The sequence below is a fragment of the Shewanella sp. 0m-8 genome (genome assembly GCF_052977265.1).
Genome location: NZ_JBRIMB010000001.1, coordinates 57,672 through 115,342 on the forward strand (window position 1 = coordinate 57,672; position 57,671 = coordinate 115,342).

Genomic DNA, 57,671 nt, shown 5'->3' on the forward strand with positions numbered 1-57,671 from the left:
GCGCAAGAAGGGTACTAATCAATATGAGAAATTAGCCGCGAGTAAGCTTGAGCTCATCACGACAGAATATGGTGCTAAATTCAAACTAAACCTGAGAGAATATTTAGATACAGGCTTATTTTTAGATCATCGATTAACGCGTAAGTTAGTGGGTGAAAAATCAAAAGGTCGCAGTGTATGTAACCTGTTCTCATACACCGGCTCAGCATCGGTACACGCAGCTTTAGGCGGTGCGGCTTCTGTCACAACTGTTGACATGTCTAACACTTATATTGATTGGGCAAAAGAAAACTTCGCATTAAATGGCTTAAATAGCGATAAATATCAGTTTGTTCAGGCGAACTGCCTACAGTGGATGAAGCGCACACACGACAGGTTTGATCTGATTTTTATCGATCCACCGACCTTCTCAAACTCAAAGCGTATGGAAGACTCATTTGACGTGCTACGTGATCACGTGGATATGTTAGCGAATGTGTTTAAGTTGCTAAATCCGGGTGGAGAAATCATTTTCTCAAACAACAAGCGTAAATTTAAGATGGAAGTTGAGCAACTTGAAGCCTTTGGTATGTCAGTTAAGAATATTGATAGCCAAACTCTGCCAATGGATTTCAAGAGAAACCCGCATATCCATAATACTTGGCTAATTACTCATGCCAAGTAATGTTTCAGTAGTCTTGTTTCACACAGATGCTTGCCATCTGTGTGAGCTGGCAGCTGAGCTGCTTGAGCAAACCGATGTTGCTTATAGCATGATTGATATTTGTGATGATCAAAATCTAGCAGAGCAGTACGGCATTCGTATTCCTGTTGTCAAAATAGTCGACACCCAAAATGAACTAAATTGGCCGTTTGATCTCGCAGCATTAAAAAAATTTTTAGGAGCGTAAGTTGAGTCTAGTACGTATTAATAACGGCTCTTTAGCCTACGGTTACACCCCATTATTGCAAAAAGCTGATTTTACCATTGAACCCGGTGAACGTGTTTGTATCGTAGGCCGTAATGGCGCAGGCAAGTCTAGTTTGATGAAAGTATTAAGTGGCGATGTGCTGCTTGATGAAGGTGAGTTTAACATTGCCACTGACGTTAAGGTGAGCCGTTTACAGCAAGATCCGCCTAAAGCTGAGCAGGGCTCTGTATATTCATATATTGCTGCTGGCTTGCAAGAGGTTGGAGAAAAGTTAGAACGATATCATCAACTTTCTCATGATGTCGGCACTGCGTCTCCAGATGAAATGGATCGAATGCTAAAGCAGATGGAACGTTTGCAAGATGATATCGATCATCTTAATGGCTGGCAGCTTGATAACCGCATTAATCAAAACTGTGAGCTATTAGGATTAGACCCCGACGCGGCACTATCTGAATTATCAGGTGGTTGGCAACGTAAAGTGGCACTAGCGCGTTCTTTAGTCAGCGATCCAGATCTATTGCTTCTTGATGAGCCGACCAACCATTTAGATATCGATACAATTGAGTGGTTAGAGCAGTTTCTACTGAGCTACCGTGGCGCGATAGTATTTGTCAGTCACGACCGTGGCTTTATTCAACGTATGGCGACTCGTATTGTTGATTTAGATCGCGGCGTAGTCACCTCTTGGCCCGGCAATTATCAAGCTTACTTAGATGGTAAAGCGGAATGGCTACGTGTTGAAGCTGAGCAAAATGCCCACTTCGATAAAAAGCTAGCTGAAGAAGAAGTGTGGATCCGTCAAGGCGTTAAAGCGCGTCGTACTCGTAACGAAGGCCGTGTTCGAGCACTTAAAGATCTGCGTGTAGAACGTATGGCTCGTCTTAATCGCCAAGGCGGTGCTAAAATGGCCGTTGCTGATACAGACCGCTCAGGAAAGCTCGTTTTTGATATTGAAAATCTTGAATACAATTTACCAGAGAAGAATCTGGTTAAGAATTTCAGTACAACAGTGATGCGTGGTGACCGTATAGCGCTAATTGGCCCTAACGGTTGTGGTAAATCGACGTTAGTTAAGTTGCTTATTGGTCAGTTAGAAGCACAATCGGGTAGTGTTAAAGTCGGTACTAAGCTCGAAATCGCTTATTTTGACCAATACCGTGAAGCATTAGATCCTGAAAAAACGGTTGAAGACAACGTTGGCGAAGGTAAGAAAACGGTAACGATTAATGGCCAAGACCGTCATATTTTAAGTTACTTACAAGACTTTTTGTTCTCGCCTATGCGCGCTAGAACACCGGTTAAAGCCTTGTCTGGTGGCGAGAAAAATCGTTTGTTGTTAGCACGTCTATTACTAAGACCTGCAAACCTTATTATTCTCGATGAACCAACCAACGATCTTGATATCGAGACCCTGGAATTGCTAGAGTCTCTGCTTGCGGATTATAAAGGTACCTTGTTGTTGGTCAGCCACGACCGTGCCTTTATCGATAATACCGTAACCAGTAGTTGGTGGTTTACCGGCAATGGCGGCTGGAGTGAGTACGTTGGTGGTTACGAAGATGCAGTTTCTCAAGGTGCAAGATTTTACTCTGAGGAACCTCAAGGCATAAATGCTGTCAAAGCTCCTGTTGTTGAAGTAAAGCCAGTAGTACAGCCTGTTGCTAAGAAAGTAGAAAAGAAACTTTCTTATCAATTACAACGCGAATTAGAGTCTCTACCTGCTTTGATGGAGCAGTTAGAGCAAGAACTTGAAAATTTACAAGCCATTGTCAGTTCACCTGAGTTTTACGCTCAGGAGCAAAAAATAGTGAATGAAAACTTGAAAGCATTGTCCGATAAGGAAAGTCAGCTTGAAAGTTGCTTTGAGCGATGGGAAGAGCTCGAATCATTGAAGTAATACTAATTAATTAGACTGATGGTGTGTTGATGACAAAATGGGCTTATATACAATGTGGTTCGAATTACTAGCTTGCTAGTTATGAATTTACGATGTAACAAAGCCCATTTTAACGATTAAAAGCGGCCAGATGATTAATATGATTGGTATAAGCTAAAAATAAGAAATAGGAAGCGAGTTAATGAAGTTTAAGTTGGATAAAACCCTATCGTTAGTAGCTGTTGGTGTATTAAGCGTACTTCAAGGTGTTCAAGCTGCACCTGTTTATGAAATTATTAATATCGATCTAGACACTTATAACCTAAACGGCACTATTGATAACACGCGTAACGGTTATGGGATGGCTGTGAATTATAACGCTGAAGGTCAAGCTGAAGCCGTCGGTGTAGCCAAAGGTAAGAAGAAACTAACGGTTTCTGAAGATGATGATGGTGTTATTGATATCGAAGACGGTGTTGCCGATTCTGAAACCATTACCTATTCAGTTAACCTTCCAATTATCGCAAATAATTTTACTTTCACTTCAAATGGTGACGCTTGGCTCCCAACATTTGAAAGTGTTAACGGCACCACGCCGCCAGCTCGTCCTGAAGATGATGCGACAGTCAACTCGATTGATACTTTCTTCTACGATATCAATGATAGTGGCCTTCAAGTGGGCGCTATGACGTCAAAGCAGCAAACACTGCCTTATGATGGAAGTAATGAAGAACAAGAGTTTTGGTATTACCGTGATTATGAGCAGCGTGGCTTTGTAAAACAAGGAGCCGATGCCGAAATTGCGTTAATTCCAGCTTATTCCGAGTATGTCTATAAAGCGGGTGAGGCCGAAGAACAAACGATTATCGTTGGTGGTTTCTCAAGTGCTGCAGCCGTTAACGATAGCGGTTTAGTCGCCGGTTACGCCAGTACAGACATTAGTGATAATAGCGCAAATATCATCAATTCTTGTGTTGATAATAATAGCGATACCGCGCCGCAGAATATTTGTATTCAATCAGCACAATTTCCAAATCAATATGGTTATAGTGATATTCAATATCAGATCCGTGGCTATGTTTGGCAATATGAAGCTGGTAACAATACACCGACAGCGACCATGCTACCATTAGGTCTTGAAGTGACTAATGACAGTGTTTATAGCGCACAGGGTCTTGGTGTAAATAATGAGGGCGTTGTTGCAGGTCGCTCTTATGTATACCGTCAAAATGATAAAGACAGATTATATTATGACGCAGCCTACTGGACTAAAGATGCTAATGGTGAGTACAAGTACAACTGGGTCAATGTTGATAAAGTCGGAGATGTCTATTCATCAATCGCTTATGACATTAGTGATAATGAAGATGGAAATGGTAGCATATTAGTCGGCAGCTATAACAAGTACATTGATGGTTATCGTCGCGATAAGTTTTTTTATTATAACATTGAAACCAAAGAAGTTGTGACACCAAACGACTTTTATAACAATATCTCTGATTTAAGTAGCCGTGGCCGTGATATAAACAATAAGGGCCAGGTTGTTGGTTATATTGACACCACTCATGACAAGGAAAAGCCGCGTCCAAAGGCTGGTTTCCTGTATCAACTGCCAAATAGAGAGTTTCCTGATGGCGAGTTTAACAACGTCAATAATCTACTGACCTGTGAGTCGAAAGGTTATGAGAAGAACGCTGAAGGAAACTGGCAACGTCACCAGGTTGAAGTACCAAATCCTGAAGGTGGCGAACCGTTAAAGTATGACAGTGAAATTATTGTTGTAGAAGGCAACAGCATCAATGACGACGGTACGATTGTTGGTACGGCGTTTATCCGTAAACCATCATATCAGGTTGATATTAATGGCAATATTGTGACTGGTGATAATGGCCTACCGCTTTTTGTATTAGACGGTAATGGTCAACCCGTAACTGCGTTCTTACCACGTATGGTGGTATTACAGCCTGCAGTCCCAGGCGCAGAAGCGTGTACTGTTATTGATGATGATGGTAGCAATGACAACTATGAGCGTAAAGGCGCAGCTAGCTTTGCGTGGATCTTGATGTTGCCTCTATTGTGGTTTAGACGTCGATTCAATTGATATTGTTTAAGTAATCAATAATCGAGGCTACGGCCTCGATTTTTTTTGCAATAAATTTGTAAGATATCTCAGTAGCTTAAATAATAACCGTATTCAAGGCCGTTTTTTAGGATTGATCTCAACTTAAAAAAGCTTTATCAATGTAGGTGAAGCGTTAGCTTCTTTTGTTATCGAAGAGAGGGTGCTTGCATGAAAAGACAGAAAAGAGATCGATTAGATAGAGCTTTTTCAAAAGGCTTTCAAGCAGGAGTAGGAGGCCGGTCGAAAGAGATATGTCCCTATTCGACGCTTGATTCTAAATCACAATGGCTTGGCGGGTGGCGTGAGGGCATTGACGGTCGGCTGAGCGGCTTATTTAATAAGTAAGACTGAGTAACCTATTCTAATAAACTTTTCACTTTAACAATTGAATGATTTAAACAATATTATGCCCTCTGTTAAAGAGGGCATTTTTCTTTTAGCAATCTAACTTGGTTTTTGAGCGAATTAGAAGCTTGTTGTATCAGTAAATATACCGACTTTAAGATCTTTAGCGCTATAAATTTCTCTACCATCAACTTCCATCGTGGCATCTGCAATACCCATAACCAACTTACGATAGACCTTACGCTTAATGGTAAGCTTATAGGTGACTTTTTTAGCGTCAGGTAGAACTTGGCCTGTAAATTTCACTTCGCCAACGCCTAAGGCTCTTCCTTTGCCTTCCGCACCTTCCCAGCCTAAGAAAAAGCCTACTAGCTGCCACATCGCATCTAAACCTAAACAGCCTGGCATAACAGGGTCGCCTGCAAAGTGGCAGTCAAAAAACCAAAGGTCTGGGTTAATATCGAGCTCTGCAATAATCTCACCTTTACTGAATTCACCACCGTCAGAGTTAATTTTTAACACTCGGTCGATCATCAGCATATTGTCTTTTGGCAGTCTCGGAGAATTAGGCCCGAATAGTTTGCCAAGTCCACAGGCAATAAGATCTTCTTTGGTAAAACTATTTGCGTTACTCATTATTTTTGATACTCCAGCAATTTGAGCTGCCAAGGTTAGCGAACACGTGTACGCTAAACAACTCCGATCAGCTAGAAAATCTTAGTTTTTCGATCAATCTTGCAAAAAGACCTTTTTCTTCTTCTTGGTAGCCCGCCAAGCTTTCTAAGCGAGATTGCACTAATCCATAGATTGAATCGTCTGGAAACTGATTATCTTCATCAGCATTACCAGCCTGCGTCTGCATTAAGATCTCCACAGCCTCATCAATATGCTTTACTTGGTATAAGGTGAACTTACCCGCAGTAATGGCTTCAACAACATCGTGATGTAGATTCAGTTGTTGCATATTAGAGCTAGGGATAATCACGCCTTGTTGGCCAGTGAGCCCTCGACGTTTACATAGTTTAAAAAAGCCCTCAATTTTTTCGTTAACACCGCCGATGGCCTGTACATTACCAAATTGATCGATGGCACCGGTAGCGGCTAAACTTTGTTTAATTGGCTTTTCTGAAATAGCTGAAATTAAACTGCAATATTCAGCAAGAGAGGCACTGTCACCATCAATCTCCTGATAAGATTGTTCAAATACGATATTAGCATTGAGGTGGAGTGGGGCATCTTTACCAAAGATCCGGTACAGACATGCCGACAGGATCATCATACCTTTGGCATGAATATTACCGCCCAATTCAGACTTACGCTCAATATCGGCCACTTCACCATCACCGTAATGAACAGAAGCTGTGATTCTGGCTGGCTCACCGTAACTGAATTCTGCGTTTTCAATTACGGTCAACCCGTTAATTTGGCCTACGATTTCATCTTGAGTGGGTAGGTTAATAAATAGGTCATCAAAGTTTTGTGCAGAAAGTTGTTCAGATGCATTATGACGTTGGTTAATCATGGTAATACTGTGCAGTAATACCTGCTCTGAGATCTCATAATCTTGAGCATAGGCTTTGGCTTGAGCCAACAAGTGTTCAATATTGACAGCCATTAGACTAAGGCGCTGCTGATGGTCGGCAAGTTTTGCACTGTATTGCAGTAATAACAGTAAAGCAGAGCGAGTCAAACTGACATTAAGATTATTAAATATACTCGCTAACCAATGGCAGTACTCTAATGCTGAATGCTCAGTGAGATCTACCTCATTGATTAACTCCCCAAGAAGTGGGAAGTGCCTTGAAAAGCTAGGTTCACCTAACCAACAGCTACCATATTGATGGCTGGACCCAATCAGGATGATTTTGCAGTTTAATGCTAGAGCAGGTAACTGCGAGTGGACTTGATAAGTCTGTTTATCGAGGATCTCAAGCAATAGGTCCCACAAATTCTCCCTCTTCCAAAGGGAGTCCGCACAGATAAACAGATAATGACAGCTGGCAAGTAAGCCAGCTTCATAAGTTTGTGATTCACTATGGTAGCGACCGACTAAATCGACTTTACGTATTGAACCGGACAGATACTGATACTCGTGAGTCTTAGTCGCAAGGCGATTGTCGCTATGTTCATCATGCTCAACCCAAGCTGTAACTTTATCATCAAGTACTAAGCTAAGGGGAGGGAACTGGCCTTGTTCTTTTACTAAGGCATCGATAATCCGCTTTCGATTGCAACCAAAATAATCAGCTAAAAACATGTGCTGATTATCGGTTACAGTAAGTAGTCGAAATGCATCGAGACTGCGTTCTTGACCTAGAAGATCGGCCTTTGGGCTGGAGGTGAACGCCTGTTCAGCTGGAAGGTTGAAACTGGGAACAAGAGCAGAAGCAGGAATGACGTTTGAGTTCATAAAAGTATATGTCTATTTTTAGTAGGGTGATACTAGCACATTTTTCGACAGGCTTTGACAGTTAACGATTTGCCAGTGTGTTTAAGACAAGGGTTAACTTTCTCTAGGCTCATTTAAGCTGCCCAGATAACGGTTCTTATCTGTCGTCCAATAGTTAAGCGGTAGAGCGGGTTGAGTCGCTATTTTGTTGGAAATGGGTTTACAAGATTACCGGAAACGAATAATATCTACTTCGTTCGGAGAGATGGCAGAGTGGTCGAATGCACCGGTCTTGAAAACCGGCATGGGTTTATAGCCCATCTAGGGTTCAAATCCCTATCTCTCCGCCACATTTAGAAAAGGCAGCCTTATGGCTGCCTTTTTGCTTTTTAAATTAAGTCATTGTTATTTGGTGATATTTTCTGTGACTATCTCTATAGGATTAGAGAGATTTTACTTTCTATATGCAGTTAGATGCGATAAATTAACCTTTATAACATTATTGACTTGAATCTTTTTACATGGATTTAAATCAAGCATCTAAAGGTAAGACGGCTTTGATTTCTGTATATTTAGTTGATGACCATGAATTAGTGAGAACGGGTATTAGACGGATCCTCGAAGATGAACGAGGCATTAAAGTCGTGGGTGAGGCTGGTGATGGCGAAACCGCAGTCCAGTGGTGTCGAAAAAACGAAGCCGACGTGATTTTGATGGATATGAATATGCCGGGTATTGGTGGGTTAGAAGCAACTCGCAAAATTCTTCGCTTTCAATCCCATGCTAAGATAATCGTACTTACTATTCATACAGAAGACCCTTTTCCTACAAAAGTGATGCAAGCAGGTGCTTCTGGCTATTTAACAAAAGGGGCGACTTCACCAGAGGTTCTACAAGCCATTAGACAGGTTGCTCATGGGCAAAGGTATTTGTCACCAGAAATCGCACAGCAGATGGCACTGAGTCAGTTTAACCAATCTGAAGAGAACCCTTTTAAGTCTTTATCAGAAAGAGAGCTGCAAATAATGCTGATGATCACCAATGGTGAAAAGGTGAGTGAGATCTCAGAGCAGTTAAACCTTAGCCCCAAAACGGTCAATAGCTACCGATACCGCTTGTTTGCCAAGTTAGGTATTGGGGGAGATGTAGAGCTGACTCGTTTAGCTATTCGATATAAAATGTTGGATACAGGACAATTTTAAATAACTGGCTTACAAATTTATGCCTGAAGCGTTTAATGCAAATGAGTTTTTAAAAACAGTGACATCATCACCCGGTGTTTATCGGATGTATGACGCCAAAGCTGTTGTGATTTATGTGGGGAAGGCCAAAGACTTAAAAAAGCGGCTTTCCTCCTATTTTCGCAAAAACCTCGCCAATGTGAAAACCCAAGCTTTAGTGTCACATATCGCTAATATTGACGTGACGCTGACACACAGTGAAACTGATGCGTTAATTTTAGAAAATGACTATATCAAGCAGTACATGCCTAAATACAATGTATTGCTACGAGATGATAAATCCTATCCATACATTTTACTCAGTAATCATAAGCATCCACGCTTAGCGTATCACCGTGGTCCCAAACGAGATAAAGGTTTGTACTTTGGGCCTTATCCCAATGGTGGCGCGGTGCGAGAAAGCTTGCACTTAATGCAGAAACTCTTTCCCATAAGGCAATGCGATGACCTCTATTACAAGTCACGTTCACGTCCATGTTTGCAATATCAAATAGGTCGTTGTAGTGCGCCTTGTGTAGGTAAGGTGTCTGCTGAGGATTATCAAGAGCAGGTGCGGTTGGCAACCTTATTTTTAAAAGGTAAAGATCACCAAGTTATGTCTGTTCTGGTGGGTAAAATGGAGCAAGCGGCCAGTGATATGCGCTATGAGCAGGCGGCACTCTTTAGAGATCAAATTACCGCATTAAGACGGGTGTCAGAGCAGCAAGAGGTGTCGAATGCCACTGGTGATATGGATGTTATCGGCGCTTACTATGCATCCGGCGTAGCGTGTTTTCATCTGTTATTTATTCGGGAAGGAAAAATATTTGGCAGCCGCAGTTATTATCCGAAAGTACCTGTTGATACGGAAGTCTCAGAAGTTTTACGCTCGTTTATGCTGCAGTTCTACCTAAACTCGGATAGCCAACGCATAACACCGAAAGAAATTTTGATCAGCAATGCTTTCGAAGAACAAGCAGAATTGGCCGAGGCGATAGAGGCCGCGCAACATAAGAAAGTGGAAATAAAGACTCAGGTTCGTGGTGAAAGAGCCAGTTTCTTACGCCTAGCACTCACTAATGCGACTAATGCAGTCAATACTCGCTTATCCCATAAAAACACGGTAGAGCAACGTTTCTTATTGTTAGAAGAAGCAATTGAGTCGACCAATAAAATCCAGCGAATGGAATGTTTCGATATTAGCCATACTATGGGAGAGAGCACGGTAGCATCTTGTGTGGTGTTTAATCGAGAGGGACCAAGCAAGGCTGATTATCGGCGCTATAATATCTCTGGTATCACCCCTGGTGATGATTATGCTGCGATGAAGCAAGCTATTAGTCGTCGTTTTGACAAAATCAGTAGCAGCGGGAAAATTCCCGATATTCTGTTTATCGACGGTGGTATAGGGCAGTTGCGGATTGCTCAAAAAATCGTAGATGAAAAGTTTGTGGCACTGGACAATGCCCCAACGTTAATTGGTGTCGCTAAAGGCGAAGGACGAAAGCCAGGTTTAGAAACATTAATCTATGGCGAGAATGAGGAGTCATTCACTTTACCAGCAGATTCTGGCGCGTTACACCTAATCCAACACATTCGTGATGAGTCCCATCGCTTTGCGATCACAGGGCATCGTAATAAAAGACAAAAAACGCGTAACACTTCAACGTTAGAGTCCATCGCTGGCGTTGGTCCTAAGAGACGTAAAGCTTTGTTGCAATATTTAGGTGGTTTGCAAGAAGTGAAAGGCGCAAGTGTGTCTGAATTGGTAAAAGTTCCCGGTATTAGCTTAGAAATGGCACAAACGATACATGATTCATTGCGAGGGTAACAAAATTAAGGCAAGATTGGCGCTGCTTTTGAATATTAGGTTCTACAATGCCGTTTAACATTCCTATTGCGTTAACACTTTTCAGGTTAGCTCTGCTTCCTGTTTTTGTTGTACTTTTTTATATACCAGAACCCTGGTCTCCTTTTGCCGCTGCATTTGTCTTTTGGCTCGCAGCAGTGACTGACGCACTAGATGGTTACGCTGCGCGAAAGTTGAAGCAATCGACTCGTTTTGGCGCTTTTCTTGATCCCGTTGCCGATAAAATCATGGTAACAACGGCGTTAGTCTTACTTATTTCCGAATACAGCAATATTTGGTTAACATTACCGGCTTTATTTATGATTGGCCGCGAAATAGTCATTTCAGCATTGCGTGAATGGATGGCTGAGATAGGTAAACGAGGTGCAGTTGCCGTTTCTTGGATTGGCAAGTATAAAACCGCTGCTCAAATGGCGGCCATTACCGGTTTAATTTGGCAGCCAAACGAGTTGATAACTTATGCAGCTTTCGGCTTGTTCTATATTGCAGCTGTACTGACATTTTGGTCAATGGTAAGTTATATTTTGGCCGCTTGGGCCGATTTAACTGCGGAATAGCTCGTTAAAGGGACAATGAGATCAATAAGTGGGCAAACAGTCATTTATCGATAAATATAGCGTTGACTCTTGGTATTTTATCGGTAGAATGCCATTCCGTAGTCAAGGGGAAGCGAACTAAGCAAGAACTTGAATACAGTTTAAATTGAAAAGCGACATTAGCTCAGTTGGTAGAGCGATACCTTGCCAAGGTATAGGTCATCGGTTCGAACCCGATATGTCGCTCCAATTTAAAGTTATGGCGCGATGGCAGAATGGCTATGCTGCGGATTGCAAATCCGTCGATCTCGGTTCGACTCCGGGTCGCGCCTCCATAACTTTTTATAGTTATAAAGAACAAGAGTTTGGTGAGTTTGACACTTAATCATTAAGAAGTCAGGCAGTATTGATACCGACAATACGTATCGTCAAAGTCAAAGAGTTTGCCCGTGTGGTGGAATCGGTAGACACAAGGGATTTAAAATCCCTCGCTGAATAAGCGTGCCAGTTCAAGTCTGGCCACGGGTACCAAATAATTCTCTACGGAGAGTTGCAGATAAGCCTCGACAATGTCGGGGCTTTTTTGTATTTCAAATTAAGCCCAGAATAAGCGTGCCACTCATTTGATAAAACAGGCCTGGCCACGGGTACCAAATAATTCTCTACGGAGAGTTGAAGATAAGCCTCGACAATGTCGGGGCTTTTTTGTACCTAAAATTTAGCTCGTTAAATAATGGTATACCTTAAAATCCAGACGCCCTCACTGAATAAACGTGTCACTCTTTTTGATAAAAGCGAGTCTGGCACGGGGACTGTCTTCATCAAGTCATCAACAGAGAAAGCTAACACATTAGAAGCTGGGTTTGTTTTTGTACCGTTTTCATGCGAGTGTTATGTTGCTAAAATCACATAGAATGACCTACTTTGAAATGACTTAATCTCATGTAGGTTAATCTGAAATGAGTTAATTACACGCTATATGGTGGTGTTTACTCGTTAAATTCTCGTCCATCTTAATGCCGTGGAGTGTGTTATGAAAGTAATGGCTAAAGGTTTTACCCTAATTGAACTTGTCGTTGTGATCATTGTTTTAGGGATATTAGCAGTTGTAGCAGCGCCAAGGTTTATCAATTTGACTCAGGATGCTCACGATGCATCAATCAAGAGTGCATTTGCTAGTTTTACCACGGGGGTGAAGCTCTATCATAGCTGTTGGCTCACTTCAGGTAAAAGCGGTTATCAAATGAATTTAGCTTGTTATGGTGATGGAACTCTAGATTCTTCTGTTACTGGTTATCCTTTAGGCACAGATACTTCTACCAGTAAAAACGGTACACTTTTAAACGGTGATAATTGCAAAGAAATTTGGCAGGGCTTGCTTGATAATGATGAATATACATTAGAAAGCCACATCAACAATACCTTTGATAAAGGCGATGATATTATTTACTGGTACTCTGGTGGGCCTATGACTGATGCTAATACTTACTGCTACTACAACTATATTGCAGATGATCGCTCTAAAGGTGCTGAGAACTGGGAATTGAAATACTATCCAGCAACAGGAAAGACCGAAGTTGGTCGAAGTGCTTTGAGTATTTAATCAGCTTACATATTCTTTAAAAGTTAATAAAATCAAGCTCCTTTATATATGGGGCTTTTTATTTTTTGTCAGATAGAAAATTTGCTTACTTATATACTGCCTAACGTCATATACAAAACATAATTGTTTGCCATACTTGAAATAGAGATATTGAAAGGGGGCTTGATGCGCTTTTGTAGTTATTTATGCTGTTTTACCTTGTATTGCGTCACCTTTGTTAGCGTTGCTGATGAGCGACTCATGCGGGCTCAAAACATGCTGTATCAGCAAGTGTCTTTAATGGCATTAGTCGGCAGTGAAAGCAAGTTTGACCAATATAAACAACTACTTTCTCAACCTGACCTTTCTCAATCCGAGTTGCAACCGATTGAGCATGAGGTTGCGCAATTTTGGTTGACGCGGCATATTCCCATTCGCAATTCCTCAGCAAATCAATTCGAAGATCCATTCATGAGGGCTATGGCATTAGAGCCAGAGCTCAATGGTTACCTTGAGATTCAAAACAGAATTCGTCATTTACAGTGGTTAGCGCAGCAGGGCTGGTGGCAACCGATAATCATCGACGAGCTGATCCGCCCAGGAAAAAAGCACCCGAGTATTCCAACTATCGCTAAACGTTTGTGGTTACTCGGGGACGCAGAGGGCTCTGCAACAACATCTACTATGCTTGATGAAGAGCTAGCATTGGTTATAAAACGATTTCAACGAAGGCATGGTTTACAACCAGACGGCATTATTGGCCCGGAAACAATGAAATGGATAAATGTTCAACCCAATGAAAGGGCGAGGATGTTAGCTAGCAATTTTGTGTTGAAGGCTGAATTTATGGCTCAGCGAGATGAGCGCTTTTTAGTTATTAATATACCTGCATTTGAAATGGCTTTGTTTAATAAAGGTAAAGTTGAACTGGAGTCCAGAGTCATCGTCGGTAAACCTTATAGAGCAACGCCCTTACTAAGCGGCGCAATATCAAATGTTGTGATCAATCCAAGTTGGCGAGTACCGAAAAATATTCTTTATAAGGACTTATTACCGCAAGTGAGGTTAGATGGTAATTACATCACAAACAGAAATTTTGATGTATTTGACCGTAATAATAATTTAGTTGTAAGGACTGCTCAGCAATGGAGTGACTTAGCTAGAGGTCCATTCCCGTATCGATTTGTACAGCGTCCGGGCAATAATAATACATTAGGTCGTTATAAATTCTACTTTCCCAATGATTTTAGTATCTTTCTTCATGACACATCAGATCCCAAGCTATTTGAGCGTAGCAATCGTGCTCTATCGTCAGGGTGTATACGTGTGGAAAATGTGGAGGGGCTTGCTAATTGGATGGCTGCTCATTTAATAAAGGATAAGCAGACTTGGGTTGATAGGCATGCAGAGAGAACGCGAACGCAGTGGTTTGCGCTAAATTCGACATTAAATGTTCATTTAGTGTATTGGACCGCTTGGATCGACGATGACAATCAAGCCCAGTTTAGAAATGACATCTACCATTTACAAACTTCAAATACCCTTGCGGGCAGTGCCACTGCTGAAATCAAAGACTTATAAAACAGTTTTAACTAATTTACCCTGATTACTTGCTTTCTTCAATTCTTCGGGTTAATTTGCCTGCCAGTTGTTGGAAAAGTAATCGATGGTGAAAGTGTGTCAGTAGTATGTTCCTCTCGTAGACAGTTATTATTGGGTTTAGGTGGTGTTGCAATGTTTTCAATGTTGCCATCTAAAGCTCACGCAAGTCGTTCAACTAAAGGCGTTAGAAATTTAGGTTTTTATAACCGCCATACAGGTGAACGCGGGCAGGGAAGCTACTGGATAGATGGTGATTATCAAAACGAAATATTGACAGACTTCAGTCAAGTTCTTCGTGATCATCGTCAAAATGAAGCTGCGCCAATGGATAAGCGCTTATTTGATTTTGCTTATCAATTGAGAGAGTCACTTAGTTTTGAAGATGAATTACACGTAATATCAGGCTATCGTTCGCCAAAAACGAATGCCATGTTAGCGAAAAGAAGCAATGGTGTAGCGAAAAAGAGCTACCATATGAAAGGTATGGCACTCGATCTTGCTTTGCCCGGCGTAAAGTTGGCTGATATACGCGAGGCTGCTATTGAGCTTAAGCTTGGCGGCGTGGGTTACTACCCAAGTTCAGGCTTTGTCCATATTGATACGGGCCCCGTAAGACACTGGTAAGGTCGCTTTAGCGTGGTGAAAGAATACGGGCATTATCATCTTTGTTAAACGGGATATTCTATGGTAGAATCCGCCCCGCGTTTAGCAGGTCATGGTTGGTCGAAAATCATAACCTTAAATTTTATGTTATTTTTTATTAAGTGAGTTAAATATGTCTTACACTATCGCTGCACAAGTTCGTACTGAAATCGGGAAAGGTTCGAGCCGCCGCCTACGTCACGCGAACAAAGTACCTGCTGTTATCTATGGTCCAGGTAAAGAGCCTATCTCTATTGTTTTTGATCACAAAGATATCATCAACATTCAAGAGAACCAAGATTTCTACACTTCTGAGCTAACTATCGCTCTAGAAGGTAAAGATGTTAAAGTTCGCGTTCAAGACATGCAACGCCACGCGTTCAAGCCAATGATTGAACACGTTGACTTCAAATTCGCTTAAGTTTTAAGTTGATTTGATAAAAGCGCCTGATTAGGCGCTTTTTTTATACCTGCAGCTAGGCTTAGCTTTTTTGTTCCTCAAGGACTTCAGGGCAGGCTGCGATGATAGTCGTTTTACTCTCATCGTTATATTGCTCGAGTTTTACATCAAAGCCCCAAAGGCGGTGGAGGTGTTTAACGACTTCTTGGCAAGTGCCTGCTAGCGGGATCCTAGCGCTTGGGATATATCTCAACGTTAAAGATCTATCCCCAGTCACTTCAACTTTTTGAACTTGAATATTAGGTTCCAGATTGGACAAGTTATATTGTTGAGATAGTTTGTGCCTGATCTCTTTATAGCCCTCTTCATCGTGAATAGCTGAAACACTGATATGATTTTTCCTATCATCGTCTAATATAGAAAATAACTTGAATTGCCTAATAATATTTGGCGATAAGTATTGACTGATAAAGCTCTCATCCTTGAAGTTTTCCATTGCAAAATGCAGCGTGGTTAACCAATCACTTCCAGCAATTTCCGGGAACCACTGTCTATCTTCATCTGTTGGGTTTTCACAGATCCGTCTAATGTCGACAAACATATTAAAGCCTAGTGCATAGGGGTTGATCCCGCTGTAATGAGGGCTGTTGTAGCTAGGCTGTGCGACAACGTTAGTGTGGCTTTGTAAAAACTCCAACATGAAACGGTCTGTTACCAGTCCATCGTCATATAGGTGATTGAGAATGGTATAGTGCCAAAAAGTGGCCCAGCCTTCATTCATGACTTGCGTCTGTTTTTGAGGGTAGAAGTACTGGCCCATTTTTCTGACGATACGCACTATTTCCCGTTGCCAAGGCTCAAGCAGAGGCGCATTTTTCTCTATAAAATAGAGTATATTTTCCTGCGGCTCAGCAGGGAAGCAAGCTTGCTTCTCTTCTGCTTCTTCTTGCGGAAGTTCGGGTATGGTTCGCCATAGTTCATTGACTTGGCTTTGTAGGTAAGCTTCTCTGTCTTTTTGGCGAATCTTTTCTTCCCTGAATGAGATTTCACTAGGGCGCTTATACCTGTCGACACCGTAACTCATGAGTGCATGGCAAGAGTCGATGATACTTTCGACCTTTTCAATGCCATAGAGCTCTTCGCATTCGCTAATGTAATTTCTAGCAAACACTAAGTAATCAATGATCGAACTTGCATCGGTCCAGGTTTTAAAAAGGTAATTACCTTTAAAAAAACTATTATGGCCAAAACTCGCATGTGCCATCACCAGCGCTTGCATAGTGATGGTATTCTCTTCCATTAGATAGGCGATACATGGATCTGAATTGATAACAATTTCGTAGGCGAGCCCCATTTGGCCACGTTTATAACCTTGCTCGGTCTCTATAAAGCGTTTACCAAATGACCAGTGTGTGTAACCAATAGGCATACCAATACCGGCATAGGCATCCATCATCTGCTCAGCAGTAATAACTTCAATCTGATTTGGGTATGCATCTAAACGATAAATACCCGCTACTCGTTCAATTTCGGTAAGGTAAGTCTGTAACAGATCAAAGTTCCAATCTGGTCCATCATCCATTGGTGTTCTTTTATTTGGACTATCCATAAACGCCCCCTAAACAGCCTGTTTCTTAAATAACTCTCTAAAAACGGGATAAATGTCTTCTGCCTGTTTTATGTGTTGTACTGCAATATTGGCATGAGACTTTTTAAGATCTTCATATTCGCGCCACAGTGTTTGATGGGCGCGGTTAGTGATCTCTATATAGCTAAAGTATCTAACAACAGGTAGTAACTTCTTCTCTAAGAGTTCATGGCATGAAGGGGAATCATCGGCCCAATTATCCCCGTCAGATGCCTGAGCTGCGTAAATATTCCATTCATTTTCTGGATAACGCTTCTGTTGAATTTCATGCATAAGTTTAAGTGCACTCGATACAATCGTTCCGCCGGTTTCTTGAGAGTAGAAGAACTCGTGCTCATCAACTTCTTTTGCTTGGGTATGGTGACGTATGTATACCACTTCTAAGTTTTTGTAGGTACGGGTGAGAAAAAGGTAAAGTAGAATATAAAAGCGTTTTGCCATGTCTTTGGTTGCTTGATCCATTGACCCAGACACGTCCATTAAGCAAAACATTACCGCTTGGCTTGAAGGCACTTCACGTTTGGCATAGTTGTTGTAACGTAAATCAAAAGTATCAATAAAAGGTACTTTCTTTATACGTTCTTTTAAGTCTTTAATTTCACACTTTAGAGCTAAAATTCGTTCAGCTTCAGAGCCTGGCGTATTTTCCAATTCATTAAGCTCTTGTTCTAGAAGTTTCAATTTAGATCTTTTCGTTGACGTCATTGCGGTTCTTCGTGCAAGTGATGAACGAAGAGATCGTACAATATTGATATTTGCGGGCACGCCATCATTAGTAAAGCCTGCTCTGTAAACTTGGTACTCTACTAATTTATTTAAGCGGTTATTTTGAAGATTAGGTAACTCAAGATCTTCAAACAACAATTCTAAATACTCATCTTTTGAAATTTGAAATACAAAGTCATCTTCACCTTCACCAGAGTCAGATGCTTCTCCAGGACCTGCACCTTGCCCCGGTCCTGAAGGTGGTCGCTCAATTTGATCACCCTTGGCAAACTTGTCATTTCCTGGATGGACTCGTTCTCGAACGCCGCCATTACCCTGATGAAAAGTGGGTTCACTAATGTCTCGGGTCGGAATACTAATTTTCTCGCCCTTATCAACATCGGTAACGCTACGATGAGTCACGGCGTCGCTTACCGCCTTTTTAATCTGTTTCTTATATCGATTAATAAAGCGCTGTCGATTAACAGTGCTTTTCCCTTTAGCATTGAGTCTTCTATCAATGAAACTTGTCATGCGCACCTCCTAGCCTATTAGAAGGGGAGTAAACTCCCCTTAGGGCTTATTAAGAAGACTTTCTAACTCTTAAATACCATTCTGAGAGTAGTCTTACTTGTTTTTGGGTGTAGCCTTTTTCCATCATTCGATTCACAAAGTCATCGTGCTTACGTTGATCATCAGTAGAGGTTTTGCCATTGAAAGAAATGACGGGTAACAGATCTTCAGTATTTGAGAACATCTTTTTCTCGATGACCGTTCTGAGCTTTTCATAACTTGTCCATAATGGGTTAGTGCCTTCATTATTGGCCCTAGCACGCAGGACAAAGTTAACGATCTCATTTCTGAAATCTTTAGGGTTGCTAATTCCTGCTGGTTTTTCTATTTTTTCAAGCTCTGAGTTTAGCGCTGCTCTATCGAATAATTGACCGGTTTCAGGGTCGCGGTACTCTTGGTCTTGGATCCAAAAATCTGCATAAGTCACGTATCTGTCGAAGATATTTTGACCATATTCTGAGTAGGACTCTAAATAAGCCGTTTGGATCTCTTTGCCGATAAATTCCACATATTTAGGGATGAGATAACCTTTTAGAAACTCTAAATAACGCTCAGCAGTTTCTGATGGAAATTGCTCCTGCTCTATTTGTCGCTCTAATACATAAAACAGATGCACTGGGTTTGCGGCAATTTCGGTATGATCGAAGTTAAACACCCTAGAGAGGATTTTAAAGGCAAAGCGCGTTGATAGACCTTGCATCCCTTCGTCTACACCTGCGTAATCGCGGTACTCTTGATAGGATTTAGCTTTAGGATCGGTGTCTTTTAGACTTTCACCGTCATAAACCCGCATTTTTGAATAGATTGATGAGTTCTCAGGTGCAATTACACGTGAAAGAACACTAAATTGTGCGAGGGTTTCTAGTGTACCAGGTGCACAAGGGGTGTTAGCCAGTTCTGAATTGGACAACAGCTTTTGGTAAATCCGTACCTCTTCTGTCATTCTGAGGCAATAAGGTACTTTAACAATATAGACCCTGTCTAAAAACGCTTCGTTGGTCTTGTTGTTTCTAAAGGTTGTCCACTCAGATTCATTCGAGTGAGCCAGAATAATGCCACTAAAAGGTAGGGCTGATAACCCTTCTGTTCCGTTGTAGTTACCTTCCTGTGTCGCCGTCAGTAATGGGTGAAGCACCTTGATGGGGGCTTTGAACATCTCTACAAACTCCATCATACCTTGGTTCGCTCGACATAATGCGCCGGAATATGAGTAGGCATCGGCATCATGTTGAGCAAAGTGTTCTAACTGTCGAATATCGACCTTACCAACTAATGATGAAATATCTTGGTTGTTCTCATCGCCGGGTTCCGTTTTAGCAATGGCGAGTTGATCTAGGATAGAAGGGTAGACCTTAACCACCTTAAATTTGGATATATCACCACCAAAGTCATGTAAGCGCTTGACGGCCCAAGGAGACATGATTGTTTTTAAATACCGATCGGGAATGCCGTACTCTTCTTTTAACAGCTTTCCATCTTCATCAAGATTAAATAAACTAAATGGGTGATCATTAACAGGACTGCGCACGCCATCGGCAGTCAGTACATATATAGGTACATCTTGCATTAAAGCTTTAAGTTTTTCGGCAAGTGAAGATTTACCACCCCCTACTGGTCCAAGTAAGTAAAGGATCTGTTTTGACTCCTCAAGACCTTGAGCCGAGTGTTTTAAATAAGCAACGATCTGCTCAATCGCTTCCTCCATACCGTAAAAATCTTTAAATGCTGGATAACGAGAAATAAGTCGATTGGAAAATAGTCGACTAAGTATGGGATCTTTAGATGTGTCTACGAATTCTGGCTCTCCAATAGCCATTAATAAGCGCTCTGCAGCAGATGCATATGCACTTCTATCATTTTTACAAATGGTTAAAAAGTCTTCTAATGAATATTCTTCATCAAGCTTTCTCTCATAGCGCTGTTGGTAATGCTCAAATATACTCATAACCGGCCCCCTGAAACGCACAAATGGTAAGTTTAGAGGCTAATTAATTTGGCCCCCTATCTTTAATGTTAGACGTTAAATGTGAGCCGTGTAGTAAAAAAGTAAATAAAAACAATAAGAAATAGTTGCATTTGCAATAGTTGCACTTGAGATAAAGCAAGCAGGGGATGTAAATACACAATAAAAAAGGAGCCTAAAGGCTCCTCTTTATTATCTGAGAAATTAAATGATTAACCAGCGAAGTTTGCGTTAACAAATTCCCAGTTAACAAGTTCCCAAAAATGCGCTAAATAGTCAGGGCGCACGTTACGGTAGTCGATGTAGTAAGCATGTTCCCATACATCAACAGTCATAATTGGAGTTACACCTTCATCTGTAAGAGGTGTCGCTGCGTTGCTTGTGTTAACAATAGCAACAGTGCCGTCAGCGTTCTTTACTAGCCAAGTCCAAGCGCTACCGAAGTTGTTGACTGCAGAATCAGTAAACTGTGCTTTAAATGCTTCAAATGAGCCGAAAGCCGCTACGATTGCATCTGCAACTGGACCGGTTGCTTCACCACCGCCATTTGGAGATAGACAGTTCCAGTAGAAAGTGTGGTTCCAGATTTGAGCTGCGTTATTAAAGATACCACCAGTAGAGGTCTTAATGATCTCTTCTAGGCTCTTTTGCTCAAGGTCAGTACCTTCAACTAAACCGTTAAGCTTAACAACATAAGTGTTGTGGTGCTTACCGTAGTGGTAGTTAATGGTCTCTTCTGAGATATGTGGCTCAAGTGCGTTTTTTGCGTAAGGTAATGCTGGTAATTCAAAAGCCATTAGTTTTCTCCGTTAACTTCTAGTTTGTTATTTGTGCGTTCTTGCTCACTGCGGAACATTTTACCTAATAAACTTGTGAAGTGTATCATTGTTTATTCAAATTGAGCGATTATCTTAATCGTTTATTTCTATTAGTTATTGTCCCTATTAAAAGTAGGTTTTTGTTCTGCCAAAGACTGGCGTACAATGTCGAGATTGTAATGAAGTTCTAATCAGGAAAGAAAAATGGAAACAGTAGAAAAGATCAAGCAGCAAATCGCCGAAAATCCAATTATTGTATATATGAAGGGTTCACCAAAGTTACCAAGCTGCGGTTTCTCTTCTCAAGTTGCTCAAATCATGATTAATTGTGAAGAGCAATTTGCATTTGTTGATATCCTCCAGCATCCAGATATCCGTGCTGAACTACCAAAATATGCTAACTGGCCTACTTTCCCTCAGCTTTGGATTGAAGGCGAGCTAATTGGTGGTTGTGACATTCTGACTGAAATGTTCCAAAAAGGTGAGCTACAAACGCTTATTAAAGAAACTGCTGCTAAATATAAAACAGAAGACGATCAAGCTTAACTTTGATTATGTCTGTAAAAAGCCCCTAACGATGTGAGTCGTTAGGGGCTTTTTTATGGCCTAAACGTATATGAGCAAACGTCTAGACTTTTACAAAGATGGATTGATCTCTTCATTAATAATTTTTGTATGCGAGGCCGCATTATCTGGCAGTACGAGGTTCATAACGATAGCTAAGATCCCGCAAAGGCTGATCCCGGTTAAGCTAAATGAGCCGATACCAAATGCCATACCACCAATGCCAAACACTAACGTCACGCCAACAATACTAAGGTTGCGTGGCTCATTCATGTCTACCTGATTCTTAATTAAAGAGTTAAGACCGACAGCAGCAATAGAGCCAAATAGCAAACACATGATCCCGCCCATAACGGGTACTGGAATCGTTTGCAGTAGTGCACCTAGCTTGCCGACAAAAGAGAATAAAATGGCTGTAACAGCTGTCCATGTCATTACCACTGGGTTGAAATTCTTAGTAAGTGTTACAGCGCCAGTCACTTCGGAGTAGGTTGTGTTTGGCGGTCCACCAAATGCTGATGCGGCAATAGTCGCCACACCGTCACCTGCTAAGGTGCGGTGTAAGCCTGGCTTTTTGAGGTAATCTTTACCTGTTACATTTGAGATAGCTAAGATATCGCCAATGTGTTCAACCGCTGGGGCAATTGCAACGGGGATCATAAATAAAATAGCATGCCAGTTAAATTCTGGCGCCACAAAGTTGGGCATAGCAATCCAAGCTGCTTCTTTAACTGGCGTAAAGTCAACAATACCGAAAGCCAAACTTAATCCATAACCTACCGTAATGCCGGCTAATATTGGCATTAGTTTTAAAATGCCTTTGGCAAATATAGCGACGGCGATGGTGGTAAATAAAGATGCTAGAGAGATAAGTAATGCAGTATTTTGCTCGATAAGCACAAGGCTACCGTCGCCGCTTTTACCGACAGCCATGTTGACAGCAACAGGCGCTAAGCCCAAGCCAATAACGATGATGACTGGCCCTACAACAACTGGAGGCAACAAGCGTTTAATGAAGCCACCACCACGAACTTTAATGACGGTTGCTAAAATTACATAAACAACACCTGCAGCCATTAAACCGCCCATGGTCGATGGGATCCCCCAAGTTTGTACGCCGTACATAATAGGTGCGATAAAAGCGAAAGAAGACGCTAGAAAGATGGGGATTTGACGTTTTGTGATTAATTGGAAAAGCAGAGTGCCGATACCAGCGGTAAAGAGTGCAACGTTAGTATCTAGGCCTGTTAGCAAGGGCATTAATACCAGCGAGCCAAAGGCTACGAACAGCATTTGTGCTCCTTGCAAAGGCATTGTCAGGTTTTTCATTATTTCTCTCTTATTTTAAGTAAACCTATCAATGATAACTGTTTTTAATGTTTTGGTATGTGAAGTGGAACATGAAAGTGGGGTTTAGCCTTTAATGAGGATGTCTCTTTATCTCGGCAAAAGTGATAATAGATGTGATACAATTTTATTTATCGAGCCGTCTTTGAATCTAAAACATGTTAAAACTCATTTTACGTACTTTTATTACTGTCTCTTTTCTCGTTGGCTTCTCAACGCATGTTACTGCGGCCGAGGTAAAGTTCCTCGATGAAGGTGTTGTGCCCATCGATTCAAGATCTACGGCACTTAGAAGTCAAGGGATCAAACAAGCCTTTGAAGAAGTGATTTTAAAAAATTCAGGGACTCAGAGCGCGCTTTCAAACGAAGCAATAAAAAAGCAGCTTGGTAATGCGAGCTCATTGATGACGCAATACGGTTATTTTGAAGATAATGGTGAACTGTTCTTGAAAGTAAACTTTGACCACAAACGTATTATTGCACTGTTACGAGAAGCGGGGTTGCCAGTTTGGGGCAAACAGAGACCGTTGACTTTAGTCTGGTTAGTTATCAATGAACATGGTGAACGTGAAATAATAAGTGATGCATCTAGCAATGTTAGCCGCCAGGTTTTTGATCGTGAGTCAGCGACTCGAGGCGCGCCAGTGTTGTTTCCGTTAATGGATCTTGATGACTCGATGAAGGTCGGTGTAAATGATATTCGTGGTAACTTTAGCGACAATGTGGCTGATGCCTCTTTACGTTATCAATCCAATTACTTCATCATGGCTGCGATTGAGCCACAAGGCAGTACATACCGTTATCAAATGAGTCTTTACCCACGTGAAAAAGCGCCTCAATCGCTGCAATTAACAGCTGTTATTAATAAGAGTGGCGAGGCTGCTACGATTGATGAGGCTGTTGCCGCTATGGTTGCAGCGACCAGTGAGTATTATGTGGGGCAGTATGCGATAGCCGACTCTGGGGAGCAGAAAACCACCAAGATTTCTTTTGCTGATATATCTGATATGAAGCAATTAGTTGCGATTGAGCGTTACTTAGATCAGCTAAGTGCCATCAAGTCGGCAAGCATTAGCCGTATTGAAGGACAGACGATTGAATTTAATTTGCGCCTTTTTGGTAATGAAGCAGACTTGCATCGATTAATGGCTCTTGACCCTCGAATTGAGTCGGTATCGAGCAATAGCCTGCAAAACTTGGACTATTCAACAATAGAGACCCAAGTTCAAGCTCAGAAAGAGACACAGATCTATTATTGGAAAGGTCAATAACTCCCAATCAAGTGACACACATGCTACCATGTGTGTCTAATATAGAAATATTGCGTCGTTGAGAAGCACCTGAGTGAAGTCAAACTCTCCTTTACAGTTATCATTACCAGTTCATCTACCTGATGATGAAACCTTCAATAGTTATTATCCTGCAGCGGGTAACGATGAGCTTATTCAAAGTTTACAAGCTTGTGCCGAGGGTAGGTCAGAAGGTGCAGTTTTTTTATGGGGTCCAGAAAAGTCCGGACGCACCCATCTTATGCACGCCGCCTGTGCTCATGCAAATGATCTAGGCCGAAGTAGCTTTTATATTCCTTTAGGGATCCATGCGAGTATTTCTACAGCGTTATTAGAAGGCTTAGAGAAACTCGATCTCGTCTGTATTGATGATGTCGATGCGATTGCAGGACACCCTTTATGGGAGGAGGCGATATTTGATCTCTATAATCGGATTTCTGAGCAGAAGACCTGCTCGCTGATTGTTAGTGCAAGTGTTTCACCAAGTGATAGCGGTTTCTCTTTACCGGATTTAGTCTCTCGAATGCAGTGGGGGCTTAATTACCAGCTACAACCTATGGCTGATGAAGAAAAACTCGCGGCACTGCAACGCCGTGCTGCGATGCGAGGCTTACAGTTACCTGAAGATGTAGGGCGCTTTTTATTAAACCGCTTAGCCAGAGATTTAAGAACATTGTTTGACGTGTTAGATAGGCTCGATAAAGCATCTATGGTGCATCAACGTAAATTGACTATCCCTTTTATTAAAGAGATGCTGCGTTTATAAACTGAGAACCTAGCTTGATGAACATAAGCTTGATGGGTTTGAGTTTGCTAAACTTAACTTTGTGCTACTAAGCATTAGGTTAATAGTTAATAAACAGATATTAAAGCCTCTGCCTAATGAGACTGAACAGATATAACAAAAAGCCCAGATGAGATGTCTGGGCTTTTTTGTGTCTGCTATTGCTCAAATACAAGTTCTAATCCATGGGCTTAGTGTGTCGGTCTCCACTAAATCTAAGCTTGTGTACAAAAGTAGGCTCTGAGACGTTACCACTTAAGGCTAAAGATTTTTCTAATGCGTTATTGACTGGTGATATGGCTAAGTTATCCGCCCATGATTGTCCTTGCTTCATGGCAATGGGGTCTGGGAGCTGGTTCACTAATGTTGCACCATCAAGGTCAGGCATCATTTGATTGATAACAAATGCAGCGCGATTTTCAAGTTTTGCATCACCAATTCGTCCACGCTGTCCCCAGTTAACACTAATTGAGCTTGCTGTGGGATTATCAGGTTTATCTGTTACGGCTACATCACGCTGGATTGAGTATCTATGACTCATTAAGGCTTCTTCAAACAGCATGGCGGCATCCTCGCGTTTGGTCGAATAGGCGTAATAGTCACTGGCTCTATCGGGAGAGAAGAAACTGGTGATATCTGCAGCGATGTAGGCTTTTTGGGGATCATTAGCCGTTTCCCCTTTAAAGCTGACCTCTGCTAAATTTGTCATTTCCTGGCTATTTAGAGGGTAAAGAGCAGTAAGTTGATCTGATACTAACTGCTTTGCATCACTTCGACGGAAGTAATCATCGAGTAATGTTGGACCTGATAGGCTGGCATGTACACTATTTGGGAAGAAATCGTTGGCGTGAGCCAATTCATGATAGAGCAAGGATGCTAAATCCGGCATCATTTGTTCGGCCGTGCGGTCAACTCTTACATTTCTAGGCGTTATATAGGATGTATAGCTGTTGTTTTTAACATATCGCCATGGCATTAAAAAATTCAAATCATTACCAAAGGCACTTCGATAATCAGGCGCTTCATTAATGGTGTCCCGCTCTTGTGCAAGTAACCATAGATCGTTTGGGTCTAGATAAATTGCCCCAGTGACTACCCAATAAAATGATGGCCTTACATCATAACTAATAACTACAGCGGTTACCGACTGTAATAGTGTTGCAAAATCACTATTCGGATCTAGGTTTTCAAGAAAGTGCTCGAAATTCTCCCCCATCCATTGGTGCGAAACCAAAACTCTGTCTAAGATTGCTTGTTTATCTATCCCTGATTTTTGTCCAATCAGAGGCAGGCGTGAAATGTTACAGCTCTGCTGTAACTGATTTGAATAAACGCAGGGTTGTAGTTCGTTTTTATAGGGAGAATCAGCATTATAGGCAAAGGTCTTAGCCACTCTCTCATCGAAATAAGAGGACGTAATAGCGGCCTCTTTCGTGATTAAAAGTTGCACGTCATCGGTTACAGTTTCGCCGTTGATGACAGCAGTGGCTCTAAGGATACTGATGGTGTCTTCGTTGACACTTGGAGCGGTAAGTAAGGCTTGTTCCGGCGTACTGATGTCGACTGTTAAGCTTGGACCCGCTGCTAGACACCAATTAATCTCAGTGGGTGGATTTGTCTCTGGAGTATCAAGCCTAAAGCTAACCGAGTTACCTTCACTTGCTTGATGATCAACACGAGCTGATAATTGTTCTGCACTGGCAGCAGTTAAATTTATTTCGATTGACTCAATATAGGTTATGTCATTTTTACTAGCCGTTACTTCAAATTTGTAACTACCACTTTCGCGGGCGGTAAAGGCTAATACTGGGCTTTTAATACTTTTTAAGATTAACGTAGGGCCGGATAGTTGAGTCCAGTTAAAGCTAAAGTCACTCACATTATTTCCGTTAAGCGTTACCGTTATTGCTCCTGGTTGCTCGGCAAGGTATTGGTCTTCAGTATAAAAGGTAATCGCTGAGGTTGTTGCAACAGGATTGAGTTCAGTGGGTATATCACACCTAGCTAAACCTTGAGGAATGACGGGAGGAGGAGTGAGCTCTCCAGAGGAGTCATTATTGTTACTACTGCCACCACATGCGGTAAGGCTAATGACACCGATTAACACGTAACCTAAGGACCTTTTCATCTATTTATCCTTTATTCTTATTATGTTCAGCGACAAGCTTTAAATTTATTCATCTGAATATAGCATGTGAGTTGTTGCGCAAACAAAGGGTTGTTTAATAAATTGTTGTCGAATGTCGAATATTGAATATCGAATGTCGAATGTCGAATATTGAATATTGAATGCTGAAGATCAAGGGGAACAAGAGTATAACAAGGCTTTATAACGAGAGAAGATGAAGTATTGGTGAATAGAGCACTGGCGTAGGTCCGGAACCGCCAGTGCTAAAAAGCTTACTTTTTCTTTTTCAATCCAAGCCCTAGCTCACGCCCTCGGATCCTGGCGTAAAAAGGAAAACCAATGAGTAAACTGCCAATCAGCAAGGACTCCACGACAGCAAAAAGTGTGTCGGTTTCGGTAACATAAACCAAAGTGAGTGCATGCAACATATAAAGGCAAAGAATAAAACTTGCCCAAGCATAGGTATATGGCTTACCTGTTAAAATGCCTTTCAGTGGCAACAATAGAGGAATAAGCCAGAGTAGACTAAATAGCATGGAGTATTCGCCGGTTAACCCTTGGCGTATGAACCATGCCCCTAACAACATTACCAATGCCACATAACCAGTGCGGCAAAGCTTAAATAGGGTGGTCGAGTTCATTACTTACCTCGTTTATAAAATTGTAAGAACATTCTCTGGCGGACGTCCAATTGCAGCCTTATTATTGGCGAGAACAATAGGGCGCTCAATAAGTTTAGGGGTATTGATCATCGCCTGAATTAACTGCGCTTGAGTTAAAGACGGATCACTTAAACCTTGTTCTTTATATTCAGTTTCCTTAACCCGCATCATATCTCTTGGCGCGATATTGAGCTTTGTTAAAATATCGGTAATTTGCTCTACTGATATTGGTGTTTTCAGGTACTCAATAATGTCGATTTGGCAGTTGTTATCTTCTAATAACGCCAAGGTCTGGCGGCTTTTTGAACATCTTGGGTTGTGATAAATACTAACGTTTGTCATAGTCTTTTTATTGTTATTAAAAGTTGCGCTAATGATACGTTAATTTGTGACTGGAGTCACAAATTAACTGTGCTTATTGTAGCTGCTCTAGTGCCCTGTCAGCTTGTCTAAATTGCCTGATCCGGGCTTCTATTCGAGCTAGCTGCAGAGAATCTCCTTTAGCTTCTCGGTATGCAAAATTGAGTTGGTCGATAGCGGTTTTATAATCCGCTACGAGCGCTAGAGACTCTGCTTTAACAAAGTACTCCATCGCTTTATTACCATTTTTCTTGTATGCCTGATGTAGCAAGATATAAGCAAGCTGATCTTGTTTATCGAGGAAAATAAGGTCTTCAAGCAAGGGGATCGCTTTATTGACCTGATTATCTTCCAGGTAAATGTTGGCCAGATTGGTATTCACAACTGAAGAGGTCGGTTTTAGCTGCTTTTGCGCTAATAATAAGGTAATCGCATCCTTATTAGCACCTCTTTGGCTGAGCAGATCGGTCTTAGTATCAATGTAAAATAAGTTATTAGGACTCTTAGCTAATAACTCATCAATAATTTTTTCAGATTCTGTAAACTTCTTCAATCTAAATAAAGCCAATGCTTTACCGTACTGTGCTGCACTTTTGTAACTGTAGCGGTTATGTTTTAACTGTTTTTCAAATATAGAAAGGGCAGCTTGTTCACTATAGCCGGAGAAGCGCACTTGGATCCGTGCTTTAGCAAGTTGGAAGTTTAGGTTATCTGGTACATGCCTTAGAGGGTAGCGTTCGGCACGAATACGGGCTTCTGAGATCCGAGACTCAGGTAACGGGTGAGTCAAAAGCATTTGTGGCGGTTTAGTGGTAAATCGGTAGCGTGTGGCCAGTTTACCAAAAAAGTCAGCAGCGCCATTAGGGTCAAATCCGGCGTCGACCATGATCTGCATGCCTATTCGGTCAGCTTCTTTCTCGTGTAAACGGGTATAGTTAATTCGAGACTGAGTGGCCAAGGCTTGAGTTGTTGCTAATGCCGCCATACCCGCTTGCGGAGAGGCAATGGTTAATAAGATAGCGCCAAGCATACCAGCGATAGTGGCAGTGGAGCTTTTTTGCTGCGCTTCTAGTGAGCGTGCTAAGTGACGTTGAGTAACGTGAGTTACTTCGTGCCCAAGTACTGAAGCTAGCTCACTTTCGGTGTCGGCATTTAAGAATAATCCTGTATGAACACCCACGTGGCCACCGAAAAATGCAAATGCGTTAATTTCATCATTTCGTAGCAAGAAAAAATAAAATGGCGTCTTTACACCTGTTGCATGGGCTACCAGTTTATTACCAAGTTCAGTTAGGTATTGATTTAAAACGGGATCATTAAGCATAGGCGCTGAGCCACGGATAACTCGCATATATGCGTCACCATACTCAGTTTCTTTTTCTAAGCTGAATGTATTAACTGCCGCTGTACCTAGGTCAGGTAAATCGTTATTTGCATAACTTACAGGTGAACTAGTGCATAAAATAAATGAAAGGGCACCAGCAATGACGGATTTAGACAATGTTAATTTACTCAAGCGGATCCTTAATTTGGGCTATGCTTCTGTTATCACTTAGTCACAATGCTTACTTGTGGTTTGTGTCGCTTATTAGGATAATAGCCTTAGATTGTTTATAGCAAGTTCATTATGATTATTATTGATTTAACTCCATACCGTTGTCCGTTACCGTTAGTCAAAGTCAAACTTGCGTTGCAGCAACTTTCAGCGGAGGAGTGCATGCGTGTCTTATTATCCGACCCCGGTTCTAGGCAAGATGTTCCCCGCTATTTAAAAAAAGTGGGATTCTGTTATACAGTAACTGAAGATAATGACACCATTTTGTCGCTAACTGTGACCAAGTAAAAGAGACTTTATAAAATTTTACATAAAGTAAATATCATTATAACGATGGCTACCAAGGACTAGAAAGGTCGTCGAACTAGGGAGTTTGAATGTTATCTGTTTTAAGCCGTTGGTATAAAGAACGTTTTAGTGATCCACAAGCCGTTACCTTAGTCCTCATCCTTGCGGGTTTAGCCTTAGCAATTTATTTTGCTGGTGGTTTACTCGCTCCATTATTAATTGCACTCGTTCTAGCGTTTTTACTTGAGTGGCCTGTTGCACAAATGTCGCGAATAGGTATCAATCGAACAACGGCAGCATCTTTAGTTTTAGTATTGTTTATTGGCTTAATGCTATTGATTAGCTTTGGCTTAGTGCCAAGTATTTGGAAGCAGGGCGTGAGTCTAATTGCCGATCTTCCGAGTATGATTGATAAAGGCCTCATTACTGCGCAAAGTTATATCAATCAGTACCCCCAATTTGTGAACCCCAGCCAGTTAGATACCATGGTTGCAGAGTTGAAAAAGATGTTGGATACCCAACACTTACTTGATATCGGTAAGCAATTGATAGGATATTCAGCATCGTTACTTGTGTTGATGGTATATGCGATTTTGATCCCTCTATTAGTATTTTTCTTCTTAAAAGATAAAGATCAACTTATTCAAGGCAGTAAACGCTTCTTTCCAACCAATAGAGAGTTAGCCCGTAAAGTTTGGAATGAGATGAATCAGCAGATCTTCAATTACATTAGAGGCAAGGTGATTGAGATTGTGATTATTGGTGTTGTCAGTTACATCTTCTTTGCTTTTATGGATTTACGATATGCAGCTTTACTGGGTGTATTAACCGGACTGTCAGTACTTATTCCCTATGTAGGCGCCACTTTAGTCACACTTCCAATAGCATTGGTGGCTTTTTTCCAGTGGGGCGTCAGTCCTGAGTTTGGTTACCTGATGGTAGGGTATGGGATCATTCAAGCATTAGATGGTAATGTGTTAGTGCCTATTTTGTTCTCTGATGCGGTCGATCTACACCCCGTATTTATTATCGCTGCGGTGTTGGTGTTCGGTGGATTATGGGGAGTATGGGGAGTCTTTTTTGCAATACCTTTAGCTTCTTTAGTTAAGGCCGTGATTAACGCTTGGCCGGTACCAAAATCTGAAGATGATTCAAGTCAGGTTGTGACAGTTGAAAAGGTTTCTTGAGTTAAAAAGCTAAAATTTTGCGGAAAGTTTTAAGTGTAATAAAAAGCAGCCCTAGGCTGCTTTTTTAATAGGATTATCGCGTGTAACAATGGGTTACTCTGTTGGCTTTAAAGGTATATATGCCCTTAAACTAATATGAGTATATCCATAAAGTAACACGGGTATAGCCTAAAACAGCTGTGATAGATTTGAGCTAAGCTGCTTTCGGCTACATGATCAATGTGTGGTTAGCACTTGCTGCTAATGAACGATAAATAACGCTTGTTTGTTTTGCTTTGATATTCCAATGTTGCCAATACAGTGGAACTTGCATCTTTTTTTCTGGAAATATTTCGATAAGTTGACCCGTTTCGAGTAAGTCTTGCGCTTGCAAATGGCCAACTAATCCATAACCTAAGCCCATTTTAATCGCTTCTAAAAAGCTCTCAGAGGAGGGGATTTTATGTTCTCTCCAGCTGTTATCACTAATCCCGAAATAAAAATTCAAAAATTTGTCGTGAAGCTTATCTTTAGTTGAGAAGACGACCGCTGGCGCTAAGGCTATGTCTTCTATGGGGGAGTCGGATGTAAAATATTGGCTTGCAAACTCGGGTGTCGCAACACACAAATACTCCATGTTACCCAGAAACTCACTGCTACAGCCTGATAACGCAATTTGAGACGTGGTTACGCAGCCAACGGCTTCACCATTTTTTAACAGGTGGTGGGTGTAAGCTTCATCATCAATGATGAGTTCTAATAACCATTTATGGCGTTTAAATACCTCAGCTAATGCTGGTAGAAACCAAGTCGCTAAGCTATCTGCGTTTACAGCAATTTTTACGATGGTCGGTAAGGAGGGATCATCTACATCCATTTCTGAGCGCAGCTCACTTTCAAGTAGCTGTACTTGTGCATAATGTCTGAGTAACCTTTTTCCTGTTTCAGTTGCACGCACAGGATTTGTTCTTACCAATAACGACTGTCCGACCTTATCCTCAAGCTGTTTAATTCTTTGAGAAACCGCTGATTGGCTAATGAATAGATGCTTCGCCGCTTTATCAAAACCCCCTTGAGATACAACTATCGAAAGTGCTTTAAGGTGTGCGTAATCAAACATAGTTTGCTGCCTCTGCTTTAGTATCGCTTGCAGTATAAGTTTTACTTATACCTGATTAATATTAGTAGTTGTACTTATTTTTGAAGGCGAACTATTCTTGCGGCTTATTAATTTAGGTCGTTTTGAGGCAGTTATGCAAACAGCATTTATACAAGGTATGGGAATTGGCGGTAGCTTAATAATGGCTGTGGGCGCGCAAAATGCTTTTGTTTTAAAACAAGGCCTTAAACGTTCTCATTCGTTACCTATCGCTGCAATTTGCTCATTTATTGATGCGGTTATGATCACTGCTGGTGTTGCAGGTTTAGGTCACTTAATTCTAGCGTTTCCATTGATTAAAGATATCGCAAGCTTTGGTGGTGCTATTTTTTTATTGTTTTATGGCTTTGCCGCCTTAAAGTCCTCTTTTAACGATAACCGTATGGAGAATGATGAAGAACATGCTGCTGATAGCCTTAAAAAAGCCGTATTTACAACGTTAGCCATTAGCTTATTAAATCCTCATCTGTATTTAGATACAGTGGTGTTACTAGGCAGTATTAGTGTGCAGTTTGAAGGGACAGAAAAGCAGTGGTTTGGTGCTGGTGCTGTTTTGGCTTCTTTTGTGTGGTTTTTTAGCTTGAGTTTAGGCGCTAAATATTTAAGCCCTGTCTTTAAAAAGCCTAAAGCCTGGTGTTACCTAGACCGTTTTATCTGTATTACCATGTGGTCGATTGCTGGCGCATTAATCTATCCCTATATTGTTTAGTATCTAAGATACTATCTGAAGTAGAACCTTAGAAAGTACCCGATATCGTCCCGGAAAAAAAGGAGCCTAAAGGCTCCTTTTTTTGATGGCAGAAATATCCAAAAATTTAACGCCGTGAGTTAATGACTCTTTAAATGAGCGAGTACAACTTCATGATGATCTTTGGTTTTAAACTTATTAAATACATGTGCCACTTTACCGTCTTGACCAATTAAGAAGCTTAAACGGTGTATGCCGTCATAGATCTTACCCATAAACTTCTTTTCTCCCCACACGCCAAAGGCATCGGCAATGGCATGATCTTCGTCGCTCAGTAGTGAAAAGTTAAGCGATTGCTTATCGGAGAACTTAGCCAGTTTGGCCACGGGATCAGGACTTAATCCAAATACCGTTACCGAGAGGTTTTCAAGCGCTTGTTGACTGTCTCTTAAACCACAGGCCTGCACTGTGCAACCGGGAGTAGAGGCCTTTGGATAGAAATATACAAGCACTGGGCCGGTTTTTAGCGCTTCAGCTAAGCTAACGGTTTCGTCTTTTTGGTTTTGTAGGTTAAAAAGTGGCGCTGTATCGCCAGCGGTTAAGGTTTTCATATTTTTATCCATTATCAATATTAACTTTCAACACCTTGCATACGTTCAATAGTGCACTCTAGGGTTAATTCTGCTGCTAGTTCATTTATGCTAACTTCGAGTTTATCTAAGTCGACTTTTTCTGGCACATTAACGGTGAGGTTAATATTTTGAGTGGGTTTGCCTGTCGCATCTTCTTCCGCATGGGATTTAACCGCAGCCAAATCGAGTGATCTATCTGCTAAGAATTGAGTGATTCTTTTCATTGTTCCACGTTGGTCATGGCCACTAAAGTTGACCTCTAAACGAGAAATGTAGTTTTGTGGAGTATGTTTTGAAGTACGCTTCATTACTGTTAATAACTCAAGTTCAACACTTAAGCTTGGTAATGTGGTTTCCATCTTGGTAATTGACGGCCACGAACCTGAAAGCATCATAATTAAGGTAAATTCATTACCAAACAGTGCCATGCGACTATCAACGATATCGCAGTCACACTCACTCGCGAGTCGTGCAAACTTACTCACAATACCTGAGCGATCGGCCCCCATTGCAGTAACGACCAAGTGATTGGACATTTCATACCCCATATTATTATTGTTTAGTCTGAAAAATAGACAATTGAATGACAGATTTTTCTCGTGGTCAGTAATGCTATCACAAGTTAATCAGTTTGCGATCCTTGTCATTGTGATCCTTTCACTTATTTAATATGTTTCAAGTTGATGATGAATATGCTTAAGTCTTGCGTAGTAGAGCTTGTTTTTAGTGGATTGCATCAGTACCATAGCCAGTCCTGAACCCTTGGGGAATACACATGATATACGGAAGCATCGTTGCCTTAATCACACCAATGAACAGTGATGGCACAGTAGATTATAAGAGTCTTGAAAGTTTAGTTGAGTACCATATCGCCCAAGGTACAGATGCCATCGTTGCCGTTGGCACCACTGGTGAGTCGGCAACACTACCAGCAAAAGAACATATTGCCGTTGTCGAGCAAACGGTAAAATTTGCTGCAGGTCGACTACCGATTATTGGTGGCAATGGCGCTAACGCAACGGCAGAAGCTATTGAGTTAACTAAAGGCCTCTCAAATACTGGTGTGGCTGCAATGCTAGGTGTCACACCTTATTATAACAAGCCAACACCAAAAGGGCTTATAGCACACTATACCGCTGTTGCAGCGAGTACCGATGTGCCACAAATTCTATATAACGTTCCTGGACGCACCGCTGTTGATATGCTGCCAGAAACGGTGGCTGAACTTGTGAGTGTCAAAAATATTATCGGTGTTAAAGAAGCCACCGGCGATCTATCTCGCGTTAAAGAATTACGCCGTTTATGTGGCGATGATTTTATGCTGTATAGTGGCGATGACGCGACAGCAAGAGAATTTTTAACTCTCGGCGGTAATGGCGTTATTTCTGTTGCGAACAATATTGTTCCAAAACAGTTTAAAGCTATGTGTGACGCTGCGTTAGCGGGTAATCTTCCTGCTGCATTAGCTGCTGAAGAGTCGATTAAAGCGTTGTTTAGCGCTTTGTTCTGCGAAGCCAATCCTATTCCCGTAAAGTGGGCCGCTCACCGAATGGGACTAATTAGTCAAGGTGATATTCGTTTACCTTTAACTGAACTTTCTACAGAGTTTCATGGTCTGTTGCTAGAAGCGATGAAAAATGCCCGAATCGAGGTTGAATAATAAATGCTAAAGCAAATATCTCCACTTATTTTAGTTGCAGCTGTTACTGCATGTAGTACACCCATTGACAGAAGACAGGCTAATGACATAGATCAGAACTATCAAGATCTCGTCGTAGCGCCTGAATTAGTGATCCCAGCGGGGTTGAATAAGCCAACTTACAGTAAGGAATATAATATTCCTGATGTAGGTAGTAAGGTTGACCAAAATGCCGTTGGCACTCAGCTTGATATTCGACCGCCACTACAAGTGTTACCAATGGCAGAGGGGACGCGTGTAGAAGAGGGCGATGACAATATTAAAATTGTTATTGAGTCGATTGATAATGATATTGATTTAAAGCAAGAGATATTTGATGTTTTAAAAGAATACTTTGCGAGTAAATCTATTCCATTACGTAGTGAAAACTATGAGCTAGGAACCATTGAGACTGATTGGATCGAAAGCTCGCAAGTGATTGAGTCGAGTTTCTGGGGTAGCGATAAAGTTTATAGTCTAAAGCAGCGTTATTTGTATAAGGTCGATGTTCGTCCTCATGGCCGTAGCGGTAATTTAACGATTGAGCTAATAGAACATGAAGAAAGCTATGATGGCGATCGACAGGATATTTTATTAAGTGGTGAAGATAAGCGTCGTTATACTATTGATAGATTGAATGATTCAATTAGTTATATCAGTATCGAACGTGCTAAAGCACTTAAAGCTAAACGCTTGAAGCAAAGCCTGGGTATTGATGTAAACCTTATAGCTGATGCTGAAGAACAAGCTTATTGGTTAGCTGATGCTAAGTATAAACGTACCTGGGATCGCTTACGTATTGTGTTACCTGAAATGGGCTTTGAAATTGTCGATATGGACAGTAACAAAGGTCTACTTTATATCAATATAACGGATGATTCTGGTTTTTGGAGTTCGTTATGGAGCGAAAAAGAGCTACCGCTTGAAGCGGGTTCATATCGTATAGAGCTTAAAGATGGCATTGATGATAAGACAGAGATCCACCTGTTGAATGCTAAAAATGAGCCGCTTTCTAACGAGGTTGTTACTGCAGTCTATGAAGGCTTCTCAGAATTGATGCAAGAAGACCGTAAAGTACGCTAGTCACAATAACTAAAATGAAAAGGAGCCTCTTGGCTCCTTTTTTGTTGACCGTTAAAAAATGAATGTCACCCAAATGTATTATTTGTAAGAAAAAGTAAAACGTATTGAAGCAAAGTTATGACTAGGTAAACTAACGGCAATTGAAAAATATAGTTTGCTAAGGCTGTCATGAAAAAAATAATAATAATAATTGGTGCATTGTTGCTCTTAGGCACATATTTCTATCTGCAACAACCTCCGGCAGAACAAGTCACAAAATCTCGACCTATACCAAATGTAGTTGTTACGAAAGCAGCGATACAACCGATACGCGACGAGGTTGAAGCCCTTGGTACGAGTAAGGCAAACGAGTCGATTACTGTGACCCCCAAGGTCACAGATGTGGTGACAAAAGTTAATTTTAATGATGGCGATCTAGTCCAGAAGGGACGTTTACTGATCCAACTTCAAGACAGTGAACAGCTTGCGCGTGTTACCGTTGCAAAAGTGAAAGTTAAAGATCACCAACGTGAACTTGAACGCATTCGCACCTTAGTCACCAGTCAAACAATTGCAGAACTTGAACGAGACAGGTTGCAAACGTTAATCGATACCGCTAAAGCTGAGCTGGCCCAGGCGCAATCGGCCCTAGGTGATCGCAGTATCAGGGCACCTTTCTCTGGTGCGTTAGGTTTGCGCCAGGTCAGTGTCGGAGCTCTAGTCTCACCAGGTAATCCCATTACCACTTTGGATGACATCTCAGTTATAAAGTTGGACTTTTCTGTGCCAGAGCGCTTTTTACAAGCATTGGCTCTAGGCAAAAAAGTTGAAGCAACGGCTGTAGCATTTGACGGAGAAGTGTTTGTAGGAAAAGTGGTGTCAATTGATAGCCGTATTAATCCGAAAACTCGTGCGGTAATCGTTCGTGCCGAGATCCCCAATCTAGATCAACGATTACTTCCTGGCATGTTGATGAAAGTGAAGCTTATCAAGACAAGCCGGGAAGCACTTATATTACCTGAGTCAGCGATAATACCCATTCAAGATAGGCACTATGTCTATGTGGTCAATGACGAGGGCATTGTTGAGCAAAAGCAAGTTACGCTTGGACTACGTAAGCGTGGTTGGGTAGAAATTATTAATGGTGTCGTCCTTGATGAGCAAGTTGTGATCCGGGGGTTGCTAAAAGTGCGCCCAGGAGATCACGTCAAAGTGACCTTTAGCGAACGTTTTAGTTTTCTAAAGCAGGCTAATGTGGAGCCCGTAGCATGATCTTAACTGATATCTCGGTTAAGCGACCGGTCTTCGCTTCAGTTATTAGTATTTTACTGATTGTTTTTGGCTTAGTGGCATTTGACAAGTTGCCGTTAAGAGAATACCCAAATATTGACCCTCCAGTGGTCTCAATTCAAACCAACTATCGCGGCGCCAGTGCGGCAGTAGTTGAGAGTCGAATTACTCAGCTCGTTGAAGATAGGATTAGCGGTGTTGAAGGCATTAAACATATTAGCTCCTCGAGCAGCGATGGGCGCTCGAATGTTACATTAGAGTTTGATGTTGGGCGAGATATTGAAGCTGCAGCCAACGATGTACGAGACCGAGTATCAGGTCTTCTGAATAATTTACCTGAAGAAGCTGATCCACCAGAAGTGCAAAAAGCGAACGGTGGCGATGAAGTGATAATGTGGCTCAATCTCGTGTCAGATCAGATGACTACGTTACAGCTAACCGATTATGCCAGACGCTATTTAATCGACCGTTTCTCGGTGATCGACGGGGTCGCGAATATGCGACTTGGTGGTGGCAAGGTTTACGCCATGCGTGTGTGGATCGATAGACAAGCCTTAGCTGCAAGAAACTTAACTGTTGCCGATATTGAGTCAGCACTTCGCTCGGAAAACGTAGAATTACCTGCGGGCAGCGTAGAGTCAAAAGAGCGCCATTTTACTGTAAGGTTGGAGCGAAGCTTTAAAACATCTGATGATTTCGCCAATTTAGTGTTAGCTGAGGGGGAAGATGGCTACCTGATTAAACTGGGTGATGTTGCAAAAGTTGAAATAGGTTCTGAAGAGGAGCGTATCACTTTTAGAGGCAATCGCGAGGCCATGATTGGTCTTGGCGTGTCAAAGCAATCAACGGCTAACACATTGGATGTCGCCCGCGCGGCGAATAAATTAGTCGATCAAATTAACCCAACCCTACCAGCAGGTATGGAGATAAAACGCTCATACGATAGCTCAGTCTTTATTGAAGCGTCGGTTAAAGAGGTTTATCAAACCCTGTTTATTGCCATGTTTTTAGTCATCGTGGTGATTTATCTGTTCCTTGGTAGTGTGCGCGCTATGCTTATTCCTGCGTTAACTGTGCCGGTGTCTTTAATGGCGACATTTATCGTACTGTTTGCACTGGGCTATACGATTAACCTGTTAACCTTGCTAGCGATGATCTTAGCAATTGGTATGGTGGTTGATGATGCAATTGTGGTACTTGAGAACATTCACAGGCGAATAGAAGAGGGAGATTCACCGCTAAAAGCAGCTTACCTTGGTGCCCGTGAAGTGGCATTTGCGGTTGTGGCGACCACATTAGTTTTGGTTGCGGTATTTATGCCAATCACCTTTTTAGAGGGAGATTTGGGTAAACTATTTAAAGAGTTTGCGGTTGCCATGAGTGCAGCGGTCATTTTCTCAAGCATTGTGGCATTAACGTTAAGCCCAATGATGTGTTCTAAGGTGCTAAAACCCTCTGGGCAGGACTCTTGGTTAGTTCGGAAAATTGACTCGGGAATGGACAGCCTCTCTAGTCACTATCGAATGATTTTAGTCAAGGCGATGAAGCACCCATTTTTAGTGTCATCATTGATCCTAGTTGCACTCGTGAGTAGCGCATTTTTGGCGAAAGAAGTGCCGCAAGAATTTGCGCCAAGAGAAGATAGAGGTTCAATGTTCTTGATTGTCAATGGACCGCAAGGGGCCAGTTTTGAATATATTGAATCTTATATGGATGAGATTGAAAATCGCTTAATGCCATTAGTTGAAGCTGGAGAGATTAAACGTTTGCTTATCCGTGCGCCAAGGGGGTTTGGTCGCAGCGCTAATTTCTCTAATGGTATGGCTATTATTGTACTTGAAGATTGGTCCGTTAGGCGCAGCGCATTTGAAATCATAGGTGATATCAGAGGGCGACTGTCAGATTTAGCAGGCGTACGTGCATTTCCTGTAATGAGGCAAGCCTTTGGCCGTGGTGTCGGTAAGCCTGTGCAGTTTGTATTAGGTGGACCAAGCTATGAAGAGTTGGCGAGATGGCGAGATATTATTATTGAGAAAGCCAAGGAAAACCCTAACCTTGTTGGCTTAGATCATGACTACAACGAGACTAAACCACAACTTAGAGTAGTGATCGATAAAGACAGAGCATCAGATCTTGGAGTATCCATCTCTCATATAGGGCGCACGTTAGAGTCGATGTTAGGGTCTCGTTTAGTCACGACGTTTATGAGAGATGGTGAAGAGTACGATGTGATTATTGAGGGTAATCGAGATAATCAAAATACGGCTAACGATCTTGAAAATATTTACGTTCGATCAGAGCGTAGTAAAGAGCTTATTCCGTTATCTAATTTAGTGCATGTCGAAGAGTTCGCCGATGCAAGTCAGCTAAACCGTTACAATCGTATGCGTGCGATTACGATTGAAGCGAATTTGGCTGATGGCTATAGCTTAGGCGAAGCGCTAGATTATTTAAATGGCTTAACTTATGAGTACCTACCTGCTGAAGCGATAGTGAGTTACAAGGGGCAGTCATTAGATTATCAAGACTCGGGTAACTCGATGTATTTCGTATTCATCTTGGCTCTTGGCATTGTGTTTCTAGTGTTAGCGGCACAGTTTGAAAGCTATGTTCACCCGTTGGTGATTATGCTCACGGTACCACTGGCCACGCTGGGGGCACTAATAGGACTCTGGGTAACGGATCAAAGCCTGAATATTTACAGCCAGATAGGCATTATCATGTTGGTGGGCTTGGCCGCTAAAAATGGTATTTTGATTGTCGAATTTGCTAACCAACTCAGAGATAAAGGCATTGAGTTTCAGCAATCAATAATTCAAGCATCGAGCCAACGATTGAGACCTATTTTAATGACGGGGATCACCACCGCCGCGGGGGCTGTGCCGTTAGTGCTTTCAGAGGGCGCAGGAGCTGAAACACGCTTTGTTATTGGCGTCGTAGTGTTATCGGGCATTACACTGGCAACCTTCTTTACATTGTTTGTGATCCCTGTGGCTTACTCGTTATTAGCGAAGAATACGGGCTCACCTGAGCTGATTGCTAAGCAGTTGGAAAAAGAGCTCGCAGAGTAGTTCATTTTCTTCTACTGATTGCTAGAAATAAAAAAGGCGCTTTAAGCGCCTTTTTTGTTTTCCAAATAGTTAAGTATATTACCTAGCTACTTTTTGTCAGAGTCAGCTTGCTGGTCCTGATCATCTTTGTCAGCCACATTTTTTTCTTTAGTGGTTTTCTTATGATGATCTTTACCAAATTGAGACATTTTGAATTTGGCGCTATATTTCAAAACCGCTAAATTACTGGCGATAATACCAACAACTAATAAAATGAGTAATCCAACTTCAAGATTTGACATAACGCTTATCGCCTTATCAATTAGTCAACAGCAAGTCTAGCTTCACAAATACGGATATCTTCAGGGGTATCGACCTCTGGTGAATCAAACGCACTGATTGCAACTTTAATTTTGTAACCATACTCAAGCGCACGAAGTTGTTCTAATTTCTCCAAATCTTCTAAACGGCCCAGAGGGAGTTTAGCAAAGGTCTGGATAAACTTGCGGGTATAAGCGTAAACACCAAGGTGCTTATAAACCGGGTAATCGGTCGTATCACGGCCATAAGGAATGCGGGCACGTGAGAAATATAAGGCGTTAAAATTGTTATCGAAAACCATTTTAACATGGTTAGGATCGTTGAGCTGTTCGTCATCGCTGATCTCATAACCTAAGGTTGCCATGTCGAACTCACCTGGATGACGTTCAAATAGGCTAATGATCTGCTCAATAGAGATAGGATCAATTAACGGTTGATCACCTTGTAAGTTAATCACAAGATCATCATCGGCAAGACCGAGTTGTGTAATTGCATCGTCGATACGGTCTGTACCTGATGCGGCATCTGCACCTGTCATAACAACTTTGCCGCCAAAACCTTCAACGGCATCTTTAATGCGATCGTCGTCAGTTGCAACATAGATGTCTTTAAGCCCTTTTGCTAAAGCAGCGCGCTCGTATACATGCTGGATCATTGGTTTGCCATTGATTGGTGCCAATGGTTTGCCAGGGAAACGGCTAGAGCCGTAACGAGCAGGGATTAATAAGGTTACATTCATTCAATTTACCTACTTAGAAAAAGTATCATGGGCTTCCATTTGAAGCCCATTCTTGCTTACGCGAGAGTTTAGATACGACGGAATAACTTAGTTAGCATTTCGTCGGTGACTTTCTCTTCCCAGCCTTCACCGTAAACATTATCCCAAAGTGGGCCCATGCTCTTAGTGACGGCAACCATCTTAGCGATAGTTTCGTCAGGAAGATCTTTACAGATGTTCTTAGGCAGAACGATATTGTGTTTATCCATCATCTGACGGAATTCAGCAACGCCTTCTGGGTAGAACTCCTCAAGTACATCAAATGCTAAGCAATTACCGATCCCGTGATGGTAGCCTAATACATAGCCTAGACCATAAGAAACAGCATGACACGCACCAACCTGGCTATAAGCGATACTCATACCGCCCATATAGGATGCCATCATTAGTTTGTCATCTTTCTCTTCATGATCGTCTATGAAGACTTCACGGCAAAGATCCATCGATTTTTCGGCAAATGCCTTTGCAAATTCATTTAGATAGGTGCCTTCGAGTGACTCGACACAGTGGATATAACAATCCATACCCGTGTAGAACCATTGGTCCGTTGGTACACCTGCAATCAGCTCAGAATCCATAATGATCTGATCAAATACTGTGTAATCTGAGTTTAAGCCAAGCTTTCGCACAGGACCACATAGTACAGCGGTACGTGACGCTTCTGCACCCGTACCTGATACGGTTGGAATACCGATATGGTGAATAGCTGGGTTCTTAATAAGATCCCAACCTTGGTATTCAGCACTGCCACCCGGGTTGGTTAGCATAAGTGATACAGCCTTTGCGAGGTCCAGAGTCGAACCGCCACCTAAGCCAACTACGCTAACAGGAAGTTTACTGTTAAACGCTTGAACTTGCTCGGTGAGTGCATCAACTTGTTTTGTCGTGGGTTCATCATCCACATTGACATAAATAACCAAGTCATGTGCTTTAGCTGGAACACGATCACTTAGTGACTTTGATTGATGAACGTCATCAACCAAAAACACTACAAAATCGTCCTCTACTTGGCGCTTTTCAGCTAAAACTTGATCGAGCTGTGCAAATGAACCGCGACCAAAAATCATTTTTGGTACACATTTGAAGTTCTTAAAACTCATTACGACATTCTCCGTTGGGGGCCATTAAATTAAAATGTGCTATCGCGCCATAATTGTATGACGCGACGGATACGTGTGGTTAATTAAGCAAAAGCGCGTTTAATGTTTTCGATACGCTGCTTAATTTCTTCTTCCGTCCATGAAAGTTTGATAAGCATTGAAATTGTGCGGCTCATGATGGCATCAGACTTAGGCACAGACACCTTAGTATAATCGGGTCTGTCTTCAATAAGTGTTATCGGAAGCGCAGAAGGTGACTTAAGTTCTTGGATATGTTTCCAGTTTGACAGATAGTGCCAGTTGTTTACATACCAGTAGAAACAACCATCGACGCCATTTTCGGCTAACTTTTTGTTGATTTCGATGGTGCGTGCTTCAGTAGGCATAAAGAAGGTTAAAAATCCTGCTGAATCACCGTCTGCATCAGGGATTTCGCGGAAGGTGACTTCAGGAATTGCTGACATGGCGTCTTTAATGAGCTTTTTGTTGCTGCGCTGGATTTCAATAATTTTGTCTAGTTTGCGCAATTGAGCTAAGCCCATTGCCGAGTTCATTTCTGAAATACGGAAGTTAAGCCCCATAATTGGGTGACCTTCCGCGCCGCGGTCATTGCCTACATGATCATGACCATGATCTGAGAACATATGTGCATGGTTGTAGATAGTTTCGTTATTGGTGATCACTGCGCCACCTTCACCACAGGTGATGGTTTTAACTGAATCGAATGAGTAACAGCCAACATCACCAATAGTGCCGAGCGCCTGACCTTTATAACTACCGCCGATAGCTTGACAAGCATCCTCAAGAATAATCAGGTTATGCTTAGCACATACGGCTTTAATTTCATCCATTTTAGCCATAGAGCCACACATATGGACTAGGTTAATGGCCTTTGTTTTAGGCGTAATGGCTGCTTCGATACCTTCTGGTGATAGACAAAGCGTTTCATCGATTTCAGCAAATATCGGTACAGCTCCTGCCATGAATACCGCTTCTACAGAGGCTACGAAGGTGAAAGGTGGCACAATGACTTCGTCACCAGCGCCAATGCCTGCGGCTGCCATTGCGGTTTGCAGTGCAGCAGTACCACTGGAAACAAGGTGTGCATGCTTAGCATTCATTTTTTCGCACAGTAGTGCTTCCATCTCACGGGTTTTCCAGCGGTCGTTGCGCATATGATCAAAGTTATAACGGAAGGTAAAGCCATTCTCCATTACATCCGCGACTTCTTGTTTCTCTTCAGGACCAAATAATTCAAAACCAGGCATGGATATTTCCTTAGCATTCACTGCGCAAAATTGCGCTAAAAATAAATAATCGATTATAACTGTGATGGGCAACAAACTGCGAGAATTCTTACTCTTTTTCTCATATTTTGTAAAAATTTAGTAACGATTGCTAAAAAAAAAGGCTACCTCAGCAAAATGCTTGAGATAACCTTGATGTTGGTGTTTAGAAACTAAACGTTTCTAACGTTATTCACTCGTCGTGTCTTTATTAACCGTTACATCTAAATCTGATAGTAAACCGTTCTCTACGCTGTAGATCCAACCATGAATGGCCACATCTTGGCCTCGTGCCCAAGCATCCTGAACAATTGTGGTACTGGTGACGTTTGCAACCTGTTCAATGACATTGAGCTCACACAAACGATCGAATCGCTTATCTTCATCCATGTTTTCAAGATCGCGTTTATGTAATCTGTGTATGTCTCGAATATGCCCGAGCCAATTATCGATGAGACCTAAGCGCTCAGTGCTCATTGATGCTTTTATACCGCCACAACCATAATGACCAACAACCATAATGTGTTTTACTTTAAGCACTTCAACAGCATATTGCAGCACAGATAAACAGTTCAAATCTGTGTGAATAACCATGTTGGCGATATTGCGATGAACAAATACTTCACCAGGCATTAAATCGATTATCTGATTTGAGGGTACACGGCTGTCGGAGCAACCAATCCAAAGATACTCAGGATTTTGCTGCTTAGCGAGCTGCTCAAAAAATTTTGGATCTTCTTTTAAGATCCGCCCAGCCCAGCGTCGATTATTATCAAAAAGTGGTTTTAGTAGTTTCATTAGATCTTATGTTAGCTCAGTTAAGAACTGGCTGATCTGTTGATTAACAAATTCGGCCTGCTCTAAAGTTGATATATGGCCGCACTCAGCAATATGGACATATTTACTGCCATCAATTGCATCATGCATTAAGTATCCTTCGAGTACTGTACGCGCTTTATCTTCTACACCGGTCATGATTAAGCAGGGAAGAGTTAATAAATGCACATCATCCATGGTATCGCGACGGCCGAAAATCATTCTGCCTATTTGGTATAAGCAGTCAATATTGTTGCTATCAAAATGATTTAGCTTTTGTTTAAATAATTCAACGAGCTCTGCATTAGGCTCAGTTGCAAAAAAGAGTGGGGTGATAGCGTCAATGATTGTTGGTGAAATGACTTGTTCTGCTTTAATAATATCAAGCATCGCGTAGTATTTGTCGCGGGTTATCTCTGGTTCATAACCAATAAAGCTGCCTAACATAATGAGATGTTGCACTCGTGCAGGCACTTTAAGGGCGAGCTCAGCTCCCCACATCGCACCAACCGATAAGCCCATTACGGAGAAAGAGTCTACGTTTAATTTATCCATGAGTTCAAGCATTTGAGCCGCAATATCACGCAAGTTTCTGGTCTGTTCTGGAAGCTTACCTGAAAAACCATGGCCCCAAAGATCTGGCACAATACAACGGTAGTTTTGACTTAAGTGGGCTATCTGTGGCGCCCACATATCAGCGTCCCATAGATAGCTATGACCCATTAATAGCACGGGACCTTGGCCGATATCTAGATAGCTTAGCGTGCTGCCATCAATGCTGATTTGTTGTCTGTTTGCTGCAAAGTTGCTGGTAAAGTCGGTTATGTTCACAGTGTTATCTCTAATATATGTGAAGAAATCTGGTTTTGGTTAACGGCTATTTCTGCGTAGGAATGGGGGCGACGCGTAACACATACTCATTAACCAGTGGCACTATGCGCTCAAGTATTGTGTCTTTGTGTAAAATATCACAACTGGCCAAGATTGCTTTTACTGCATCGATATCGTAAGTATTAATATAATCTTTCGACATTGGAAAGTAGCTTAAGTGCCACGGTTCTGGGCTTACGCCACTTAACCCCTGCTGATAAGGTAGGTAGAAGCCGAATTTATCTGCGTGGGAGTGTAACCATTGGCTCAAGTGGAAACAAGGTCCACCTTGCTGATATTCTGTAGGAACTAGCTGTAACTTTGGCTTTTCTATGCCGTTGGCATCAAAGATATCGATGTCTGTGCCCCAGTGGTGCCTTGACATTCCCGGTATCGCCGACCATAAAAGGATAGTATCGATTAATTCATTTGAAGAAAGATGCTCAATTGATACCGGCATAGAGGATTTGTCTAATACTGCCCGTCGACCACTGGCTTTGGCGTTCCAAATCCCTAGCTGTCTATCGAAATTTCGATGTCCAGAGCAGATCTGAATATCAATACCTGCAGTTAACGCAGCTTGCTGCATTGTTAAAAATGCAGCCGCTGTGTTTACTTCTAAAAGGTGACCTAAGCATTCAACCAGGTGTTGGTCTTCAAGGCCATATAAAGAAGGCTGTGTTACTTGCACAGCAAGTTTTCCAAAATGGCTTCATAACAATCAGTCAGTAACTCAAGATCTGAGATTTTCACGCACTCGTTGACTTTGTGAATAGTGGCATTAACTGGGCCAAGCTCAATAACCTGTGCACCCGTTGGCGCAATAAAGCGACCATCTGACGTGCCACCCGAAGTTTGTGGATCGGTATCTGTACCTGTGACTTTTTTGATTGCCGCTTTGGTTGCCTCTAATAACGGTCCATCGCCAGTTAAAAAGGGTAAGCCATTGAAGACCCAATTGATATCGTATTCTAAACCATGAGCGTCTAAAATATTGAGTACTCGTGCGATTAAGATCTCGGCGGTGACTTCAGTGGAGTAACGAAAGTTAAACATCACCTCTAACGCACCTGGGATCACGTTTGATGCGCCAGTGCCACCATTGATATTTGCGATTTGAAAGCTAGTCGGCGGGAAAAATTCATTACCATTATCCCATTTCATTCTTGCAAGCTCATCCAGTGCTGGAGCGGCTTTATGAATAGGGTTATCAGCAAGATGAGGGTAAGCAACGTGTCCCTGGATCCCTTTAACGGTTAAATTGCCTGTTAGGCTGCCTCGGCGACCATTTTTAACGATATCACCCAGTTTATGGGTCGATGAAGGTTCTCCCACCAGCGACCAGGTGATTTTTTCATTGCGCGCTTCGAGGGTATCGATGACGCGAGTTGTACCATTAATAAAAGGACCTTCCTCATCACTGGTAATGAGAAAGGCAATAGAACCTTGATGATCTGGAAATCGTTTAACGAATCGTTCGGCTGCTACCATCATTGCAGCGAGTGAGCCTTTCATATCTGCGGCGCCTCGGCCGTGAAGATAATCATCGATAACAACAGGCTCAAACGGCGGCGTGTGCCATTGTTTTAAATCGCCTACTGGCACAACATCAGTATGGCCGGCAAAACAGAAAACAGGAGATTGAGTCCCTCTACGAGCCCACATATTGGTGGTGTCTTCAAAGACCATAGATTCAATATTAAAGCCTGCATCGGCTAATCTATCAGCCATGAGTTGCTGACACCCTTCATCTAAAGGGGTGACCGATTGACGAGAAATTAAGTCTTTGGCCAGTGACAGTAATGGCGAGTCTGTAGTTTGGCTCATAGGTTGAACCACGTGCGATAGTCTGCTTCTTTAAAACCAACCTGGACTTGTCCATTCACCACTAAAACAGGGCGCTTGATCAAGGTTGGGTAGAGTGCCATCAAGGCGACAGCTTTCTTCTCATTGATGTCATTCTTTTCTGTATCCGTTAGATTTCTATAACTGGTACTTCTTTTATTGAATAAGGCTTCCCAGCCGATAGCACTGACCCATTGTTCTATTTGCTCAGTACTGAGCCCATCTTCACGAAAATCATGAAAAGCAACTTCAAGTTGGTTAGCTTCAAGCCATTTACGGGCTTTACGTACAGTATCGCAATTCTTAATTCCGAAAAGTGTCAAAAGGGTACTCCAGTTTGTTTTTATAAGTTGTCTGCATTGTGTCATTGCTTTTGGCTCTGCTCAAGGGGGAATTGTTGTCATGTTTCCCTTGTTGAGCGTAATTCAATGCCCAATGGCCAGCTTGAATTGCAATGATGAAAAAGCCTAATAAATATTAGGCTTTGGTTAATATGTAATAAGGGTTAAGGCGTTAAAGTTTGACTGAAAAAATGATGTCTTTTCCTGCTTCTAGATGGCCTTGTTTTTTATCTATGGATTGAATGTCTTCCATATTGGCGATAAGCACAGGTGTAAGAAGGCTATCTGCGTGTTCTTTTAAATAGTCGAGATCAAATTCTAGTATTGGCTCGCCCATCTTAACTTCTTGGCCTTCTTCGGCTAATCGTTTAAAACCATTGCCTCTGAGTTCGACGGTACCAATACCAAAATGTACAAATATTTCGAGCCCTTGTGTAGATTCGATGCTAAACGCATGGTTTGTTTCGAATATTTTTCCTATGGTGCCGTCAATTGGAGCTAAAATAAGGTGGCCTTTTGGCTCGATTGCCAATCCGTCACCGACAATCTTCTCTGAGAATACGGCATCGGGTACCTTTTCAACGTCAACGATTTTTCCACTCACTGGAGCATACACATTGACTATGCCCGCTATGTCACTCTGTCCAGAAATAAGGCGTCTAATACGGCTCAAAAATCCCATTTAATTTGCCCCTTGGAATCATTATTATTATCGAGTAAGGCTACTGTTACTATCATAGCTATTAAGACCGACCATTAATGTAAAGTTTTAATTCGTCAATTCTTTTTATTTTTAGCGCATGTTTGGCTACCGTCAAGCATGTTTGATAACTTATATCACGTAATGCCGACTTAACCTCTAATAATGAACCTAAATTAACGCTGAGCTCGTCTATTCCCATTCCAACGAGTAAAGGCGCTACATTTGGATCGCTTGCTAATTCACCGCACAGCGACACGGTGATTTGGTGTTCTTTGGCGATATCTATGGTGGTTTGGATAAGATTAAGCACCGCAGGGGACAGAGAAGGGTATTCTTTGGTCAGTAATGGATTGGTTCGGTCGGCGGCCATGGTGTATTGAGCGAGGTCATTTGTACCAATACTGATAAAGTCAAGATATGGCAACATAGACTCAAGGTTAAGTACGGCAGCAGGCGTTTCAACAACGATGCCATAGGTTAGCTCTCCAAAGCCTTTCTCTGCTTCAATTAGCCTTACTTTACACTCTTCAACGTAACCTAGTAATTGCTCTAACTCTTCAATCTGATTGATCATTGGAAACATTAGGCGAACAGAGCCGTGATTGGCAGCGCGTAAAATCGCACTCACTTGTGTCTTGAACAGTTCAGGATGCGCCAAGCTGTAACGGATCCCCCTTAAGCCTAACGCTGGATTATCTTCAATGATTGTTCCAAGGCAGGGGATCTCTTTATCGGCACCGACATCTAGGGTGCGTAAGGTAAACGTCTTACCTTCCATTAAATGCAGCGCATCACAATAGAAGTGATATTGAGTTTTTTCATCGGGCAAAACACTGGTATTCATTAACATGAATTCAGTTCTAAATAAGCCAATTCCTTCGGCGCCCACATCGGCTAAATGACTGACCTCGTTTAGATTACCTACATTAGCTAATAAGGAAATGCGGTGACCGTCCAAGGTTTCTGTGGGCAAATCTTTAAGAGTGAGTAATTGTTGTTTACGCTGAAAGTCTAGTTGCTTTAGGGCTTGTAAATGAGCCCGCTGTTTTTTGTTGGGGTCAACAACCAACTCACCTTTATTCGCATTTAACACTACCTGAATGCCATTGTTAATCTGAGCGGCTTCATATTGGCAACTTAACAGGGCAGGGAGCCCAGCACTACGAGTTAAAATTGCAGTATGACTTGTCAGGCCGCCGGTATTGAGCACGACACCGGTAATATGCTCAAGAGGTAGCATGGCAAATTCAGCAGGGGTCAAATCGTGAGAAAATATTATCGTATCTTGAGTGAGTTGACTTAGATCTAGATGTTGAGCTCCGTTTAAACGAGCAATGAGTCGACTACCGAGGCATGTTACGTCTTGAGCTCGATTGGCAAGATAGGGATCATCTAATAGTGCTAATTCGCTGGCTTGCTGGTCGAATACTCTCTCTATGGCGAATGCTGCGCCAATTTGTAAACTTGAAATGGTATGTTCAATGTGTTCTAACAGATCCTCATCGTCTAATATAAGCAGATCAGCTTCAATTAAATCAAAGTGGCTGGTTTCAGGTTGAAGCTTCTCTAGACCTTGAGTTAAATGTTGTTTTTGAAGGTCAAATGCGTGCTTTAGTCTGTGTATTTCGATGGGAACTTGAGATTTTGGAATTAACCGGTAATCAATCTTTTCATGATGTAAATTAAGGTGTAACGCTTGACCAAAAGCGATACCCGATGAAACAGCGATCCCTGTAATCGACATAGCTAAACCCTTAACTTAATGTAATGAGTAGTTCTGACACTTCTTCTACAGCTTGTTGTGCTTGCTCTCCCTCTGCGAAGACTCTGACCGATACGCCATAATAAAGCCCTAAGGTTTGCAGTTTGAATAAGCTTTTAGCACTCGCGTGCTTACCATCACATTCTACAGTGATATTGCAGTCAAAAGATTTGGCCTTTTTCACTACAAGAGCTGCAGGGCGGGTATGGATCCCATGTTTAGCTGTAATAATCACGCTCTTTTCATACATGAATGAAACACTCTAAAGTTGGTGCAATTGTATTTTTGCTATTTGGGCTAACTCAAAAAGACAATAACTAATAACTAATAACTAATAACTAATAATCAATGATTTGGTAATTTTTCTTTTTAAGTGCTTTAGTTGCCGCCGATAAAGTGTCTTTTTTGACTAAGATATAATCGGTATCAAAAGTCGATATGGCAAAAATACTTATTTTTTCGTCAGCCAGAGTGCTAGAGACATTGGCTAAAATGCCCGTCATTGAAAAGCCTAAAGGACCAATGACTTCAAGGCAGCGCCAGTCATCTTCTTGCTCGATGCTATCGAGTATTAACGTCGCAGGGACGACAACAGAGATCTCATCTTTGGTTTTACCAATGAAGTACATATCTTGATGAAAAATATCAGGCGAGATCCCACTGTCTGTTGAAAAACTATGGATAGTGTAGAGTTCCGGATGGATAGCTAAAGTCATGCGAGCCATAATTTCAATTCACTTTTAAAGATATCTCTTCAGTGAATTTAGCTTATCATAATTTCGAAAGAGCGTGAGGGGCAATTACTGCCCCTCACGCTCTTGTAACTTTAGCTTATTTTGAATTGGCCTAACGTACGGGCGCAATCTTTACTAATAGTTTGCAGTGACATTGCAGCATTGTGGTTACTTTCATTCGCTTTGACTGACACCTCCGTTAATTCGGTTATCGAACAGATGTTGCGATTAATCTCTTCAGTAACGATAGATTGCTCTTCTGTTGCACTGGCAAGCTGGGTGTTCATGTCACTAATATGCGCAATCAAGCCTAAAATGTCAGTCAGCGAATCGCTCACCTCTTTAGCTTGAGTCTGCACTTGTTGAGACTGACTTTGATTTTGCTCATTACTGGCAACAACACTGTTTACACCAGACTGGATCTCTTTAATGATGTTTTGGATCTCATTAGTCGAATCTTGAGTACGGTTAGCTAAGGCACGAACTTCATCTGCGACGACCGCAAATCCCCGTCCATGACTACCAGCTCGGGCAGCTTCAATTGCTGCATTAAGCGCAAGTAGGTTAGTTTGATCGGCAATGCCTCGAATCACATCTAAGATGTTGCCAATCTGAGATGACGAGCTACCAAGCGCGTGAGTGATCTGCTGAGCATTTTTAAGTTCGTCAGCAAGATGCATAGAGTTATCAAGCGTAGCATCCATCATAGACATACTCTGCTGGGCTTGATGTTTTACACTATTAGCCGCTTCTGCTGCCTGGTTAGTATTACTGGCCATCTCTTGAGTCGTCGATAGCATCTGATTGATTGCCGTGGCGACACTGGAGGTTTCTCTATGAAGGTGCTCGACACTATCATTTGATTCTTCTGCGGCGTTAAGTAACCGTTGGGCATCTAGGTCTAGATCTTCCCCAATAGGCTGAAGCTGTGCGACCATATCTCTAATTTTGATGACAAATAAATTAAACGCTTCGGCAAGTTCAGCGACTTCATCTTTACCTTTGGTAGGCAATTTTTTAGTTAAATCGCCTTCTCCTTGAGCAATATCTTTCATGGCGCTAATTGCTTCTTTTAACGGGGAGGTGATAGAGATGTTGAGCACCAAGAAAAACAGGAAAATAGGAATGGAGATCATTAACATAATGACGAGGTAGTCGAACGCCATTGAATACATGACGCTATGAATATCACTCATGTAACTGCCGGTAATAATCGTCCAGCCCCAGGGTGCATATTGTCTGGCCTCTATGAGTTTAGCGTCTAGTTGACCGGTTGTGGGGTTAGGGAAATCGATTTGAGCCTTAGCGAAAGACTGACTGGTTGATAAATTTAACAATGCTTCAAGTTCACTCGCAGCTTGTGAGTGAAACAGTGAGTTTATATTTTTAGAAATAGCGCTTGGATCTGCACCATTAGCGATAATGGTATGGTCGCTATCTAAAATCATAAAGTAGCCATCATTGCCAAAATGTATTTGGTTAATGAGTTCCGTTGTCGTTACTTGTGCTGCCGCTAAACTGACTTTTTGAGCATCGACTTGTTTTTTACCTGCTTCAATTAAACTGATTGCAGTGTTTATTTGACCGTCGTTTTGCAACCATTTTTGCGCCACAAGGTTATTGTACTGTTCGTTTATTGAAAAACTGGCAAAGCAAACAGTGCCGATTGCAGCCAGCATTAGCATTAAAATTAAACGTTGTAGAATCGTAAATTGTCTGAGTAGAGCGATCATATAGTTCTTGTTCTGCCTACGAATACGTGGGTTCAATTTACCCTTTATGCCGAGGTAGGGGAACAGTAACAGTATGTTTATTTTAAAAATGTTAACTCAATCCTTTCATCACTTTATACGTATTTATTGCTGATGTTTTCGGGTTTTACTTTGTTTTGTTAATGTTGTGGGGCAATATAACGTCGATTATTTTTTCATAGGGTCTTTTTATGCAATCCACAGTCTCCGTTAGCACCGACGATATTTTATTAAAGCTATGCCACTCCGTTTCTCATGTGTTATCAAGCACCACTCATAGTCAAATTACCCACGCAGGTATGGTTCAATCTATTACTAGAACTTGTTTAAAGCCCGATTTAGGGTGCTTTTCAATTTTTGATGGCGGCTTCTCTGGACTGGTTGTGATTAATTTTTCTGCGCCTGCGGCATTAGAGATCTACCGCGAATATATGTTGAACATGGGCATGCCAGAAGCTGAGTTAGCCCTCTCCCATACCTCTGATGAAGTCGGTAACGTCATGGGCGAGTTGATGAATCAGATTTTGGGTGACTTCATTAATAAAATCAGTAAAGAATTACAAACGAGTATTAGCCAAAGCCAGCCAAAGATGCTGACAATTAATAAAGAGCTGACAATCTCTATCGATACAAATTTAGACGAAGCAGTGGCGAGAAGAGTGTCTTTTAAGACGCAACGTAATCATGTCTTTTATCTTGAGTTTGCTATGGATAAAACGGAGTTTATCAAGTTAAGTGAATTTGAAACTGATGAAGAGTTTGATTTAGATGAATTGCTGGCTGAGCATGGTCAATTACTGGGCACAGAAGTCAGAGCCCATAAATCAGCAAAGGTCACGTTAGACAAAACGGATGCCGATGATTTACTCGACGAGTTAGGCATTTAAACTTGGCAATTTGAATTCCAACCATTTGAAAGTTGAGTATTTAAACGTTAACTGTTTAAGTCTATAGAGTTTAGTCGTTATAAGTGCTGATTAGGCTCATCGAAGTGATTTGTATCGTTGTGTCTGAAGATGAGAAACACAGTATTAGCTGTAGTCGCTCAAATTAGAGATGACAGTTACCTGTTTTATTACGGTACCTGTCAGCTCTGGTTTGAACTCTGATTAATCAGCTATTTAACAGTGGGAGGGGTTAGCGCTGACGCGTTAAATATTGATTAACACTGGCTTTGCTTTGTTTGCCAATGGCTTGTAATAAGGAAAAGTCAGGTCGCTTGATCTGGTATTTTGAGTGTAAATCTTCAAGCATGGCTAACCACAGGTCGGCGGTCATCTCACTATCAGCTAAAGCACGGTGAAATACACCATCATGTTGGATGTTTTTATAATGGATTAAACTGCCAAGTTTATGATTGGGTGCGTCTTGATACAACCGACGAGCAATTAACATTGAGCAGGCAAATTGACCAGGATAATGACAGCCAACCCGTTGTAGTTCCGCATCCAAAAAGCGTTGATCGAATGAGGCATTGTGGGCGACGAGATTGTAGCTACCGATGAAGTCTGCAAATTGCGCCATCACAGTTTCGCAAGCATCCGCGTCACTCAACATCTCATTACTGATCCCGGTGTAATTTTCGATAAAGCCACTGACTCTAAAACCAGGGTTCATGAGTTGTTGGAACCTATCAATGACTTTACCATCTTTTAGCATGACGGCACCGATTTCAATTGCTCGGTCACCTTGAGTAGGAGATAGACCTGTTGTTTCAAAGTCGAGCACGATAACGGTGTCGGCAGGCTGAATTGGGCGTGAGAGAGTTATATTGGCCAAGTTGAATCATCATCAAAAATGTTTGCTCGCTATTGTATTGATCCTCAATAGACAGTCAATCAAGTTATTACTCAGTTTCAAGCTTTGGGCTGATTAGCCCAATAGCTGTACAAATTAAGCATGTTTTCATGATCTACCCGAGATTTTTTGTTGGGCTTTTTTGGTAGCATTCACACAAATTTTAGTGAGTATGCAACATGCAATTAGATATAAACGGCTTAACCCCAGAGCAGTTTCTTAAAGAATACTGGCAAAAGAAACCATTAGTGATCCGCCAAGGATTTAAAAACTTTCAAGATCTGTTGTCTCCAGATGAGATGGCGGGCCTTGCGTGCGATGAAATGGTGGAATCTCGCAGAGTGTATCAACAAGATGGCAACTGGCAGGCTGAGTTTGGGCCTTTTGAGTCTTATGAACACTTAGGTGAAACAGATTGGACTTTAATTGTTCAGGCGCTTAATAACTGGGTTCCAGCAGCTGAAGATTTACTAAAATGTTTCGACTTTATTCCACGTTGGCGTTTAGATGACGTTATGGTCAGTTATGCTGTTCCGGGTGGTGGAGTCGGTCCGCATATCGACCTATATGATGTATTTATCTGTCAAGGCTCGGGTCGTCGTAGATGGCGAGTAGGAGACATAGGGCCACATAAAGAGTTTGCGGCGCATCCGGCTTTGCTACACACCGAAGCGTTTGAACCTATCATTGATGTTGAATTGCTACCTGGCGATATTCTTTATTTGCCACCGGGATTTCCTCACGATGGTGTCACTTTAGAGCCTTCAATGAGTTTCTCAGTTGGTTACCGTACGGCTTCTGCAAAGGATATGGTGAGTGCACTTGCCGATCACCTCATTGATAAAGAGATGGGCGCACAGCAAATTCGCGATCCTGAGCGCAGCTTAAGCCAGCATTCAGGTTTGATAGATGAGCAAGACTTAGGCCGAATTAAGCAGCAGCTTATAGAAACCTTGGATGATACCTTGATCAGTGAGTTTAGTGGCCGTTATTTGACTCAATCTAAGTGCGAATTGGATTTACCTGAAGGCCCACTTGGTTTTGATGTTGAAGATATTAAGGCTATTATTGAAGAGCAACCCCTTAACCGCTTAGGTGGCCTGCGTTGTCTGTATTTTTCAGCAACCTTAGCGGCAGGTGTCATGTATCTCAATGGCGAGCAAATCCAGTTTAGTGTAGGCAAACCTGGACTAATTGAAACTCTTTGTAATAAGCCAATGTTAACGTTAGATGACATCTCAAACTGGCTGGAAGACAAAGAAGTTATGGAACTGCTGACTCAGTGGGTTAATGCCGGTTTTTGGTACTTTGATGACGTTGAATAACGGCTATTGAGTATTGCTTCTTGAATTATTGCTTCTTGAATACAGCGGACGGAGCGAATATTCAGGCAGCAGAATGAATGACAATCGATAAAGCCCAGTAGCATTGGGTTACTGAGCTTTATTTTTAGGATAGACATTCAGCCTTTAAAATCGGTATTGCCACAGAGCACCAAAGGTATCAAAATCGTTTCCTACCTCAGTGATAACACCTGTATTGGCGTACAATTTAACACTGTGCTGCAAAGTAATAGGAAAAGAGTAAGTCACTCCAAAACGGGAATTACGTTGTTCATCTAACGATTCGATTTTATCTCTACTCGTCTCGCCACCAAAAAATAGGTTGCCATTGACCGAGAGCCAATGACCAGAATTGAAATTGTAGATAAGGTGCCCTTGAAGTGTATATTGGGGCGCTTGTTCTAAAGTCACATTGCTAATATATTGATTATTATCACCGTATAGTCGAACGGAGGCGATCAAATCATAATACCAGTTACCAAGTTTATGCGACATTCCCACCCCAGGCCTCAATACCCAGCGATTACTGCCCGCATTTAATAACCTCGCAGGATCATAGCTTCCAATAGGCAAGCTAATTTGAACACTTGTGCCAATAACGATCCCTTGTTTCCAACTCGCAAAATCCTTAGCCTGTAATGCAGGAGCGCCATAAAAATTCCAAGTAAGTCGCATCGTAGGATCGCCATATCCACAACGATCGGCTGTTAATTGTTCATTATTATATGTTGCGCTGCCCTTATAACAGACTCGTGTCGTAGACATATCGAATTTTGCAGAGCTACCAGCCAAAGCAAAGCTATGGGCATAGCCAACTACCGCTGCATTAATGGTTAAGTTGGCGTCAGTTATTGGTGCCGATGGCGCAGGAGATAGCTCGCCTTGAGAATGCACCATGCCAGCGGCGATAAAGTTCATACCAATAGGAATATTGGTATAGCTGCGAGGCTCTAAATCTTGCGCTGCACAATAGGAGGTAAAGAGAGTGATTGTTAATATGAACCCTGTAAAGCGCCCACGCACGAAAGTGCAGCGCTGTGCGCTAGGCCTTAGATTATCAGTGTTATTGTGTTGATCCTTTACCAATCTTATTCCTTTAAATCGACTAGGCGAGGTGGATATATGACTCCAGGCGACTTCCTGTTTGCTCAGTTGATGACTATTGCTGCTTTTAGACTAAGTTAGCGAGTTTACAGGGATTATCAAGCGGCAATATAGAATAAAAATGAATTTAATCTCAGTTTTTGTTGTATGAGTTTGTTAATCTAAGTGTAGTCTGTGCTTTTTACTCAAGGTAACAAAACGTGTTATCAATTA

At 41.8% G+C, this 57,671-nt stretch carries 54 protein-coding genes and 4 tRNA genes (1 of these 58 only partly in view); 28 read left to right on the forward strand and 30 right to left on the reverse strand.

Going from position 1 to position 57,671, the window contains the following annotated elements; translation table 11 throughout:
- The 5 genes from rlmKL to rmf all read left to right on the forward strand — a co-directional run.
- Nucleotides 1–664, forward strand: the final stretch of a protein-coding gene (rlmKL, locus tag ACVBIO_RS00240) for a bifunctional 23S rRNA (guanine(2069)-N(7))-methyltransferase RlmK/23S rRNA (guanine(2445)-N(2))-methyltransferase RlmL (protein ID WP_447162832.1). 1,472 nt of this gene lie to the left of the window's left edge; the window shows 664 of its 2,136 coding nt (coding positions 1,473–2,136); its start codon lies beyond the left edge, outside the window; its stop codon occupies nucleotides 662–664.
- The gene (locus ACVBIO_RS00245) at nucleotides 654–890 is read left to right on the forward strand and encodes a glutaredoxin family protein (protein WP_447161320.1); all 237 of its coding nucleotides are present in this window, start codon (nucleotides 654–656) and stop codon (nucleotides 888–890) included. The genes rlmKL and ACVBIO_RS00245 overlap by 11 nt, the downstream gene beginning before the upstream one ends.
- 1 nt (nucleotide 891) lies before the next feature.
- A complete protein-coding gene (locus ACVBIO_RS00250) occupies nucleotides 892–2,811 on the forward strand; it encodes an ABC transporter ATP-binding protein (protein ID WP_447162831.1) in 1,920 nt (639 codons plus the stop codon).
- A 181-nt stretch (nucleotides 2,812–2,992) separates the two neighbouring features.
- On the forward strand, nucleotides 2,993–4,891 hold the full coding sequence (locus ACVBIO_RS00255) for a DUF3466 family protein (RefSeq protein ID WP_447171738.1): 1,899 nt from the start codon (nucleotides 2,993–2,995) through the stop codon (nucleotides 4,889–4,891).
- Between the two features lie 189 nt (nucleotides 4,892–5,080).
- The gene (rmf, locus tag ACVBIO_RS00260) at nucleotides 5,081–5,257 is read left to right on the forward strand and encodes a ribosome modulation factor (protein WP_202289406.1); all 177 of its coding nucleotides are present in this window, start codon (nucleotides 5,081–5,083) and stop codon (nucleotides 5,255–5,257) included.
- A gap of 120 nt (nucleotides 5,258–5,377) precedes the next feature.
- On the opposite strand, the gene fabA is transcribed toward rmf, so the two are convergent.
- Both fabA and ACVBIO_RS00270 read right to left on the reverse strand, forming a co-directional pair.
- Nucleotides 5,378–5,893: a bifunctional 3-hydroxydecanoyl-ACP dehydratase/trans-2-decenoyl-ACP isomerase gene (gene fabA, locus ACVBIO_RS00265; protein WP_447161317.1), complete on the reverse strand. Its 516-nt coding sequence runs from the start codon at nucleotides 5,891–5,893 to the stop codon at nucleotides 5,378–5,380.
- Between the two features lie 67 nt (nucleotides 5,894–5,960).
- A complete protein-coding gene (locus ACVBIO_RS00270) occupies nucleotides 5,961–7,667 on the reverse strand; it encodes a S16 family serine protease (protein WP_447162828.1) in 1,707 nt (568 codons plus the stop codon).
- A gap of 238 nt (nucleotides 7,668–7,905) precedes the next feature.
- Here ACVBIO_RS00270 and ACVBIO_RS00275 point away from each other — a divergent pair.
- The 11 genes from ACVBIO_RS00275 (at nucleotide 7,906) to rplY (ending at nucleotide 15,519) form a co-directional block, all read left to right on the forward strand.
- Nucleotides 7,906–7,996: transfer RNA gene (locus ACVBIO_RS00275), tRNA-Ser, on the forward strand.
- 207 nt (nucleotides 7,997–8,203) lie between these two features.
- Nucleotides 8,204–8,848: a UvrY/SirA/GacA family response regulator transcription factor gene (gene uvrY, locus ACVBIO_RS00280; protein WP_447161379.1), complete on the forward strand. Its 645-nt coding sequence runs from the start codon at nucleotides 8,204–8,206 to the stop codon at nucleotides 8,846–8,848.
- 19 nt (nucleotides 8,849–8,867) lie between these two features.
- A complete protein-coding gene (uvrC, locus tag ACVBIO_RS00285; protein WP_447171739.1) occupies nucleotides 8,868–10,697 on the forward strand; it encodes an excinuclease ABC subunit UvrC in 1,830 nt (609 codons plus the stop codon).
- 47 nt (nucleotides 10,698–10,744) lie between these two features.
- Nucleotides 10,745–11,293, forward strand: a complete 549-nt coding sequence (gene pgsA / locus ACVBIO_RS00290) for a CDP-diacylglycerol--glycerol-3-phosphate 3-phosphatidyltransferase (RefSeq protein WP_447161314.1) — start codon at nucleotides 10,745–10,747, stop codon at nucleotides 11,291–11,293.
- Between the two features lie 152 nt (nucleotides 11,294–11,445).
- Nucleotides 11,446–11,521 (forward strand) — tRNA-Gly (locus ACVBIO_RS00295).
- A 12-nt stretch (nucleotides 11,522–11,533) separates the two neighbouring features.
- Nucleotides 11,534–11,607: transfer RNA gene (locus tag ACVBIO_RS00300), tRNA-Cys, on the forward strand.
- A gap of 110 nt (nucleotides 11,608–11,717) precedes the next feature.
- Nucleotides 11,718–11,803, forward strand: a tRNA-Leu gene (locus tag ACVBIO_RS00305).
- Nucleotides 11,804–12,305: 502 nt separating this feature from the next.
- Nucleotides 12,306–12,875: a type II secretion system protein gene (locus ACVBIO_RS00310; RefSeq protein WP_447161313.1), complete on the forward strand. Its 570-nt coding sequence runs from the start codon at nucleotides 12,306–12,308 to the stop codon at nucleotides 12,873–12,875.
- A gap of 279 nt (nucleotides 12,876–13,154) precedes the next feature.
- On the forward strand, nucleotides 13,155–14,435 hold the full coding sequence (locus ACVBIO_RS00315; protein WP_447171740.1) for a L,D-transpeptidase family protein: 1,281 nt from the start codon (nucleotides 13,155–13,157) through the stop codon (nucleotides 14,433–14,435).
- Nucleotides 14,436–14,588: 153 nt separating this feature from the next.
- Nucleotides 14,589–15,080, forward strand: a complete 492-nt coding sequence (locus tag ACVBIO_RS00320) for a DUF882 domain-containing protein (RefSeq protein WP_447161378.1) — start codon at nucleotides 14,589–14,591, stop codon at nucleotides 15,078–15,080.
- Between the two features lie 151 nt (nucleotides 15,081–15,231).
- Nucleotides 15,232–15,519, forward strand: coding sequence for a 50S ribosomal protein L25 (gene rplY, locus ACVBIO_RS00325; RefSeq protein WP_447161311.1), 288 nt, complete (start codon nucleotides 15,232–15,234; stop codon nucleotides 15,517–15,519).
- A gap of 61 nt (nucleotides 15,520–15,580) precedes the next feature.
- Here the strand turns inward: rplY and ACVBIO_RS00330 are convergent, their stop codons facing one another.
- The 4 genes from ACVBIO_RS00330 to sodB all read right to left on the reverse strand — a co-directional run bounded on the left by ACVBIO_RS00330 (nucleotide 15,581) and on the right by sodB (nucleotide 21,184).
- Nucleotides 15,581–17,107, reverse strand: a complete 1,527-nt coding sequence (locus tag ACVBIO_RS00330) for a SpoVR family protein (protein WP_447162826.1) — start codon at nucleotides 17,105–17,107, stop codon at nucleotides 15,581–15,583.
- 9 nt (nucleotides 17,108–17,116) lie between these two features.
- Entirely contained in the window at nucleotides 17,117–18,385 is a 1,269-nt protein-coding gene (locus ACVBIO_RS00335) for a YeaH/YhbH family protein (protein ID WP_447169686.1), read from the reverse strand.
- Nucleotides 18,386–18,434: 49 nt separating this feature from the next.
- Nucleotides 18,435–20,369 carry a PrkA family serine protein kinase gene (locus ACVBIO_RS00340; protein WP_447161308.1) on the reverse strand — a complete coding sequence of 645 codons (1,935 nt, stop codon included), beginning with the start codon at nucleotides 20,367–20,369 and terminating at the stop codon, nucleotides 18,435–18,437.
- 230 nt (nucleotides 20,370–20,599) lie between these two features.
- Nucleotides 20,600–21,184: a superoxide dismutase [Fe] gene (sodB, locus tag ACVBIO_RS00345; RefSeq protein ID WP_447161307.1), complete on the reverse strand. Its 585-nt coding sequence runs from the start codon at nucleotides 21,182–21,184 to the stop codon at nucleotides 20,600–20,602.
- 225 nt (nucleotides 21,185–21,409) lie between these two features.
- Between sodB and ACVBIO_RS00350 the strand changes: the two genes are divergently transcribed.
- Nucleotides 21,410–21,751, forward strand: a complete 342-nt coding sequence (locus ACVBIO_RS00350) for a Grx4 family monothiol glutaredoxin (protein WP_447161306.1) — start codon at nucleotides 21,410–21,412, stop codon at nucleotides 21,749–21,751.
- 90 nt (nucleotides 21,752–21,841) lie between these two features.
- On the opposite strand, the gene ACVBIO_RS00355 is transcribed toward ACVBIO_RS00350, so the two are convergent.
- The gene (locus tag ACVBIO_RS00355; RefSeq protein ID WP_447161305.1) at nucleotides 21,842–23,098 is read right to left on the reverse strand and encodes a uracil-xanthine permease family protein; all 1,257 of its coding nucleotides are present in this window, start codon (nucleotides 23,096–23,098) and stop codon (nucleotides 21,842–21,844) included.
- A gap of 176 nt (nucleotides 23,099–23,274) precedes the next feature.
- On the opposite strand from ACVBIO_RS00355, the gene ACVBIO_RS00360 reads away from it, so the two are divergent.
- Entirely contained in the window at nucleotides 23,275–24,387 is a 1,113-nt protein-coding gene (locus ACVBIO_RS00360; RefSeq protein ID WP_447161304.1) for a DUF2066 domain-containing protein, read from the forward strand.
- Between the two features lie 73 nt (nucleotides 24,388–24,460).
- Nucleotides 24,461–25,171: a DnaA inactivator Hda gene (gene hda, locus ACVBIO_RS00365; RefSeq protein WP_447161303.1), complete on the forward strand. Its 711-nt coding sequence runs from the start codon at nucleotides 24,461–24,463 to the stop codon at nucleotides 25,169–25,171.
- Nucleotides 25,172–25,367: 196 nt separating this feature from the next.
- On the opposite strand, the gene ACVBIO_RS00370 is transcribed toward hda, so the two are convergent.
- From ACVBIO_RS00370 to bepA, 4 genes are all read right to left on the reverse strand, one after another.
- Nucleotides 25,368–27,317 (reverse strand): hypothetical protein, encoded by a 1,950-nt coding sequence (locus ACVBIO_RS00370; RefSeq protein ID WP_447169683.1) that lies wholly within the window; start codon nucleotides 27,315–27,317, stop codon nucleotides 25,368–25,370.
- 272 nt (nucleotides 27,318–27,589) lie between these two features.
- On the reverse strand, nucleotides 27,590–27,958 hold the full coding sequence (locus tag ACVBIO_RS00375; RefSeq protein WP_447162715.1) for a DUF2069 domain-containing protein: 369 nt from the start codon (nucleotides 27,956–27,958) through the stop codon (nucleotides 27,590–27,592).
- Nucleotides 27,959–27,970: 12 nt separating this feature from the next.
- On the reverse strand, nucleotides 27,971–28,321 hold the full coding sequence (gene arsC / locus ACVBIO_RS00380) for an arsenate reductase (glutaredoxin) (protein WP_447162714.1): 351 nt from the start codon (nucleotides 28,319–28,321) through the stop codon (nucleotides 27,971–27,973).
- Between the two features lie 73 nt (nucleotides 28,322–28,394).
- On the reverse strand, nucleotides 28,395–29,855 hold the full coding sequence (gene bepA, locus ACVBIO_RS00385; RefSeq protein ID WP_447162713.1) for a beta-barrel assembly-enhancing protease: 1,461 nt from the start codon (nucleotides 29,853–29,855) through the stop codon (nucleotides 28,395–28,397).
- Between the two features lie 111 nt (nucleotides 29,856–29,966).
- Between bepA and ACVBIO_RS00390 the strand changes: the two genes are divergently transcribed.
- Both ACVBIO_RS00390 and ACVBIO_RS00395 read left to right on the forward strand, forming a co-directional pair.
- The gene (locus tag ACVBIO_RS00390; protein ID WP_447162712.1) at nucleotides 29,967–30,182 is read left to right on the forward strand and encodes a sulfurtransferase TusA family protein; all 216 of its coding nucleotides are present in this window, start codon (nucleotides 29,967–29,969) and stop codon (nucleotides 30,180–30,182) included.
- A gap of 89 nt (nucleotides 30,183–30,271) precedes the next feature.
- Entirely contained in the window at nucleotides 30,272–31,369 is a 1,098-nt protein-coding gene (locus ACVBIO_RS00395) for an AI-2E family transporter (protein WP_447162820.1), read from the forward strand.
- 208 nt (nucleotides 31,370–31,577) lie between these two features.
- On the opposite strand, the gene ACVBIO_RS00400 is transcribed toward ACVBIO_RS00395, so the two are convergent.
- Entirely contained in the window at nucleotides 31,578–32,468 is an 891-nt protein-coding gene (locus ACVBIO_RS00400; protein WP_447159142.1) for a LysR family transcriptional regulator ArgP, read from the reverse strand.
- A gap of 133 nt (nucleotides 32,469–32,601) precedes the next feature.
- Between ACVBIO_RS00400 and ACVBIO_RS00405 the strand changes: the two genes are divergently transcribed.
- A complete protein-coding gene (locus ACVBIO_RS00405; protein WP_447159143.1) occupies nucleotides 32,602–33,216 on the forward strand; it encodes a LysE/ArgO family amino acid transporter in 615 nt (204 codons plus the stop codon).
- Nucleotides 33,217–33,335: 119 nt separating this feature from the next.
- On the opposite strand, the gene bcp is transcribed toward ACVBIO_RS00405, so the two are convergent.
- Both bcp and ACVBIO_RS00415 read right to left on the reverse strand, forming a co-directional pair.
- The gene (gene bcp, locus ACVBIO_RS00410) at nucleotides 33,336–33,806 is read right to left on the reverse strand and encodes a thioredoxin-dependent thiol peroxidase (protein WP_447159144.1); all 471 of its coding nucleotides are present in this window, start codon (nucleotides 33,804–33,806) and stop codon (nucleotides 33,336–33,338) included.
- 20 nt (nucleotides 33,807–33,826) lie between these two features.
- Nucleotides 33,827–34,363: a glycine cleavage system protein R gene (locus ACVBIO_RS00415; RefSeq protein ID WP_447159145.1), complete on the reverse strand. Its 537-nt coding sequence runs from the start codon at nucleotides 34,361–34,363 to the stop codon at nucleotides 33,827–33,829.
- Between the two features lie 239 nt (nucleotides 34,364–34,602).
- Here ACVBIO_RS00415 and dapA point away from each other — a divergent pair, with 239 nt between their 5' ends.
- The 4 genes from dapA (at nucleotide 34,603) to ACVBIO_RS00435 (ending at nucleotide 40,928) form a co-directional block, all read left to right on the forward strand.
- A complete protein-coding gene (gene dapA, locus ACVBIO_RS00420; protein WP_447159146.1) occupies nucleotides 34,603–35,487 on the forward strand; it encodes a 4-hydroxy-tetrahydrodipicolinate synthase in 885 nt (294 codons plus the stop codon).
- Between the two features lie 3 nt (nucleotides 35,488–35,490).
- Entirely contained in the window at nucleotides 35,491–36,588 is a 1,098-nt protein-coding gene (gene bamC, locus ACVBIO_RS00425) for an outer membrane protein assembly factor BamC (protein WP_447159147.1), read from the forward strand.
- Nucleotides 36,589–36,756: 168 nt separating this feature from the next.
- Nucleotides 36,757–37,839, forward strand: a complete 1,083-nt coding sequence (locus ACVBIO_RS00430) for an efflux RND transporter periplasmic adaptor subunit (protein WP_447159148.1) — start codon at nucleotides 36,757–36,759, stop codon at nucleotides 37,837–37,839.
- Entirely contained in the window at nucleotides 37,836–40,928 is a 3,093-nt protein-coding gene (locus tag ACVBIO_RS00435) for an efflux RND transporter permease subunit (protein ID WP_447171741.1), read from the forward strand. The genes ACVBIO_RS00430 and ACVBIO_RS00435 overlap by 4 nt, the downstream gene beginning before the upstream one ends.
- Before the next feature lie 86 nt (nucleotides 40,929–41,014).
- Here the strand turns inward: ACVBIO_RS00435 and ACVBIO_RS00440 are convergent, their stop codons facing one another.
- From ACVBIO_RS00440 to ACVBIO_RS00505, 14 genes are all read right to left on the reverse strand, one after another.
- Nucleotides 41,015–41,209 carry a DUF2897 family protein gene (locus ACVBIO_RS00440; RefSeq protein WP_447159150.1) on the reverse strand — a complete coding sequence of 65 codons (195 nt, stop codon included), beginning with the start codon at nucleotides 41,207–41,209 and terminating at the stop codon, nucleotides 41,015–41,017.
- Between the two features lie 20 nt (nucleotides 41,210–41,229).
- Entirely contained in the window at nucleotides 41,230–41,967 is a 738-nt protein-coding gene (kdsB, locus tag ACVBIO_RS00445) for an 8-amino-3,8-dideoxy-manno-octulosonate cytidylyltransferase KdsB (protein WP_447159151.1), read from the reverse strand.
- 68 nt (nucleotides 41,968–42,035) lie between these two features.
- Nucleotides 42,036–43,106: a 3-deoxy-alpha-D-manno-octulosonate 8-oxidase KdnB gene (gene kdnB / locus ACVBIO_RS00450; RefSeq protein ID WP_447171742.1), complete on the reverse strand. Its 1,071-nt coding sequence runs from the start codon at nucleotides 43,104–43,106 to the stop codon at nucleotides 42,036–42,038.
- Between the two features lie 83 nt (nucleotides 43,107–43,189).
- A complete protein-coding gene (gene kdnA / locus ACVBIO_RS00455; RefSeq protein ID WP_447159153.1) occupies nucleotides 43,190–44,374 on the reverse strand; it encodes an 8-amino-3,8-dideoxy-alpha-D-manno-octulosonate transaminase KdnA in 1,185 nt (394 codons plus the stop codon).
- A gap of 207 nt (nucleotides 44,375–44,581) precedes the next feature.
- On the reverse strand, nucleotides 44,582–45,190 hold the full coding sequence (can, locus tag ACVBIO_RS00460) for a carbonate dehydratase (protein ID WP_447159154.1): 609 nt from the start codon (nucleotides 45,188–45,190) through the stop codon (nucleotides 44,582–44,584).
- Between the two features lie 6 nt (nucleotides 45,191–45,196).
- Entirely contained in the window at nucleotides 45,197–46,039 is an 843-nt protein-coding gene (locus ACVBIO_RS00465; protein ID WP_447159155.1) for an alpha/beta fold hydrolase, read from the reverse strand.
- Nucleotides 46,040–46,085: 46 nt separating this feature from the next.
- Nucleotides 46,086–46,769 (reverse strand): M15 family metallopeptidase, encoded by a 684-nt coding sequence (locus ACVBIO_RS00470; RefSeq protein WP_447169185.1) that lies wholly within the window; start codon nucleotides 46,767–46,769, stop codon nucleotides 46,086–46,088.
- Nucleotides 46,760–47,905, reverse strand: coding sequence for a succinyl-diaminopimelate desuccinylase (gene dapE / locus ACVBIO_RS00475; protein WP_447171743.1), 1,146 nt, complete (start codon nucleotides 47,903–47,905; stop codon nucleotides 46,760–46,762). Before dapE ends, ACVBIO_RS00470 begins: the two co-directional genes overlap by 10 nt.
- On the reverse strand, nucleotides 47,902–48,291 hold the full coding sequence (locus tag ACVBIO_RS00480) for an ArsC family reductase (protein ID WP_447159158.1): 390 nt from the start codon (nucleotides 48,289–48,291) through the stop codon (nucleotides 47,902–47,904). The genes dapE and ACVBIO_RS00480 overlap by 4 nt, the downstream gene beginning before the upstream one ends.
- 145 nt (nucleotides 48,292–48,436) lie before the next feature.
- Nucleotides 48,437–48,946, reverse strand: coding sequence for a PTS glucose transporter subunit IIA (gene crr, locus ACVBIO_RS00485; RefSeq protein WP_447159159.1), 510 nt, complete (start codon nucleotides 48,944–48,946; stop codon nucleotides 48,437–48,439).
- Between the two features lie 61 nt (nucleotides 48,947–49,007).
- Nucleotides 49,008–50,711, reverse strand: a complete 1,704-nt coding sequence (gene ptsP, locus ACVBIO_RS00490) for a phosphoenolpyruvate--protein phosphotransferase (protein WP_447171744.1) — start codon at nucleotides 50,709–50,711, stop codon at nucleotides 49,008–49,010.
- 10 nt (nucleotides 50,712–50,721) lie between these two features.
- Complete coding sequence (locus ACVBIO_RS00495) at nucleotides 50,722–50,979, reverse strand: HPr family phosphocarrier protein (protein WP_442529487.1); 258 nt, start codon at nucleotides 50,977–50,979, stop codon at nucleotides 50,722–50,724.
- A gap of 88 nt (nucleotides 50,980–51,067) precedes the next feature.
- Nucleotides 51,068–51,454: an ACT domain-containing protein gene (locus tag ACVBIO_RS00500; protein ID WP_447171745.1), complete on the reverse strand. Its 387-nt coding sequence runs from the start codon at nucleotides 51,452–51,454 to the stop codon at nucleotides 51,068–51,070.
- 101 nt (nucleotides 51,455–51,555) lie between these two features.
- Entirely contained in the window at nucleotides 51,556–53,196 is a 1,641-nt protein-coding gene (locus tag ACVBIO_RS00505; RefSeq protein WP_447169189.1) for a methyl-accepting chemotaxis protein, read from the reverse strand.
- Between the two features lie 209 nt (nucleotides 53,197–53,405).
- Here ACVBIO_RS00505 and ACVBIO_RS00510 point away from each other — a divergent pair, with 209 nt between their 5' ends.
- Entirely contained in the window at nucleotides 53,406–54,101 is a 696-nt protein-coding gene (locus ACVBIO_RS00510) for a DUF3334 family protein (protein WP_447171746.1), read from the forward strand.
- A 250-nt stretch (nucleotides 54,102–54,351) separates the two neighbouring features.
- On the opposite strand, the gene ACVBIO_RS00515 is transcribed toward ACVBIO_RS00510, so the two are convergent.
- A complete protein-coding gene (locus tag ACVBIO_RS00515) occupies nucleotides 54,352–54,993 on the reverse strand; it encodes a 3'-5' exonuclease (RefSeq protein ID WP_447159163.1) in 642 nt (213 codons plus the stop codon).
- Between the two features lie 197 nt (nucleotides 54,994–55,190).
- Here ACVBIO_RS00515 and ACVBIO_RS00520 point away from each other — a divergent pair, with 197 nt between their 5' ends.
- A complete protein-coding gene (locus ACVBIO_RS00520) occupies nucleotides 55,191–56,336 on the forward strand; it encodes a ribosomal protein uL16 3-hydroxylase (protein ID WP_447159164.1) in 1,146 nt (381 codons plus the stop codon).
- Nucleotides 56,337–56,480: 144 nt separating this feature from the next.
- Here ACVBIO_RS00520 and ACVBIO_RS00525 read toward each other — a convergent pair whose 3' ends face one another.
- Nucleotides 56,481–57,440: a transporter gene (locus ACVBIO_RS00525; protein ID WP_447162814.1), complete on the reverse strand. Its 960-nt coding sequence runs from the start codon at nucleotides 57,438–57,440 to the stop codon at nucleotides 56,481–56,483.
- Nucleotides 57,441–57,671 lie beyond the last annotated feature (231 nt).

Excerpts from the sequence above, each read along its gene's own strand:
- pgsA (WP_447161314.1), top strand. The coding sequence starts at position 10,745 with ATGCCGTTTAACATTCCTATTGCGTTAACACTTTTCAGGTTAGCTCTG.
- ACVBIO_RS00500 (WP_447171745.1), bottom strand. The coding sequence starts at position 51,454 with ATGGCTCGCATGACTTTAGCTATCCATCCGGAACTCTACACTATCCAT.
- rplY (WP_447161311.1), top strand. The coding sequence starts at position 15,232 with ATGTCTTACACTATCGCTGCACAAGTTCGTACTGAAATCGGGAAAGGT.
- kdsB (WP_447159151.1), bottom strand. The coding sequence starts at position 41,967 with ATGAATGTAACCTTATTAATCCCTGCTCGTTACGGCTCTAGCCGTTTC.
- arsC (WP_447162714.1), bottom strand. The coding sequence starts at position 28,321 with ATGACAAACGTTAGTATTTATCACAACCCAAGATGTTCAAAAAGCCGC.
- crr (WP_447159159.1), bottom strand. The coding sequence starts at position 48,946 with ATGGGATTTTTGAGCCGTATTAGACGCCTTATTTCTGGACAGAGTGAC.
- ACVBIO_RS00505 (WP_447169189.1), bottom strand. The coding sequence starts at position 53,196 with ATGATCGCTCTACTCAGACAATTTACGATTCTACAACGTTTAATTTTA.
- ACVBIO_RS00355 (WP_447161305.1), bottom strand. The coding sequence starts at position 23,098 with ATGAAAAACCTGACAATGCCTTTGCAAGGAGCACAAATGCTGTTCGTA.
- uvrC (WP_447171739.1), top strand. The coding sequence starts at position 8,868 with ATGCCTGAAGCGTTTAATGCAAATGAGTTTTTAAAAACAGTGACATCA.
- fabA (WP_447161317.1), bottom strand. The coding sequence starts at position 5,893 with ATGAGTAACGCAAATAGTTTTACCAAAGAAGATCTTATTGCCTGTGGA.
- ACVBIO_RS00510 (WP_447171746.1), top strand. The coding sequence starts at position 53,406 with ATGCAATCCACAGTCTCCGTTAGCACCGACGATATTTTATTAAAGCTA.
- kdnB (WP_447171742.1), bottom strand. The coding sequence starts at position 43,106 with ATGAGTTTTAAGAACTTCAAATGTGTACCAAAAATGATTTTTGGTCGC.
- ACVBIO_RS00495 (WP_442529487.1), bottom strand. The coding sequence starts at position 50,979 with ATGTATGAAAAGAGCGTGATTATTACAGCTAAACATGGGATCCATACC.
- ACVBIO_RS00315 (WP_447171740.1), top strand. The coding sequence starts at position 13,155 with ATGGCATTAGTCGGCAGTGAAAGCAAGTTTGACCAATATAAACAACTA.
- ACVBIO_RS00520 (WP_447159164.1), top strand. The coding sequence starts at position 55,191 with ATGCAATTAGATATAAACGGCTTAACCCCAGAGCAGTTTCTTAAAGAA.
- ACVBIO_RS00370 (WP_447169683.1), bottom strand. The coding sequence starts at position 27,317 with ATGAAAAGGTCCTTAGGTTACGTGTTAATCGGTGTCATTAGCCTTACC.
- ACVBIO_RS00405 (WP_447159143.1), top strand. The coding sequence starts at position 32,602 with ATGCAAACAGCATTTATACAAGGTATGGGAATTGGCGGTAGCTTAATA.
- ACVBIO_RS00440 (WP_447159150.1), bottom strand. The coding sequence starts at position 41,209 with ATGTCAAATCTTGAAGTTGGATTACTCATTTTATTAGTTGTTGGTATT.
- ACVBIO_RS00340 (WP_447161308.1), bottom strand. The coding sequence starts at position 20,369 with ATGAGTATATTTGAGCATTACCAACAGCGCTATGAGAGAAAGCTTGAT.
- ACVBIO_RS00270 (WP_447162828.1), bottom strand. The coding sequence starts at position 7,667 with ATGAACTCAAACGTCATTCCTGCTTCTGCTCTTGTTCCCAGTTTCAAC.
- ACVBIO_RS00430 (WP_447159148.1), top strand. The coding sequence starts at position 36,757 with ATGAAAAAAATAATAATAATAATTGGTGCATTGTTGCTCTTAGGCACA.
- can (WP_447159154.1), bottom strand. The coding sequence starts at position 45,190 with ATGAAACTACTAAAACCACTTTTTGATAATAATCGACGCTGGGCTGGG.
- kdnA (WP_447159153.1), bottom strand. The coding sequence starts at position 44,374 with ATGCCTGGTTTTGAATTATTTGGTCCTGAAGAGAAACAAGAAGTCGCG.
- ACVBIO_RS00255 (WP_447171738.1), top strand. The coding sequence starts at position 2,993 with ATGAAGTTTAAGTTGGATAAAACCCTATCGTTAGTAGCTGTTGGTGTA.
- ptsP (WP_447171744.1), bottom strand. The coding sequence starts at position 50,711 with ATGTCGATTACAGGGATCGCTGTTTCATCGGGTATCGCTTTTGGTCAA.
- ACVBIO_RS00375 (WP_447162715.1), bottom strand. The coding sequence starts at position 27,958 with ATGAACTCGACCACCCTATTTAAGCTTTGCCGCACTGGTTATGTGGCA.
- ACVBIO_RS00435 (WP_447171741.1), top strand. The coding sequence starts at position 37,836 with ATGATCTTAACTGATATCTCGGTTAAGCGACCGGTCTTCGCTTCAGTT.
- ACVBIO_RS00330 (WP_447162826.1), bottom strand. The coding sequence starts at position 17,107 with ATGGATAGTCCAAATAAAAGAACACCAATGGATGATGGACCAGATTGG.
- ACVBIO_RS00360 (WP_447161304.1), top strand. The coding sequence starts at position 23,275 with ATGTTAAAACTCATTTTACGTACTTTTATTACTGTCTCTTTTCTCGTT.
- ACVBIO_RS00415 (WP_447159145.1), bottom strand. The coding sequence starts at position 34,363 with ATGTCCAATCACTTGGTCGTTACTGCAATGGGGGCCGATCGCTCAGGT.
- dapA (WP_447159146.1), top strand. The coding sequence starts at position 34,603 with ATGATATACGGAAGCATCGTTGCCTTAATCACACCAATGAACAGTGAT.
- sodB (WP_447161307.1), bottom strand. The coding sequence starts at position 21,184 with ATGGCTTTTGAATTACCAGCATTACCTTACGCAAAAAACGCACTTGAG.
- ACVBIO_RS00310 (WP_447161313.1), top strand. The coding sequence starts at position 12,306 with ATGAAAGTAATGGCTAAAGGTTTTACCCTAATTGAACTTGTCGTTGTG.
- rmf (WP_202289406.1), top strand. The coding sequence starts at position 5,081 with ATGAAAAGACAGAAAAGAGATCGATTAGATAGAGCTTTTTCAAAAGGC.
- ACVBIO_RS00335 (WP_447169686.1), bottom strand. The coding sequence starts at position 18,385 with ATGACAAGTTTCATTGATAGAAGACTCAATGCTAAAGGGAAAAGCACT.
- bcp (WP_447159144.1), bottom strand. The coding sequence starts at position 33,806 with ATGAAAACCTTAACCGCTGGCGATACAGCGCCACTTTTTAACCTACAA.
- ACVBIO_RS00480 (WP_447159158.1), bottom strand. The coding sequence starts at position 48,291 with ATGACACAATGCAGACAACTTATAAAAACAAACTGGAGTACCCTTTTG.
- ACVBIO_RS00350 (WP_447161306.1), top strand. The coding sequence starts at position 21,410 with ATGGAAACAGTAGAAAAGATCAAGCAGCAAATCGCCGAAAATCCAATT.
- dapE (WP_447171743.1), bottom strand. The coding sequence starts at position 47,905 with ATGAGCCAAACTACAGACTCGCCATTACTGTCACTGGCCAAAGACTTA.
- bamC (WP_447159147.1), top strand. The coding sequence starts at position 35,491 with ATGCTAAAGCAAATATCTCCACTTATTTTAGTTGCAGCTGTTACTGCA.
- ACVBIO_RS00390 (WP_447162712.1), top strand. The coding sequence starts at position 29,967 with ATGATTATTATTGATTTAACTCCATACCGTTGTCCGTTACCGTTAGTC.
- ACVBIO_RS00395 (WP_447162820.1), top strand. The coding sequence starts at position 30,272 with ATGTTATCTGTTTTAAGCCGTTGGTATAAAGAACGTTTTAGTGATCCA.
- ACVBIO_RS00245 (WP_447161320.1), top strand. The coding sequence starts at position 654 with ATGCCAAGTAATGTTTCAGTAGTCTTGTTTCACACAGATGCTTGCCAT.
- ACVBIO_RS00320 (WP_447161378.1), top strand. The coding sequence starts at position 14,589 with ATGTTTTCAATGTTGCCATCTAAAGCTCACGCAAGTCGTTCAACTAAA.
- ACVBIO_RS00400 (WP_447159142.1), bottom strand. The coding sequence starts at position 32,468 with ATGTTTGATTACGCACACCTTAAAGCACTTTCGATAGTTGTATCTCAA.